The sequence below is a fragment of the Blastococcus sp. URHD0036 genome, assembly GCF_000701365.1.
Classification (GTDB): Bacteria; Actinomycetota; Actinomycetes; order Mycobacteriales; family Geodermatophilaceae; genus Trujillonella.
Genome location: NZ_KL370778.1, coordinates 263,561 through 321,231 on the forward strand (window position 1 = coordinate 263,561; position 57,671 = coordinate 321,231).

General features: G+C 73.8%; 49 protein-coding genes (1 of these 49 cut by a window edge). 14 read left to right on the top strand and 35 right to left on the bottom strand.

Translation table 11 applies throughout. The features are described from left to right. From N555_RS0125030 to N555_RS0125085, 12 genes are all read right to left on the bottom strand, one after another. Positions 1–989: HAMP domain-containing methyl-accepting chemotaxis protein (locus tag N555_RS0125030; protein WP_029434226.1), on the bottom strand; the 989-nt coding region annotated here is incomplete at its 3' end. A gap of 263 nt (positions 990–1,252) precedes the next feature. Then, entirely contained in the window at positions 1,253–2,890 is a 1,638-nt protein-coding gene (locus tag N555_RS0125035) for a methyl-accepting chemotaxis protein (RefSeq protein WP_029434227.1), read from the bottom strand. A 285-nt stretch (positions 2,891–3,175) separates the two neighbouring features. Next, the gene (locus tag N555_RS0125040) at positions 3,176–4,795 is read right to left on the bottom strand and encodes a methyl-accepting chemotaxis protein (protein WP_029434228.1); all 1,620 of its coding nucleotides are present in this window, start codon (positions 4,793–4,795) and stop codon (positions 3,176–3,178) included. A gap of 296 nt (positions 4,796–5,091) precedes the next feature. Next, a complete protein-coding gene (locus tag N555_RS0125045; RefSeq protein ID WP_051684448.1) occupies positions 5,092–6,660 on the bottom strand; it encodes a methyl-accepting chemotaxis protein in 1,569 nt (522 codons plus the stop codon). A 385-nt stretch (positions 6,661–7,045) separates the two neighbouring features. Continuing rightward, positions 7,046–8,653 carry a methyl-accepting chemotaxis protein gene (locus N555_RS0125050; protein ID WP_029434230.1) on the bottom strand — a complete coding sequence of 536 codons (1,608 nt, stop codon included), beginning with the start codon at positions 8,651–8,653 and terminating at the stop codon, positions 7,046–7,048. A gap of 231 nt (positions 8,654–8,884) precedes the next feature. Then, a complete protein-coding gene (gene otsB, locus N555_RS0125055) occupies positions 8,885–9,628 on the bottom strand; it encodes a trehalose-phosphatase (RefSeq protein ID WP_029434231.1) in 744 nt (247 codons plus the stop codon). A 60-nt stretch (positions 9,629–9,688) separates the two neighbouring features. Further along, positions 9,689–11,104, bottom strand: coding sequence for an alpha,alpha-trehalose-phosphate synthase (UDP-forming) (locus tag N555_RS0125060; RefSeq protein WP_029434232.1), 1,416 nt, complete (start codon positions 11,102–11,104; stop codon positions 9,689–9,691). Positions 11,105–11,135: 31 nt separating this feature from the next. Next, a complete protein-coding gene (locus N555_RS0125065; protein ID WP_029434233.1) occupies positions 11,136–11,495 on the bottom strand; it encodes a fluoride efflux transporter FluC in 360 nt (119 codons plus the stop codon). Continuing rightward, positions 11,492–11,902 (bottom strand): fluoride efflux transporter CrcB, encoded by a 411-nt coding sequence (gene crcB, locus N555_RS0125070; protein ID WP_051684449.1) that lies wholly within the window; start codon positions 11,900–11,902, stop codon positions 11,492–11,494. The genes N555_RS0125065 and crcB overlap by 4 nt, the downstream gene beginning before the upstream one ends. 100 nt (positions 11,903–12,002) lie before the next feature. Continuing rightward, entirely contained in the window at positions 12,003–13,757 is a 1,755-nt protein-coding gene (gene ngg / locus N555_RS0125075; protein ID WP_029434235.1) for an N-acetylglutaminylglutamine synthetase, read from the bottom strand. Positions 13,758–13,768: 11 nt separating this feature from the next. Further along, the gene (locus tag N555_RS0125080) at positions 13,769–15,550 is read right to left on the bottom strand and encodes an N-acetylglutaminylglutamine amidotransferase (protein WP_029434236.1); all 1,782 of its coding nucleotides are present in this window, start codon (positions 15,548–15,550) and stop codon (positions 13,769–13,771) included. A 129-nt stretch (positions 15,551–15,679) separates the two neighbouring features. Continuing rightward, complete coding sequence (locus N555_RS0125085) at positions 15,680–17,155, bottom strand: S8 family serine peptidase (RefSeq protein WP_029434237.1); 1,476 nt, start codon at positions 17,153–17,155, stop codon at positions 15,680–15,682. 221 nt (positions 17,156–17,376) lie between these two features. Between N555_RS0125085 and N555_RS0125090 the strand changes: the two genes are divergently transcribed. From N555_RS0125090 to N555_RS0125100, 3 genes are all read left to right on the top strand, one after another. Next, positions 17,377–18,369, top strand: coding sequence for an aldo/keto reductase (locus N555_RS0125090; protein ID WP_029434238.1), 993 nt, complete (start codon positions 17,377–17,379; stop codon positions 18,367–18,369). Between the two features lie 67 nt (positions 18,370–18,436). Continuing rightward, entirely contained in the window at positions 18,437–18,802 is a 366-nt protein-coding gene (locus N555_RS0125095) for a hypothetical protein (RefSeq protein ID WP_029434239.1), read from the top strand. Then, positions 18,795–19,295 (top strand): hypothetical protein, encoded by a 501-nt coding sequence (locus N555_RS0125100; RefSeq protein WP_231503164.1) that lies wholly within the window; start codon positions 18,795–18,797, stop codon positions 19,293–19,295. Before N555_RS0125095 ends, N555_RS0125100 begins: the two co-directional genes overlap by 8 nt. Here N555_RS0125100 and N555_RS0125105 read toward each other — a convergent pair. Further along, positions 19,229–20,008 (bottom strand): hypothetical protein, encoded by a 780-nt coding sequence (locus tag N555_RS0125105; protein WP_029434241.1) that lies wholly within the window; start codon positions 20,006–20,008, stop codon positions 19,229–19,231. The genes N555_RS0125100 and N555_RS0125105 overlap by 67 nt on opposite strands. Before the next feature lie 106 nt (positions 20,009–20,114). Between N555_RS0125105 and N555_RS26430 the strand changes: the two genes are divergently transcribed. Then, the gene (locus N555_RS26430) at positions 20,115–22,415 is read left to right on the top strand and encodes a SpoIIE family protein phosphatase (RefSeq protein WP_231503165.1); all 2,301 of its coding nucleotides are present in this window, start codon (positions 20,115–20,117) and stop codon (positions 22,413–22,415) included. Between the two features lie 5 nt (positions 22,416–22,420). Here N555_RS26430 and N555_RS0125115 read toward each other — a convergent pair whose 3' ends face one another. Together N555_RS0125115 and N555_RS0125120 are read right to left on the bottom strand one after the other, a co-directional pair. Continuing rightward, on the bottom strand, positions 22,421–22,951 hold the full coding sequence (locus N555_RS0125115) for a flavin reductase family protein (RefSeq protein ID WP_034512432.1): 531 nt from the start codon (positions 22,949–22,951) through the stop codon (positions 22,421–22,423). A gap of 13 nt (positions 22,952–22,964) precedes the next feature. Beyond that, positions 22,965–23,924: a hydroxymethylglutaryl-CoA lyase gene (locus tag N555_RS0125120; RefSeq protein WP_231503166.1), complete on the bottom strand. Its 960-nt coding sequence runs from the start codon at positions 23,922–23,924 to the stop codon at positions 22,965–22,967. A gap of 177 nt (positions 23,925–24,101) precedes the next feature. Here N555_RS0125120 and N555_RS0125125 point away from each other — a divergent pair, with 177 nt between their 5' ends. Continuing rightward, entirely contained in the window at positions 24,102–25,001 is a 900-nt protein-coding gene (locus N555_RS0125125) for a sensor domain-containing diguanylate cyclase (protein WP_231503167.1), read from the top strand. 10 nt (positions 25,002–25,011) lie between these two features. Here N555_RS0125125 and N555_RS0125130 read toward each other — a convergent pair whose 3' ends face one another. Beyond that, positions 25,012–25,650: a hypothetical protein gene (locus N555_RS0125130; protein WP_029434246.1), complete on the bottom strand. Its 639-nt coding sequence runs from the start codon at positions 25,648–25,650 to the stop codon at positions 25,012–25,014. A gap of 80 nt (positions 25,651–25,730) precedes the next feature. Continuing rightward, positions 25,731–27,365, bottom strand: coding sequence for a phosphoglucomutase (alpha-D-glucose-1,6-bisphosphate-dependent) (pgm, locus tag N555_RS0125135; protein WP_029434247.1), 1,635 nt, complete (start codon positions 27,363–27,365; stop codon positions 25,731–25,733). 132 nt (positions 27,366–27,497) lie between these two features. Between pgm and N555_RS0125140 the strand changes: the two genes are divergently transcribed. Continuing rightward, positions 27,498–29,132: a GGDEF domain-containing protein gene (locus tag N555_RS0125140; RefSeq protein WP_156036523.1), complete on the top strand. Its 1,635-nt coding sequence runs from the start codon at positions 27,498–27,500 to the stop codon at positions 29,130–29,132. 45 nt (positions 29,133–29,177) lie between these two features. Here the strand turns inward: N555_RS0125140 and N555_RS0125145 are convergent, their stop codons facing one another. Genes N555_RS0125145 through N555_RS0125155 form a run of 3 tightly spaced genes read right to left on the bottom strand, consistent with a single transcriptional unit; the run spans position 29,178 to position 30,762 of the window. Beyond that, entirely contained in the window at positions 29,178–29,516 is a 339-nt protein-coding gene (locus tag N555_RS0125145; protein ID WP_029434249.1) for an MmcQ/YjbR family DNA-binding protein, read from the bottom strand. Beyond that, complete coding sequence (locus tag N555_RS0125150; protein WP_029434250.1) at positions 29,513–29,911, bottom strand: VOC family protein; 399 nt, start codon at positions 29,909–29,911, stop codon at positions 29,513–29,515. The genes N555_RS0125145 and N555_RS0125150 overlap by 4 nt, the downstream gene beginning before the upstream one ends. Then, the gene (locus N555_RS0125155; protein ID WP_029434251.1) at positions 29,908–30,762 is read right to left on the bottom strand and encodes a helix-turn-helix transcriptional regulator; all 855 of its coding nucleotides are present in this window, start codon (positions 30,760–30,762) and stop codon (positions 29,908–29,910) included. Before N555_RS0125155 ends, N555_RS0125150 begins: the two co-directional genes overlap by 4 nt. Positions 30,763–30,876: 114 nt before the next feature. Here N555_RS0125155 and N555_RS27185 point away from each other — a divergent pair, with 114 nt between their 5' ends. After that, positions 30,877–32,907: a putative bifunctional diguanylate cyclase/phosphodiesterase gene (locus N555_RS27185; protein ID WP_197029153.1), complete on the top strand. Its 2,031-nt coding sequence runs from the start codon at positions 30,877–30,879 to the stop codon at positions 32,905–32,907. A gap of 10 nt (positions 32,908–32,917) precedes the next feature. Here N555_RS27185 and N555_RS0125165 read toward each other — a convergent pair whose 3' ends face one another. Then, positions 32,918–33,763 carry an alpha/beta fold hydrolase gene (locus N555_RS0125165; RefSeq protein ID WP_029434253.1) on the bottom strand — a complete coding sequence of 282 codons (846 nt, stop codon included), beginning with the start codon at positions 33,761–33,763 and terminating at the stop codon, positions 32,918–32,920. A gap of 109 nt (positions 33,764–33,872) precedes the next feature. Here N555_RS0125165 and N555_RS0125170 point away from each other — a divergent pair, with 109 nt between their 5' ends. Then, positions 33,873–35,615, top strand: a complete 1,743-nt coding sequence (locus N555_RS0125170; protein WP_029434254.1) for a DEAD/DEAH box helicase family protein — start codon at positions 33,873–33,875, stop codon at positions 35,613–35,615. Between the two features lie 87 nt (positions 35,616–35,702). Here the strand turns inward: N555_RS0125170 and N555_RS0125175 are convergent, their stop codons facing one another. Beyond that, positions 35,703–37,235, bottom strand: coding sequence for a flotillin family protein (locus N555_RS0125175; protein WP_029434255.1), 1,533 nt, complete (start codon positions 37,233–37,235; stop codon positions 35,703–35,705). Further along, a complete protein-coding gene (locus N555_RS0125180; protein WP_051684451.1) occupies positions 37,232–37,786 on the bottom strand; it encodes an NfeD family protein in 555 nt (184 codons plus the stop codon). The genes N555_RS0125175 and N555_RS0125180 overlap by 4 nt, the downstream gene beginning before the upstream one ends. Before the next feature lie 128 nt (positions 37,787–37,914). Between N555_RS0125180 and N555_RS0125185 the strand changes: the two genes are divergently transcribed. After that, on the top strand, positions 37,915–39,249 hold the full coding sequence (locus N555_RS0125185) for a DNA polymerase IV (RefSeq protein ID WP_029434257.1): 1,335 nt from the start codon (positions 37,915–37,917) through the stop codon (positions 39,247–39,249). 24 nt (positions 39,250–39,273) lie between these two features. Here N555_RS0125185 and N555_RS0125190 read toward each other — a convergent pair whose 3' ends face one another. Further along, the gene (locus N555_RS0125190) at positions 39,274–39,768 is read right to left on the bottom strand and encodes a hypothetical protein (protein WP_029434258.1); all 495 of its coding nucleotides are present in this window, start codon (positions 39,766–39,768) and stop codon (positions 39,274–39,276) included. Positions 39,769–39,872: 104 nt separating this feature from the next. Here N555_RS0125190 and N555_RS0125195 point away from each other — a divergent pair, with 104 nt between their 5' ends. Continuing rightward, entirely contained in the window at positions 39,873–40,460 is a 588-nt protein-coding gene (locus N555_RS0125195; protein WP_029434259.1) for a class I SAM-dependent methyltransferase, read from the top strand. A gap of 60 nt (positions 40,461–40,520) precedes the next feature. Here N555_RS0125195 and N555_RS0125200 read toward each other — a convergent pair whose 3' ends face one another. After that, positions 40,521–41,699, bottom strand: a complete 1,179-nt coding sequence (locus N555_RS0125200) for a PucR family transcriptional regulator (RefSeq protein ID WP_029434260.1) — start codon at positions 41,697–41,699, stop codon at positions 40,521–40,523. 104 nt (positions 41,700–41,803) lie between these two features. Here N555_RS0125200 and N555_RS0125205 point away from each other — a divergent pair, with 104 nt between their 5' ends. Both N555_RS0125205 and N555_RS0125210 read left to right on the top strand, forming a co-directional pair. Next, positions 41,804–42,913, top strand: a complete 1,110-nt coding sequence (locus N555_RS0125205; RefSeq protein ID WP_029434261.1) for a ferredoxin reductase — start codon at positions 41,804–41,806, stop codon at positions 42,911–42,913. Between the two features lie 33 nt (positions 42,914–42,946). Continuing rightward, entirely contained in the window at positions 42,947–44,143 is a 1,197-nt protein-coding gene (locus N555_RS0125210; RefSeq protein ID WP_029434262.1) for a fatty acid desaturase family protein, read from the top strand. 57 nt (positions 44,144–44,200) lie between these two features. On the opposite strand, the gene N555_RS0125215 is transcribed toward N555_RS0125210, so the two are convergent. After that, positions 44,201–45,079 carry an NAD(+)/NADH kinase gene (locus N555_RS0125215; RefSeq protein WP_029434263.1) on the bottom strand — a complete coding sequence of 293 codons (879 nt, stop codon included), beginning with the start codon at positions 45,077–45,079 and terminating at the stop codon, positions 44,201–44,203. Continuing rightward, positions 45,076–46,074 (bottom strand): SPFH domain-containing protein, encoded by a 999-nt coding sequence (locus N555_RS0125220; protein WP_029434264.1) that lies wholly within the window; start codon positions 46,072–46,074, stop codon positions 45,076–45,078. The genes N555_RS0125215 and N555_RS0125220 overlap by 4 nt, the downstream gene beginning before the upstream one ends. A 92-nt stretch (positions 46,075–46,166) precedes the next feature. Between N555_RS0125220 and N555_RS0125225 the strand changes: the two genes are divergently transcribed. Further along, positions 46,167–46,865, top strand: a complete 699-nt coding sequence (locus N555_RS0125225) for an NUDIX hydrolase (RefSeq protein ID WP_029434265.1) — start codon at positions 46,167–46,169, stop codon at positions 46,863–46,865. 58 nt (positions 46,866–46,923) lie between these two features. Here N555_RS0125225 and N555_RS28910 read toward each other — a convergent pair whose 3' ends face one another. The 7 genes from N555_RS28910 to N555_RS0125260 form a co-directional block, all read right to left on the bottom strand. Beyond that, on the bottom strand, positions 46,924–48,873 hold the full coding sequence (locus tag N555_RS28910) for a methyl-accepting chemotaxis protein (RefSeq protein WP_231503168.1): 1,950 nt from the start codon (positions 48,871–48,873) through the stop codon (positions 46,924–46,926). A gap of 220 nt (positions 48,874–49,093) precedes the next feature. Then, a complete protein-coding gene (locus N555_RS0125235; RefSeq protein WP_029434267.1) occupies positions 49,094–51,742 on the bottom strand; it encodes a replicative DNA helicase in 2,649 nt (882 codons plus the stop codon). 645 nt (positions 51,743–52,387) lie between these two features. Next, positions 52,388–52,843 (bottom strand): 50S ribosomal protein L9, encoded by a 456-nt coding sequence (gene rplI / locus N555_RS0125240; RefSeq protein ID WP_255347381.1) that lies wholly within the window; start codon positions 52,841–52,843, stop codon positions 52,388–52,390. Between the two features lie 2 nt (positions 52,844–52,845). Continuing rightward, positions 52,846–53,082 (bottom strand): 30S ribosomal protein S18, encoded by a 237-nt coding sequence (rpsR, locus tag N555_RS0125245; protein ID WP_014378671.1) that lies wholly within the window; start codon positions 53,080–53,082, stop codon positions 52,846–52,848. 33 nt (positions 53,083–53,115) lie between these two features. After that, on the bottom strand, positions 53,116–53,616 hold the full coding sequence (locus N555_RS0125250; RefSeq protein WP_029434269.1) for a single-stranded DNA-binding protein: 501 nt from the start codon (positions 53,614–53,616) through the stop codon (positions 53,116–53,118). Positions 53,617–53,618: 2 nt separating this feature from the next. Next, a complete protein-coding gene (gene rpsF, locus N555_RS0125255) occupies positions 53,619–53,909 on the bottom strand; it encodes a 30S ribosomal protein S6 (protein ID WP_029434270.1) in 291 nt (96 codons plus the stop codon). 217 nt (positions 53,910–54,126) lie between these two features. Beyond that, positions 54,127–55,191, bottom strand: coding sequence for a hypothetical protein (locus N555_RS0125260; RefSeq protein WP_156036525.1), 1,065 nt, complete (start codon positions 55,189–55,191; stop codon positions 54,127–54,129). Between the two features lie 108 nt (positions 55,192–55,299). On the opposite strand from N555_RS0125260, the gene N555_RS0125265 reads away from it, so the two are divergent. Beyond that, positions 55,300–56,115: a deoxyribonuclease IV gene (locus tag N555_RS0125265; protein ID WP_029434272.1), complete on the top strand. Its 816-nt coding sequence runs from the start codon at positions 55,300–55,302 to the stop codon at positions 56,113–56,115. A 43-nt stretch (positions 56,116–56,158) separates the two neighbouring features. Here the strand turns inward: N555_RS0125265 and N555_RS0125270 are convergent, their stop codons facing one another. Beyond that, positions 56,159–57,671, bottom strand: the 3' portion of a protein-coding gene (locus tag N555_RS0125270; RefSeq protein ID WP_051684452.1) for a glycosyltransferase family 87 protein. 14 nt of this gene lie beyond the right edge of the window; 1,513 of the gene's 1,527 nt are visible here — the last part of the coding sequence; its start codon lies beyond the right edge, outside the window — the gene reads right to left on this strand; the stop codon is at positions 56,159–56,161.

Below are 57,671 nucleotides of genomic sequence, written 5' to 3' on the forward strand. Positions count from 1 at the left end.
GCGCCCGCGGCGACGGTCTGCACGCTCCGGCTGACCTCCTCCGCTGCGCCGGCCACGACACCCGACTGCGCCGAGGTCTCGTTGGCCGAGGCCGAGATCTGCGCCGACGACGCCGACAGCTCCTCCGACGACGCCGCCACCGCGTCTGCAGCACCCACGACCGAGGACATCACGCTGCGCAGGTTCTGCTGGGCGGCGTCGAGCGCCGCGGCCATGCGGCCGACCTCGTCGTCCCCGTCGACGGAGGCCGACACGGTCAGGTCACCGGCCGCGAGGGCCTCGGCCGAGCGCTGCACGGTCTGCAGGTTCCGGACCATGCGACGGACGACGACGACGGTCAGGCCGACCGCGAGGACGACGGCGGTCAGGGACGTGACCAGCAGCAGGGTGACGGCGCTGTTCGCCTCGTCCTCGCTGGCGGTGTTGCGGGCGACGGCCTGGGCGGACTGGGCGAGGCCCTCCTCCTCCAGCCCGTCGGCGATGTCGGTCAGCAGCGGGCTGGAGACGTCCCGGTAGACCTGCGCGTACAGCGCCAGGTCACCCGTGTCAGCAGCCGGGAAGAGCTGGGTGGTGGTCGTGCTCAGGAACTGCTGCCGGGCGGTCTCGTACTTGTCGATGGCCGCCTGGTCGACGACGAAGGGCTCGTACTCCGCGAGGGCCGCGTCGACGTCGGCCTGCTTCTCGCCCATCTCGCCGAGCAGCTCGACCCGGCGCGCGGGGTCGGAGACCGCGTACTCCAGGACACGGGCACGGTGGGCTGCGGTGGCGCGCTGCACGGCCGACAGGGCGTTGAGCGGCTGCAGGTTCTCGCTGTAGATGCGCTCCTGCCCGTCGCGCATCTCACCGATGCGCGAGACCGCGAGGAGGTTCGTGGCGATGACGACGACGGCGAGCAGGCCGACGACCAGGCCGATCTTCATCCCGATGGGGCGGTCGGCGAACCAGCCACCCCGTCGGCGGGGGCCGGACGAGGTCAGACGGACGGACATGCTCACTCCTGTGCGCGCGAAGAAATGGCGGACTGCGGCCCGCATGTGGTGCGTTCCTGCCGGGTACGGGATGACCTTCCGACATTTCGGACGGCTCAGTACGGCAATGGCGGGCGTGTCGCCGACAAAGGTCGATGACCATTCCTGAGGTGTCGACATGACACCATTTCTGGAGCGGTGAGCAGCCCCGGGAACGGCGAGAGCGCGGAACCGGTGACCCGGTCCCGCGCTCTCTTCCCTCGCGCCCCCCGGCGCGTCCTGCGTCAGTAGCTGAAGCGGCTCACCGTCGTCCGCAGGTCGGCGGCCATGCGGGACAGCTCGTCGACCGCGGTGCGGGTCTGGGTCAGCGCCTGCGTGGTGGACTCGGCTGCGGTCGAGACCCCGGTGATGTTCTGCGCGATCTCCCCCGTGCCGCCGGCCGCCTCCTGCACCGAGCGGGCCATCTCGTTCGTCGTGGCGGTCTGCTCCTCCACAGCCGAGGCGATGGTCGTCTGCCGGTCGGCGATCTGGGCGACGATCGAGGAGATCTCCCCGATCGCGGCGACGGCAGCGGTGGTGTCGCCCTGGATGGCCTCCACGCGGCGCGCGATGTCCTCCGTGGCCTTGGCGGTCTCCTGCGCCAGCTCCTTGACCTCGTTGGCGACCACCGCGAAGCCCTTGCCGGCCTCGCCGGCGCGGGCGGCCTCGATCGTCGCGTTGAGCGCGAGCAGGTTGGTCTGCTCCGCGATGGAGGTGATGACCTTGACGACGTTGCCGATCTCGGCCGAGGACTCGCCCAGCTTCGCCACGGTGGCGGTGGTGGTCTCCGCCGCCGACACCGCACGCGACGCCACATCCGACGCCTCGGCCGCGTTCGACGCGATCTCCCGGATCGAGGCACCCATCTGCTCCGCACCCGCGGCCACGGTCTGCACGCTCCGGCTGACCTCCTCGGCCGCCGAGCTGACCACGCCGGACTGCGCGCTGGTCTCCTCCGCCGACGCGGAGATCTGCGCCGACGAGGCGCTCAGCTCCTCCGACGACGCCGCCACCGCGTCCGCGGCACCGACCACGGTCGCCATCACACCGCGCAGCTCCACCACCGCGGCGTCCAGCGCCTGGCCCATCTGGCCCAGCTCGTCCTTGCTGGCCAGGCCACTCGCGCCGGTCAGGTCACCCTGCGACAGCTGCGTCGCGAGCTCCTTGACCTGGCGGGCCGAGCGGGCGATCCCGCGCGCGACGGCCCAGCCGACCGCCAGCGCCACGGCGATGCCGCCGATCAGGAGCGCGAGCGCCGTCGTCCGCTGGGTCTCGTACTGGTCCTGCGCGTCGGCCGCCGCCTGCTCGGCCGCCGCGCGCTCACCGTCCCCCAGCTCACCCAGCGCGTCCTCGACCTGCTGGGCGAGGGGCGCGGACTGCGTGGTCATCGCCGTGTAGAAGCCCACCTGGTCGTTGGCGAGGCCGAGCGGTGCGACCTGCGTCTCCGCGACCTGGATGTACTGGTCGAAGGTGTCGCTGATCTGGGCGAGCGTCTCCTGCTGGGCGGCGGTCTGCCCGACGGCCAGGTAGGTGTCCAGCTGGTCGTGGAAGGTCACCGCCAGGTCGTCCATGCCGGCCAGCTGCTGCTGGGCCACGGCCGGGTCCGGCGTCACGAAGACGTCGCGCAGCTGCTTGCGGGTCTGCCCGATGGTGACCGCCATCGCGTCGAGCGCGGAGACGCCCTGCACGTTCTCGTCGTACATCTGCTGGGTCGCGTCGGCCGAGGACCCGAGGGCGAGGATGCCGGTCACGCCCACCGTGGTGGCGACGACGCCCGCGGCGCCCACGGCGGTGAGGATCTTCGTGCTGACGCCGCGGTCGGCCCACCACCTGGCGGAGGGCCGGCTCGCGCCGGACGCGGCGGGGGAGGTCGGGGTGCTCATGGTGCTGCTCCTGGAACTGGACGGGATCGAGGTGTCGGCGTCGCGTCGTCCCAGGGGTCCGGCGCGCGGCGTGAGGCGAAGATAGGGCCGAATCGGACGTTTACGGGCCGTTAACAGGGCGTGTCGGGAGCTCCCGGGAAATGACCCCGGTGACCGTTTTCCCGGTGTCGACATGACCATTTCTGTGCGACGGCGACTCGACAGCCGAATGGCACGGGAATGCAGCAGGGGCGCACGGCGGTCGCCGCGCGCCCCTGGTGCGGGACGGCCCCCTCAGGCCGGCACTCAGTAGCTGAAGCGGCCCACCGTCGTCCGCAGGTCCGCGGCCATGCGGGACAGCTCGTCCACCGCGGTGCGGGTCTGGGTCAGCGCCTGCGTGGTGGAGTCCGCCGCCGACGAGACGCCGGTGATGTTCTGCGCGATCTCCCCGGTGCCGCCGGCTGCTTCCTGCACCGACCGGGCCATCTCGCTGGTCGTGGCGGTCTGCTCCTCGACCGCGCTGGCGATCGTGGTCTGCCGGTCGGAGATCTGGGCGACGATCGAGCTGATCTCGCCGATCGCGGCCACGGCGGCGTCGGTGTCGCCCTGGATCGCGTGCACCCGACGCGCGATGTCCTCGGTCGCCTTGGCGGTCTCCTGCGCCAGCTCCTTCACCTCGTTGGCGACCACCGCGAAGCCCTTGCCCGCCTCACCGGCACGAGCCGCCTCGATGGTCGCGTTCAGCGCCAGCAGGTTCGTCTGCTCCGCGATGCTCGTGATCACCTTCACCACGTTGCCGATCTCCGCCGAGGACTCGCCCAGCTTCGCCACCGTCGCGGTCGTGGTCTCCGCCGCGGTCACCGCCCGCGAGGCGACCTCGCTGGCCTCGGCGGCATTCGACGCGATCTCCCGGATCGAGGCACCCATCTGCTCCGCACCCGCAGCCACGGTCTGCACGCTCCGGCTGACCTCCTCGGCCGCCGAGCTGACCACCCCGGACTGCGCCGAGGTCTCCTCCGCCGACGCGGAGATCTGCGCCGAGGACGCCGACAGCTCCTCCGACGACGCCGCCACCGCGTCCGCGGCACCGACCACGGTCGCCATCACGGTGCGCAGCTCCACCACCGCGGCATCGAGCGCCTGCCCCATCCGGCCGAGTTCGTCGCTCGTGTCCAGGCCGCTCCGGATGGTCAGGTCGCCCCGCGACAGCGCCGCCGTCACGTCGCCGACCCCCGCCGCCTGGCGCGCGATGCCCCGGGCGATCCAGAAGCCGAGGCCGCCGGCGAGGACGATGCCCACCGCCATCAGCACGAGGGCGAGAATGCGCTGCGACTCGTAGTCCGACCGGATGGAGGCGGCCGCCTGCTCGGCCTCCGCCGACTCGGCATCCCGCAGTTCCCGGATGCCCGCCTGGACGGCCTTGCCCAGCGACGAGCCCTGGTCCGCGTTCTGCGCCATCCAGTTCGTGAAGTCCTGCGCCTGGGCCAGCGGCACGAGCACGTCCTGCTGGAAGCTGACGTACGCGTCTGCGTCGGTGAGGATCTGGTCGAGCGCCGCGGCCTTGCCGGCGTCGCCCATCGTCGTGGCGCGGTAGGTCTCCGCGGAATCCTGGAAGTCCGTGGCCAGGGTGGCGACCGCGGCCATGTTCGCGGCCGGCTCGGCGCCCAGGATCGTGTCCCGGATGTTCACCCGCATGTCGGTGACCAGTGCGTACATGTCCCCGATGGCGGCGACGCCCCGGAGGTTGCTCTCGTACAGGTTCTCCGCGGCGTCGGCCGAGGCGCTCAGCGCCTGCAGGCCCATGAAGCCGACCGCGCCGGTGACGACGGCGGAGAGCCCGACCGTGGCGAGCACCTTCGTCTTGACGCTGCGGTCGCCCCACAGGCGGGTCGCCCGCGGCACGGGGGTCGTCGTCGGGTCGGTCATCGCGTTCTCCCGGAATCTCAGAAATGGGGAAGGAAGTCGCGCCGGAGGGCCGCGCTCTGTTCCCAGGATGACTGATCCGAAACATCTCTGGTCATATATCTGCAAGCGTGTCGGAATCGAATCGGATGAAACGGGTCGACCATTCTGATCGCCATGTCGACATGTGCGCAGAATGGACACGACGACCGATCACCGGAGAAAGCGAAGGAGCGCCCGGTCGGATGACCGGGCGCTCCTCCGTGCCCCTGCACGGTGCGATCAGTGGCCCCCTCGCGCGGGCCGGACGGGGTGGCGGGTCAGTAGCTGAACCGGCCCACGGCCGCGCGGAGGCCCGACGCCATCTGGGACAGCTCGTCGACCGCGGTGCGGGTCTGCGCGAGCGCCTGGGTGGTGGAGTCGGCCGCCGTCGAGACGCCGGTGATGTTGTCGGCGATCTGGCCCGAGCCCTGCGCGGCCTCCTGGACCGAGCGCGACATCTCGTTGGTGGTCGCGGTCTGCTCCTCCACCGCCGAGGCGATGGTGGTCTGCCGGTCGGAGATCTGGGCGACGATCTGCGAGATCTCGCCGATCGCGGCGACGGCAGCGGTGGTGTCGCCCTGGATGGCCTGCACCCGGCGGGCGATGTCCTCGGTCGCCTTGGCGGTCTCCTGCGCGAGCTCCTTGACCTCGTTGGCGACCACCGCGAAGCCCTTGCCGGCCTCGCCGGCGCGGGCGGCCTCGATGGTCGCGTTCAGCGCGAGCAGGTTGGTCTGCTCCGCGATCGAGGTGATGACCTTGACGACGTTGCCGATCTCGGCCGACGACTCGCCGAGCTTGGCGACCGTCGCGGTCGTGGTCTCGGCGGCGGTCACGGCGCGAGCGGCGACCTCGGAGGCCTCGGCGGCGTTGGTGGCGATCTCGCGGATGGAGGCACCCATCTGCTCGGCGCCCGCGGCGACGGTCTGCACGTTGCGGCTGACCTCCTCGGCGGCGCTGGCGACGACGCCGGACTGGGCCGAGGTCTCGTTGGCCGAGGCCGAGATCTGCGACGACGAGGCCGAGAGCTCCTCGGACGAGGCGGCCACGGCGTCGGCGGAGGCGACGACGGAGGCCATGACGGTGCGCAGCTCGACCTGGGCGGCGTCCAGCGCGGCGGCGGTGCGGCCGAGCTCGTCCTTCTGGACGATCCCGGTGCTGCGGGTCAGGTCACCGGCGGCGATGCCCTCGGCGACGTGCTGCACGGCCTGCAGGGTGCGGCGGATGCCGCGGGCGACCGTCCAGCCCAGGCCGAAGGCCAGGAGGGCGCCGACGACGACGACGGCGATGAGGGCGGTGCGTGCGGAGCTCGCGGTGTCGGCGACGGAGTCGGCGAGCGCGGCGGCCTCGGTGGTCTCCGACTTCAGGAGGGCGTCGATGCCCTCACCGATCTGGGGGAGCAGCTGCTGCGACTGGGCGTACAGGGCGCCGGCCGAGGCGGGGTCGACGGCGGCGGCCGCGGTCACCTGGGCGTTGAGGTCGGCCCACGCCGTGTAGGTCTCCTGCAGGCTGGCGGCGAGCTCGCGCTGCTCGGCGTTGGGAGCAGTGACGCCGTACCGCTCGGCGGCATCGGCGACGGCGACACCGGCGGCGGCGGAGGCCTCGGAGTACTTCGCGGCGTCGGCCGAGCCACTCGTCTGCTGGATGTAGGACATCGCCTGGTTCAGCTGGAGCTCGAGGAACTGGGCCCGCATCTCCTCGACCTCGAGGAGGCCGCGGGTGCTCTGCTCGTAGCTCTTCGCCGCGCTGTCCGCGGCGTCGTTCAGGGAGACGACGCCGACCGCACCGACGGTGACGCCGGTGAGGACGGCCACGGAGACCGACGCGAGGATCTTGCGCGAGACCGACATGTCCGCGAGGACACGTCGACCACCACCGTTCTTTGCCACGACAACACTTCCGATCGCACTGGGGGTGAGGGGCCGACCCGTTTCCTGCCCGGGCCGAGAAGTGCCGGAGGGAGCCGGCGACAGGTCAGAAGTTAGGGGCAGGACCGCCGTACCGAATGGCATTCGAGGCGTGTCGCAGCTTCCTGTTCACAACGGTTTCACAACGGAGTCGACACTTCTCGGAACCGTTTTTGATGACCATTCTCTGCGATGTCGACATGACGTCAGGGGAATGGCGGTGACTGTTTCGCGCCGGCCGGGGGAGTGCTCCAGACGACGGGAGCGCGGGACCGGTGTTCCCGGTCCCGCGCTCCGGCGGTGCTCGTCGTCAGGCGGTGCGCCTGCCTCAGTAGGTGAAGCGGTCCACCGTCCCTCGCAGGTCGACGGCCATCCGGGACAGCTCGTCCACGGCGACCCGCGTCTGGGACAGCGCCTGGGTGGTCGTCTCCGCGGCCGTGGACACGCTGCCGATGTTCTCGGCGATCTGCCCCGAGCCGCCGGCGGCCTCTGCCACGGAGCGCGACATCTCACTGGTCGTGGCGGTCTGCTCCTCGACTGCGCTGGCGATCGTGGTCTGCCGGTCGGAGATCTGGGCGACGATCGAGCTGATCTCCTCGATCGCGGCCACCGCCGCCGTCGTGTCGCCCTGGATCGCCTGCACCCGGCGCGCGATGTCCTCGGTCGCCTTCGCCGTCTCCTGCGCCAGCTCCTTCACCTCGTTCGCGACGACCGCGAAGCCCTTGCCCGCCTCACCGGCGCGAGCGGCCTCGATCGTGGCGTTCAGCGCCAGCAGGTTCGTCTGCTCCGCGATGCTCGTGATCACCTTCACCACGTTGCCGATCTCGATCGACGACTCGCCCAGCTTGTTCACCGTGGCCGTCGTCGTCTCGGCCGCACTGACGGCGCGCATCGCGACCTCGGAGGCCTCCGCGGCGTTCTGCGAGATCTCCCGGATCGAGGCACCCATCTGCTCGGCCCCCGCGGCCACCGTCGCGACGCTGCGCGACACCTCCTCGGCCGCCGTCGAGACCACGTTGGACTGCACCGAGGTCTCCTCGGCCGAGGCCGAGATCTGCGCCGAGGACGCCGACAGCTCCTCCGACGACGCGGCGACCGCGGTGGCCGAGGCCGCGACACCGGCCATCACCTCGCGCAGGTTGGCCTGGGCCACGTCGAGCGCGCCGGCCATCTGGCCGATCTCGTCCCGGGAGGTGACGCCGGCGGACACGGTCAGGTCACCGGTGGCCAGCGCGTCGAGGGCGGCCTTGACCCGCTGCACCGGGCGGGTGATCGACCGGATGATCAGCCAGCTGAGCGCGAGGACGACGACGACCGCGCCGAGGGCGACCGTGATGCTGAGGGTCTCCGCCCGTGCGATGGCGTCCGTCAAGGTCACCTCCGCGGCGCTGCGGGCGGCGGACAGCTCGTCCTTGGCGGCACCCACGGCACTGTCGGTGAGGTCGTTGGCCGTCTGGATGTCCTCCCACCGCACCCGGCTGCCGACCTGGTCGGCCACGGCGCCGTTCACGAACGCCTCGATGGCGGCGGTGTAGTCGCCGAAGCCGGCCTGCAGGGCGGCCACGGACTCGGCGGCCGAGCCCTCGAGCTCGATGGCGGCGAGCTCGGCGAGGATGCCCTCGGGGGTGGCGATGTCGTCGGCCAGCTCGGGCAGCTGCTCGGCGGGGACGTCGCGGACGAGCGCCTTGAAGCCGTCGACCTTGAGCTCGCTGGCCCGGGTGTCGAGCTGGAGGACGAGGGTCTCGGCGTCGGCGAGGTCCTGCAGCCGGGCGGTGGCGTCGCGGACGGTGCCGTTCCCGGCGATCACGACGGAGAGCAACCCGGCGAAGGCCAGGACGACGACCCCGACGAGCACGCCGAACTTCACCGCCAGGGGGCGGTCGGCGAACCAGCCGGCCGAGCGCGTGGCCGGCGGGGCGAGTGCGGTGGTGGTCACGGGAACTCCATGGAGACAGGGACGACGAGGTGTGCGGCGCCAGCGTGGGGTCGCTCCAGCAACCGCCGACGTTCCCGCGCCCGTCAGTGACGAAATCGTGGTGTTTACGCCGGGTCGCGGTTCCCGGCGGTGTCGACCTGTCGATCCGCCGGTCCGGGTCCCCGCACGCGGCCCGCGGGGCCAGCGCCACCATCGACGCAGGTCATCCCCCGGATCGCCCGGGCGGTCGACTCAGCCGGAGGCGGCGGCCAGTGCCTCGTCGAGCGCCACCAGGAGTGCGACCGTCTCGGCCGGGTCCGCGACCCGTGCCGTCGCCCGCGTCTCGCCGGGTCCCACCTTCACCCCGAGGTCGTCCGGGCCCAGGACACCGAAGGCGTCCTCGTCGGTCACGTCGTCCCCCAGGTAGACGACCGCCTCGGCGCCGAGCTCCCGGCGCAGCCGCTGGACGGCGCTGCCCTTGTCGGCGTCGGTGACGGCGACCTCGAGGACGTCCTTGCCCGGCTTCAGGGTGAGCGCCGGGTCCACCAGCTCGCGGGCGCGCTCCAGCAGCGCGGCGGCCGCGGCCCGGTCGGTCACCTGACGCACGTGCACCGCCACGCTGGCCGGCTTGACCTCCAGGCGGGCACCCGGCGTCCCCGCGACGACGGGTGCGAGCAGCTCGGCGAGGGTGTCGCGCCGGCCGGCCAGCTCACCGCTCAGCGGCCCGTCGAACTCGGCCCCGTGACTGCCGACGAACCGGTACGGGCCGCTCAGCCCGCTGGTCTGCTGCAGGTCGGCGACGCCGCGGCCGCTGACCAGCGCGACGGTGACGCCGTCTCGGGCGGCGAGCCGGGCGAGCACCTCGGCCGCGCCGGGCTGGGGGACGGCGGCGGAGGGGTCGTCGTGCAGAGGAGCCAGGACGCCGTCGTAGTCACTGGCGACGAGGAGCGGCCTGCGGGCGGCCAGCCGGGGGAGCGCGGCGCCGGGTTCCGTCACGCGTGCTCCTTGAGGGCGTCAGCGCGGCGCGCGCGCACGACGGTGGGCGAGGTCGGCATGTCAGGCGTGTTCCTTGAGGGCCTCGAAGAAGGATCCAGCCCAGTGCTCGAGGTCGTTCCGGAACAGGTAGCGGCGCATGGCGCGCATGCGCTTGGCGCCCTCCCCGGGCTCCACCCGCAGCGCCCGGACGATCTGGTTCTTGACGCCGGTGATGTCGTGCGGGTTGACCAGGAACGCCTGCTTGAGCTCCGCGGCGGCACCGGCGAACTCCGACAGCACCAGCGCCCCGCCCAGGTCCCCACGAGCGGCGACGTACTCCTTGGCCACGAGGTTCATGCCGTCGCGGTAGGGCGTCACGAGCATCACGTCGGCGGCGCGGTAGAGCGCCGCGAGCTCCTCGCGGGGCACCGACTGGTTGATGTAGTGCACCGCCGGCCCGCCGAGCGTGCCGAAGATGCCGTTGATGTGGCCGACCTGCTGCTCGATGGTCTCGCGCATGTGCACGTAGTGCTCGACCCGCTCGCGGCTGGGCGTGGCGACCTGCACGAAGACGGTCGACGGGGCCTCGACGACGCCGTCCTCCAGCAGCTCCTGGAAGGCGGCGAACCGGATGCCGATGCCCTTGGTGTAGTCGAGCCGGTCCACCCCGAGGATGATCTTGTCGGGGTCGCCGAGCTCCTTCCGGAGCTCCGTCGCCCGGCTGAGCACCTCGGGCGACCGGGCCAGCTCGTCGAACGACTCGACGTCGATCGAGATCGGGAAGGCCCGCGCCGCGACGGTCCGCCCGTCGTACTCGATCTCCCCGCGTCTGGTGGGCAGGTCGTGCAGGCGACGGGCGAGCTGGACGAAGTTGCTGGCCGCGCTGGGCAGCTGGAAGCCGACGAGGTCGGCGCCGAGCAGCCCCTCCACGATCGCCGAGCGCCACGGGAGCTGGGTGAAGAGCTCGTAGGGCGGGAACGGGATGTGCAGGAAGAACCCGATGGTGAGGTCCGGCCGGCGCTGGCGGAGCATCGCCGGCACCAGTTGCAGCTGGTAGTCGTGCACCCAGACGATCGCGCCCTCGCCGGCCACCTCGGCCGCCCGGTCGGCGAACCGCTTGTTGACCTGCACGTAGGAGTCCCACCAGGTCCGGTGGTACTCGGGCTTCTCGACCACGTCGTGGTACAGCGGCCACAGCGAGGCGTTCGACATGCCCTCGTAGTAGCGGTCGATCTCGTCTTCGCTGAGCTCCACCGGGATCAGCGACATGCCGCCGGACTCGAACGGCTCCGGGGCCGGCCCCGCCGAGCCGGACCAGCCCACCCACGCGCCGCCGCGGCCGGCCACGAAGGGCTCGAGGGCGGTCACGAGACCCCCGGGGCTGCGCTGCCAGCGGGTGCTGCCGTCGGGGTCGGTCACCTGGTCCACCGGGAGCCGGTTGGCCACGACGACCACCGGGCTCTCCGCCCGCGTCTGGTTCTCCGGGTTGTCGGCCATACCGCCCGCGACCCTACCGACCCGGGCCCGGTCAGAAATCGGCGGCCAGCACGTAGCCGGCCGCGGCCGCCCCCAGTCCGAGCACCAGCGTGGCGGCCAGGTAGGCCAGGGCCCGCCCCACGGCGCGCGCCTCGACCAGCCGGACGACGTCGGCGCCGAAGGCCGAGAACGTCGTCAGGGTGCCGCAGAACCCGGTGCCCACGAGCGCGACCAGCCACCCGGGCGCGGAGTTCGCGCCGAGCAGAAGGCCGAGGACCAGGGCGCCGGCCACGTTGACCACGAGGGTGCCGAGCACGCTGCCCCGACCCCGCCGGCGCGTGGCGACGCGTTCGGCGACCAGCCGCAGCGGGGCGCCGGCCGCCGCACCGAGCACGATCAGCAGCGCGGTCACGCGACCTCCTCCTCGACGGAGACGATGGCCTCGGTGGTCGTGCTGCCCCGCCCCAGCGACACGCCGGCGGCCGCGGCGAGGATCCCCCCGGCCACGGAGGCGACCGCGTATCCCACGGCCAGGCCCGCCGCTCCGTCGTCCACCAGCCGTACGACGTCCACGGCGAAGGTGGAGTAGGTCGTGTATCCGCCGAGCACCCCGGTGCCCAGAAGCGGCCGCAGCCACGGATGCGCGGGGAACCGGGCGAAGACGGCACCGAGGAGCACACCGAGCAGCAGGCAGCCGGTGAGGTTGACCAGCAGCGTCGCCGTCGGCCAGCTCCCGGGGGAGGTGGGCAGGGCGGCGGCGACCCCCCACCGGGCGAGCGCGCCGAGCGCCCCGCCCACGGCGGCCAGCAGGTATGGCACGCGCCCTCCCAGGCATAGGAAGCAACACCCACGTCCCGGCCGTGAGGACGTGGGGAGAGCTTCCTATGCCTGGCCGGTGCCGGGCGTCAGGCGGGTGGCCTCAGCGGCGGCGGGTCTCGGGGAAGAGCAGGTCGACGAAGCGCTCGGCGGTGGGCTGGGGCTCGTGGTTGGCCAGTCCGGGGCGCTCGTTGGCCTCGATGAACACGTACTCGGGGCCGTCGACGGCGGGCACGAGGAAGTCGATGCCGGTGACCGGGATGCCCAGGGCGTCGGCGGCGCGCACCGCGGCCTCGGCGATCGTCGGGTGCAGCCGGTCGGTGACGTCCTCGATGGTGCCGCCGGTGTGCAGGTTCGCCGTGCGCCGGACCTGCACCCGCTCACCGTGCGGCGGGACGTCGTCCATGGCGTAGCCGGCCTCGGCGACGACCTCGGCCGTGGTGTCGTCCAGCGGGATGCTGGACTCGCCGCCGGTCGCCCGCTCGCGCCGCCGGCTGGTGCTGCGCACGAGGTCGGCCACCGGGTGCCGGCCGTCGCCGATGACCTCGGCGGGACGCCGGACGGCGGCCGCGACGACCGTCCCGTCGATGACGACGACGCGCAGGTCCTCGCCGGAGACCAGCTCCTCGACCAGCACGTCCGGGCAGAACTGCAGCGCCAGCCGCACGGCCCGGGTCAGCTGCTCCTCGTCGGCGACCCCGACGGTGATGCCGCGGCCCTGCTCGCCCCGCGCCGGCTTCACCACGACCGCACCGACGTCGGTCATCAGGGCACGCGCCTCGGCCAGGTCGTCCTCCCGGGCCAGCGCGCCCTGGGCGACCCGGACGCCGGCCCGCCGCATGATCCGGCGGGTGACCCGCTTGTCGTCGCACCGGCTCATGGCCACGGCGCTGGTGAACTCCGACAGCGACTCGCGGGTGAGCACCGTCCGGCCGCCGAGGGTCAGCCGCATCTCGCCCCACTCGGCGTCGGTGACCTCGACGCGGATGCCGCGGCGCAGCGCCTCCTCGGCGATGATCGTCGCGTAGGGGTTGAGGTTCTCCAGGCCCGGCGGGCGGGAGGCGAACAGTGGGGTGTTGATCGGGTTCTTCCGCTTGACGCAGACCGCCGGGACCCGGGTGAAGCCGAGCTTCCGGTAGAGCGTGATCGCGGGTGTGTTGTCGTGCATCACCGACAGGTCCAGGTAGGCCCGGCCGCGGCCCACGTACCGCTCGGCCAGCACCCGCACCAGAGCCTCGCCGGTCCCGGGCGGGGCGTCCTGCTTGTCGGCGACCAGGCACCACAGGCTGGTGCCGCCCTCCGGGTCGCCGAAGGCGAGCGCGTGGTCGACGCCGGTGACGGTGCCGACGATCCGGCGGGTGCGGGTGTCCTCGGCGACGAGGTAGCTGAAGGTCCGGGTGCGGTGGTTGGCCCACATGACCGCCGGGTCGGCGCCCACCATGCCGTTGCGGGCGTAGAGGTCGTTGATGACCGCCATCTCGGCCTCGGAGGTCACCGTCCGGACGAACACCCCGCGGATGACGTCGGGCCGCGACCGGTAGCGGTGCAGGTCCAGCCGGTAGGTCAGGGACGGGTCGATGAACAGCTCGTCGGGCGCCATGCCGACGAGCACCTGCGGGTCACGCGGATACACGCAGATGTCCCGGCGCCCGGTGATCTCGTCACGCAGGGCGTGCACGACCCCGTCGAGCTCGCGGAACGTCTGGCCGAAGACCAGCCGGCCCCAGCCCAGGTCGAGGACGACGTCATGCGCCATGCCCTCGAGCTCGTGCGCCGACGGCTCGTGCCAGGAGCGGCTGGTCAGGGCAGGGGTGGACGGGACGGTACGACGCCGCGATCCGGCGACCCGGGCGGACACGGCGGCCCGCCTCAGACCCCGTGGTCCTGCAGCCACAGCTCCAGCAGCCCCAGCTGCCAGAGCTTGTTGCCGCGCAACGGCGTGAGCTCGCCGTTCGGGTCGGCCAGCAGGCCGGAGACGTACTCGGGGCGGAACAGCGCGCGCTCACGGGCGGCGTCGCTGGAGAGCGCGTCGCGGACCAGGTCGAGCACCTTGCCCTCGAGGTGGGTGATCGCCGGTACCGGGAAGTAGCCCTTCGGCCGGTCGATGACCTCCGCCGGGATGATCCGCCGGCCGATGGCCTTGAGCACACCCTTGCCGCCGTCGGCCAGCTTCAGCTCCGGCGGGCAGGCCGCCGCCAGCTCGACGAGGTCGTGGTCGAGGAACGGGACGCGGGCCTCCAGGCCCCACGCCATGCTCATGTTGTCCACCCGCTTGACCGGGTCGTCGACGAGCATCACCTCGCTGTCCAGGCGCAGCGCGGCGTCGACCGCCGTCTCGGCGCCCGGCGCCTCCATGTGCGCGGCGACGAACGCCCGGCTGACGTCCTCGTCGAGCCCGTAGCGGTCGGAGACGACCCGGAGCAGGTCGGCGTGCGTGCGGTCGAAGAAGGCAGTGGCGTAGCGGTCCACCGCCTCGCCGCGGGGGACGCCGGCCAGCGGCGGGTACCAGTGGTAGCCGGCGAACACCTCGTCGGCGCCCTGGCCGGACTGCACGACGCGGATGGACTCGCTGACCCGCTCCGACAGCAGGTCGAAGGCGACGACGTCGTGGCTGACCATCGGCTCGGCCATGGCGCCGATCGCGTGGCCGAGGGCGCCGGCGAGCTCGTCGGAGCCGACCCGGATGCGGTGGTGGTTCGTCGAGAAGCGCTCGGCGATGACGTCGGAGTAGGCGAACTCGTCGCCCTCCCGGCCGCCGACCGACTCGAACCCGATGCTGTACGTCGCGAGGTCCTGCTGACCCTCCTGGGCGAGCAGGCCCACGATCAGGCTGGAGTCCAGGCCGCCGGAGAGCAGCACGCCGACCGGGATGTCGGCGACGAGCCGGCGGCGGACGGCGACCCGCAGCGCCTCCTCGATCGCGTCCTCCCAGTCGCGGGGCGACCAGTTCGCGTGCTCGGCGCGCCGCTCGTAGACCGGCTGCCAGTAGCGGTGCTCCCGGCTGGTCCCGTCGGCATCGATGACGCGCACGGTCGCCGGGGGGAGCTTGCGGACGCCGTTGAGCAGGGTCCGCGGCGCCGGGACGACGGCGTGCCACGTCAGGTAGTGGTGGAGGGCCACCGGGTCGATGGAGGTGTCGACGTCGCCCGCCTCCAGCAGCGCGGGGAGCGTCGAGGCGAAGCGCAGCCGGCCCGGCGTCTCGGCCAGGTACAGCGGCTTGATGCCCAGCCGGTCGCGGGCGAGCACCACCCGGCCGGTGTCCCGCTCGTGGATCGCGAACACGAACATGCCGTGCAGGTGGTCGACGACGTCGGCGCCCCAGTGGTGGTAGCCCTTGAGGATCACCTCGGTGTCGGAGGTGGAGAAGAAGCGGTAGCCGTGGCCCTCGAGCTCGGCGCGCAGCTGCTGGTAGTCGTAGATGCAGCCGTTGAATACCGCGGTCAGGCCGAGCTCGTTGTCGACCATCGGCTGGCCGCCGGCCGCCGACAGGTCGATGACCGACAGCCGGCGGTGCCCGAAGGCCACCCGGCCGGCGCTCCACATGCCCTGGCCGTCGGGACCGCGGGGCACCAGCTGGTCCACCATCCGGCCGACCGCGGTGGTGTCGGCGAGGGTGCCGTCGAATCTGATCTCGCCGGAGAGCCCGCACATGGCAGTCGATTCAACCCGCGGGGGAGAGGTCCCGCGACGCGAGCCCAGCGCGTCGTGAGCGGCGTCACGGGTTCCACGTGGAACGACCCGGACCCACCGGAACGGCTCCCTCGGTGGGTCCGGGTCGGCTCAGCGGAGGGCGGCCACCGCGGCCACGACGTCGACCAGGCCGGCCCCCTTGTCGTAGGACGTCGTCCGCCCGCCCACGGTCGTGTACGCCGCGCCGTCGGCGAACCGGTGCGCCGTGCCGGTCAGCGCCGCCTCGATCTCGGCCGGGGTCGCGGTCGGATCGGCCTGGAAGAGCTGGGCGACGATGCCGGCGACGTGCGGTGCGGCCATCGACGTCCCGCTGATGGTGTTGAAGGTGCCGACGTCCAGCAGCCCGGGGCCGTTGCGCGGGTCGAGCCCGGTGGCGCAGATCGGCAGGTACAGCCGGCAGGACGACGTGATCGTGTCGCCGGGCGCGGAGAGGTCGGGCCAGGTCGAGGGGTCGGCCGCCGCGCCGCGCGAGGAGAACTCGCTGACCACGCCGTCCCGGGTTCCGGTCTCCTGGTCCGAGTACGAGGCCACCGAGATGATCCCGCCGGTCGGGTCCTGGCCGGGCGGGTTGGTGAGCGAAGCCGAGCCGTCGCCGCCGTCGTTGCCCGCCGCCCACACGGTGACCACGCCGTCGGCGGCCAGCGCCCGCTGCAGCTTGACCGTCGCCGAGTCCGGGTCGAACGCGCCGCCGCCGGTCGGGCCGTAGGAGTTGTTGGTGACCCGGATCGGCGGGCAGACATCGGCGGGGACGCCGGCACCGCACGGGTGCTCGTGGTTCTCCAGCACCCAGTTGAGCGCGGAGTCCGCACCGACGATGAGCAGGGCCGCGCCGGTGGAGATGGACACGAGGCCGGCCCCCGGGGCGGCGCCCTGCAGCCGGGTGCCGTCCGACAGGGTCGTCGGCCGGCCGGCCACGATCCCGTTGACGTGCGTGCCGTGCCCGCCCAGCGACAGCGTGTCGGTGTCGACCACGGTCGGCACCGGGACGACGCAGTCGGGGCTCGTCGACGTCTCGAGCAGGCAGACGCTCTTCAGGCTCGCCACCACGGCGCTGCCGCCGTCGGCGTCACGGAGGAAAGGGTGGGTCGGGTCGACACCGGAGTCGATGACGGCCACGGAGACGCCCCGGCCGTCCAGCGGCTGCCCGTCGGCGCCGGTGAGGGTCGCGGCCGCCTCGGCGCCGCGGGTGGCGGTGTTCGAGGTCTCGTCGAGGAAGGCTACGGGGGCGTTGCCCTCGAGGTAGGTGATGCCGGGCTCGGCGCGGGCGGCCTCGACCTGCGCGGCGGTACCGCGGGCGACCACGACGCCGATCCGCTCGAACTCGGTGACCGGCCGCATGCCGGTCCCGGCGACGGCCGCCCGGGCGGCCGCGGCGTCGGTGCCGTGGACCAGGACCGTGGCCGGCGCCGCGGTGGCCAGGCCCTCGAGCTGGTCGGCCAGGAACTCCTGGACGGGCGCGAGTGCGCCGGCGGGCGCGGCCTGGGCGGGGGAGGCGGTGACGAGGACGCCGGCGACCAGCGCGGCCAGGCTCCCCACCCCTCCGAGACGGCGGGCGGACCGGGTCATGGGCTCTCCTCGACGGTGGGGCGAGCGGAACGGGTGCGCCCTGTCCGAACGAGCGGGCGTGCCGGGGGTCACGCCCGGCGTCCGCCCCGCCGTCCTCCCTCACCGCAGCGCGTCCTCCCTCACGGCCGACCGCGGGGAGGACGCGCCACGATCAGGTCACCTGATCCCGGACCACCGTCCGGACCGGGTTGCGCTGCGGTGCCCGGGGGCAGGATCGGGGCATGCAGAAGCGCGAACTGGGAGCCCTCCGTGTGCCGGCCATGGGGCTGGGCTGCATGGGGATGAGCGAGTTCTACGGGACGGCGGACCAAGCGGAGGCCGAGCGGACCATCACCCGCGCCCTCGACCTGGGCGTGACGTTCCTCGACACCGCCGACATGTACGGGCCCTTCACCAACGAGCGGCTGGTCGGGCGGGCGATCGCCGGCCGCCGCGACGAGGTCGTGCTGGCCACGAAGTTCGGCAACGAGCGCGGGGAGGACGGCTCGCGGATCGGCATCAACGGCCGGCCGGAGTACGTACACCGGGCCTGCGACGCCTCGCTGCAGCGGCTGGGCGTCGACGTCATCGACCTCTACTACCAGCACCGGGTCGACACCACGGTCCCCGTCGAGGAGACCTGGGGCGCCCTGCGCGAGCTCGTGGACGCCGGGAAGGTGCGGTTCACCGGGATCTCGGAGGCCGCCCCGGAGACCATCCGGCGCGCGCACGCGGTGCAGCCGGTCACGGCGGTGCAGACCGAGTACTCGCTGTGGACCCGCGACCCGGAGGAGGACGGCGTGCTGTCGACCTGCGCCGAGCTGGGCATCGGGTTCGTGGCCTACTCGCCGATCGGCCGGGGCTTCCTCTCCGGCCAGATCCGTAGCGTCGACGACCTGGCGCCGGACGACTTCCGCCGGCACAACCCGCGCTTCCAGGGGGAGAACTTCGCCCGCAACCTCGAGCTGGTCGACCGGGTGCGGGAGATCGCCGAGGAGAAGGGCGTCACCGCCTCCCAGCTGGCTCTGGCCTGGGTGATCGGGCAGAGCGGCCGGGACGGGAACCCGACGGTCGTGCCCATCCCCGGCACGAAGCGGGTCTCCTACCTGGAGGAGAACGCAGCGGCGGCCGACGTCGAGCTGACCGACGACGACCTGCGCCGGCTGGACGAGGCCGCGCCGCGCGGGGCGACCATGGGGGACCGCTACCCGGACATGTCCAGCATCCACCGCTGAGGAGCCCCTGCGGCGGGGCCGTTCCCGGTGAGCGGGAGGATGGCGCCGTGTGCAGGGAGGCGGGCCGGTGACGACCGCGCTGGTCGTCGCCGTCACCGTCGTCGCCGCGGCGCTGGCGCTGGCCGGCATCGCCTCGACCGTGGCACGCCGCCGGATCGGCCTGCTGCACCTGGTGCTCGCCGGCCTCCTGGAGGCGCTGCTCCTCGTGCAGGCGGTCCTCGCAGCGGTGCGGCTGGCCGGGGGGTGGGAACTGCCGGAGACGGCGACCTTCCTCGGCTACCTGGCCGGCGCGCTGCTGCTCCCGGTCGCCGGGGTCCTCTTCTCGCGCACGGAGACCACCCGCTGGGCGGGCACCGTGCTCGCCGTCCCCGCCGCCACGGTCTCGGTCATGATCTGGCGGCTGCTGCAGCTCTGGGAGGCCGGGAGTGGCTGAGCCGACGGAGGTCCCCGCCGCCGACGCCCCGCGCCCGGCCGAGGGTCTCGGGCGGGTGCTCGTCGCCGTGTACGCGGTCTTCGCGCTGGCCGCCGGGGCCCGCGCCGCGGTGCAGCTGGCCACCCGCTTCTCCGAGGCACCGATGGCCTACCTGCTCTCGGCCCTCGCGGCGGTCGTCTACGTGCTCGCCACCATCGGCCTGGCCCGCGGCGGGCGGAGCGGACGGCGGACGGCGTTCGTCGCCTGCACGGTCGAGCTGACCGGCGTGCTCGTGGTCGGGGTGCTCTCGCTGGCCGACCCGGACGCCTTCCCCGACGAGACGGTGTGGTCGGGCTTCGGGCAGGGCTACGGCTACGTGCCGCTGGTGCTGCCCGTGCTCGGCCTGCTGTACCTGCGCGCCCAGGGGCGGGCCGGACGGGCGGAGGGTCAGAAGTCCCCGCCGCCGAAGTCCCCGCCGAAGTCGCCTCCCCCGAAGTCCCCGCCGCCGTCGTAGCCGCCACCGAAGTCGCCGCCGCCCCCGTAGTCCCCGCCGTCGGCCGCGTAGTCGCCCCCGTCGCTGCCGGCGCCGTCCTGGTAGCCCTCGGCGTAGGCCTCCTCGTCCCCACCGCCGAACAGGCCGCCGTCCCCGAGGCCGGTGTCGAACAGGGCGTCGGCGACCGCGCTGCCGACCACGAGACCGCCGATGGTCCCGAGCATGCTGGCGCCGAAGCCCCCCATGCCGAACCCGCCGCCGCCGAAGCCACCGCCGTAGCCGCCGCCGTAGCCCTGGCCCCCGTATCCCTGGCCGCCGTAGCCCGGCCCGTAGCCGCCGCCGTACCCGCCGGGTCCCGGACCGAAGACCCGTTCCAGGGTGCCCGGCTGGCGCACCTCGGCCCGCGTGGCCGCCCGCGCGAGGGACCGCGCGTCGTCCGACCGGGGCCGCTCCCCCTTGGGCACCGCCGCCGCCAGCTGGACCAGCACCTGCTGGCGCTGCTCTGCGGTGAGCTGGGCGAAGGCCTCGGCGTGCGCCTCCTCGATCTGGTCCGGCGGCGCCGTGCGGAGCAGGTATCGATACCGCTCGAGCGCCTGCTGGTCGCTCAGCCGGCCGCCCGCCGCCGGGCCGCCCCCGCCGTACCCGCTGTCGTAGCCGCGGTCGTAGCGGTCCGTGTAGCGGTCGTCGTACCGCTGACGCCGTCCCCGTCCGAAGAGCCGGTCGAGAAGTCCCATGCCCCGTTCGTTCCCGCTACCGGGCCGCCCACACGTCGTCCCCCGAACGTGCTGCTCAACCCGGGCGTGATGGAGAGCCGCCCGCTCCCCCTCGTAGACTCGACCGGTGCCGCGCGCCGACGACGACCTCGCCATGTCGCGGGTCGTGGCCCAGTCAGGCGCCGGGTCGCAGGCCGGTCTGGTGGCCAGCGCCAGCGCGGTGATGTCCGGCCGGGGGGGCGGGGGGCGCCCCACCGCGTCCCTGCCGGGGGTCCTGGCCGAGGCCCCGGTGGCGGTCCTCCTCATCGACCGTTCGGCGGGCGAGGTGACGTTCGCCAACACGGCCGCCGTGGAGCTGGCCGGCAACGTCCACCTCCCGGTGCCGGTCGACGCCTGGGGCGCCGCGGCCGGCCTGACCGACCTGGGCGGGGCCCCGCTGGCCTCCACCACCGGTCCGCTGTCCCTCGTCGCCCAGGGGCAGCCGGTGACCGGGGAGGCGGTGCGGCTGGCGCCCGGTCGCAGCACCGAGGCGGAGCGGGCGCGGGCCGACGACGGCAGCCAGGACCGGCTGCTCTGGGTGACCGGCTTCCCGCTGTCGCACGGGGACGACGAGGGCGCGCCGCTGTCGCTCGTGGTCTTCCTCGACGTCGCCACCCCGACCGAGGCCGACGACCCGGAGACCGCGCTGCAGTCCCTCCGCGACCGCGCGGTGATCGCCACCGACATCACCTTCACGATCAGCGACCCGCGCCGGCCCGACGACCCGCTGATCTGGGTCAACCCGTCGTTCACCCGGATCACCGGCTACTCCTACGACGAGGCCGTGGGGCGCAACTGCCGCTTCCTCCAGGGACCGGCCACCGACCCCGCCGCCGTCGACGAGATCCGCGCGGCGCTGGCCGAGCGGCGCACCCTCACCACGACCCTGCTCAACTACCGCAAGGACGGCACGGCCTTCTGGAACCAGCTGTCGATCAGCCCCGTGTTCGACGGGGAGGGCGAGCTGGTGAGCTTCGTCGGGGTGCAGACCGACGTGACCGAGCGGGTGCGGGTCGAGCACGAGCGCGAGCGCGCCTTCGCCGCCGAGCAGACGGCCCGGCACGAGGCCGAGCTGGCCCGGGCCACCGCGGAACAGGCCCGGTCCGACGCGGAGGGCGCGCGGCTCCAGGTCGAGCAGGCCACCGAGCGGCTGGCGCTGATGGCCGAGGCGACCAGCACGCTGATCGCCACGCTGGACATGTCCGACCTGCTCGACCGGCTGGCCGGCCTCTGCGTCCCGCTGCTGGCCGACTGGGTGTTCCTGACCCTGGTCGACGAGCACGGCGAGGTGGTCGAGACCGCGTACCGGCACCGCGACGGCCGCGAGGAACAGCTGCGCTCCTTCAGCACCGTTCACGCCCTGCACCTGCCGCCGGGGTCGCCGAGCCTGCAGAGCATGCGCAGCAGCCGGCCCACCCTCATCGACCGCGACCGCGACCGGATCGAGGCCGCCTTCGCCGTCGACGCGGCACGGGAGGCGTTCGACTCGCTCGGCGGGCACTCCGTCCTGACCGTGCCGATGGTCGCCCGCCGCCGGACCCGCGGCGCGATGGCGCTGGTGCTGTCGTCGCAGGAGCGCACCTTCACGCAGAAGGACGTCGACCTGGCCGAGGACCTCTCCCGCCGGGCCGCCCTCGCCATGGACAACGTGCGGCTCTACCAGCAGGAGCACGCCGTGGCCGACACCCTCCAGCGGTCGCTGCTCCCCGAGCTGCCGGAGATCCCCGGCACCACCGCGGCGGCGCACTACGTCAGCGCCTCGACCGCGGCCGACGTCGGCGGGGACTTCTACGACCTGCTGCAGCTGCCCGACGGCTCGGTCGGCCTGGTCATCGGGGACGTGGTCGGCCACGACATCGCCGCCGCGGCGGCCATGGGCCACCTGCGCGGGCTCATCCGCGCCTGCGTCTGGGACGCGCCCGACCCCGACCCGGGTGTCGTGCTCGGCCGGGTCGACCGGCTGGTGCAGGGGCTGCGGATCGCCTCGATGGCGACGATGGCCTACGCCCGCGCGACGCCGCCCACGGAGCCGGGGGAGCCCTGGCGGGTGCACCTGGCCGACGCCGGGCACCCGCCGCTGCTGCTCCGCGAGCCCGGCGGAGCGGTGCGGGTGCTGGACCAGGTCAGCGGCCTGCTGGTCGGCGTCGACGCGGGTGCCCAACGGCCCGCCGTCGTCCTCGACGTCCCGGCGGGGTCGACGCTCCTGGCCTACACCGACGGCCTGATCGAGCGGCCCGGCCTGGACCTCGACCTGGGGATCGCCGAGCTGGTGGAGCGGATCGCCGCCACGCCCGCCGACGCGTCCCCGCGGGCGCTGTGCGACGCCGCGGTCGCCGGGACCCTCGACGGCCGCGACGACGTCGCCGTCATCGCCGTCCGGCTGGGCTGACCCGCTCAGTCCGCCGGGCGCGGACCGCCGTCGAGCAGGCCGTACCCGCCGCGGTGGTAGAGCAGGGGACGCCGTCCCGGATCCGCGCCGAGGTCGAGCACCCGGCCGGCCACCAGCGTGTGGTCGCCGCCGTCGTACTCGGCCCACAGCGCGCAGTCGATCCACGCCACGACGCCGTCGAGCACCGGCTGTCCCTGCCGGCTGAGGTGCCACTGCACCCCTGCGAACCGGTCCGCCGCGGGGCCGGCGAAGGCCGCGGAGATCCCGTCCTGGTCCTCGGCCAGCACGTTCACGCAGAACCGGCCCAGGTCGCGCAGCCGCGGCCAGGTCCGGGAGCTCCGGGCGGGGGCGAGCACCACCAGCGGCGGGTCCAGCGACAGCGAGCTGAAGGACTGGCAGGTGAAGCCGAGCGGCCCGTCGGCGGTCGCCGCGGTGACCACCGTGACGCCGGAGGCGAAGGTGCCCATCACCTCGCGCATCACGCGGGGGTCGACGACCTCGACCGGTCCGTCGGGGGAGGGCGGGGCGGAACTCACGCCTCCGAGTCCATCACGCCCCGGCCGGGGTCTGCTCCGTGAGCCTGGGCACGGACCGCCCGCCGGCCCGGTACAGCGAGCTCGGCAGCTCGTGCCCGACGGCGCGCTCGGTCACCCGCGCGGCGGCGAGGACGGCGTCCAGGTCGATGCCGGTGTGCACCCCGGACTCCTCCAGCATGTAGACGAGTTCCTCGGTGGCGATGTTGCCGCTCGCGCCGGGAGCGAAGGGGCAGCCGCCCAGCCCGCCCACCGACGAGTCCAGCTGTGTCACCCCCGCCTGGATCGCGGCCAGCGCGTTCGCCTGCCCGGTGCCGCGGGTGTCGTGGAAGTGGACGCCGACCGGGGTCCCCGGACAGACCCGGCGGACGGCGTCGAGCACGCGGACCACCCGCATCGGCGTGGTGGTCCCGATGGTGTCGCCGAGGACGATCCGGTCGGCGCCGGCGGTCACCGAGGCCCGGGCGACGTCGACCGTCCGGACGATCGGGGTGCGGCCGTCGAAGGGGCAGTCCCAGGCCGTGGCGATGACGACCTCGAGGGTGCCGCCGGCCCGGTGCGCCAGGCCGGCGATCTCGCCGACGGCGCCGACCGCCTCGGCGGTGGTCCGCCCCGCGTTTGCCCGGCTGTGCCCGTCCGTGGCGGACACGACGTACTCCAGGTCGGGGACGCCGGCGTCGACCGCCCGCACCGCCCCGCGGGCGTTCGCCACCAGCGCGGAGAAGGCGACCCCGGTCCAGCGCCCGAGCTCGGCGGCCACCTGGTCGGCGTCGGCCAGCGCGGGCACCGCACGGGGCGAGACGAAGGAGGTGGCCTCGATCCGCCGTACGCCGGTGCCGACCAGCGCCTCGAGCATCGCGAGCTTGTCGGCGAGGGGGAGGGGGGCCTCCAGCTGCAGCCCGTCCCGCATCCCCACCTCGCGGATGTCGACCGCCGGGGGGAGCACCAGGTCGAAGGGGTCCCGGTCGGGGTGCACGTGCCGCTCCTCTGCTCGCCGTCCGCGACGCCGTCCGGCGCCCGTCCTGCCGGACCCATCCTCGCGCAGCCAAGTGCGAGATCACGTTCCACGTGGAACTGGTCCGGGCACTACCGGGGGTGCGATACGACTTGGACTGTCACGGGGGGCGTCCAGGATGACCCCCGGAGGTGGGACGTGGGCGAGCGGAACGGCACCGCGGCCATGACCGAGGAACGTGCGCCGGTCGGCCATGACGCGTTCCTCCACGCACCCGTGGGCATGGCGATCAGCCGCGTCGACGGCGTGCTGATCGAGGTCAACCCGGCGCTGGAGCGGCTGCTCGGCCGGCCGGCCCGGGAGCTCTCGGGGTCCTCCCTGTACGAGCTGACCGACGCCGACGAGCTGCCCGGGATCCGCGACGCGTGCACCGCCGTGCACGCCGTCCCGGGCCGGGTGTCCCGCGTGGAGGGCCATCTGCTGCACGGCGACGGGACCCGGGTCCCCGTGCAGGTGACCGTCACCCGGGTGCCCGAGCAGCCGGGTCTGCCCACGCACCTGGTCCTCGTGATCGAGGACATCACCGACCGGAAGGCCCTCGAGGCCCAGCTCGTCCACCGCTCGCTGCACGACGCGCTCACGGGGCTGCCGAACCGGACCCTCTTCGCCGACCGGCTGCGCCACGCGCTGGAGCGCGGGCACCGGGAGGGGACGCCCACCTGCGTGCTCGTGGTCGACCTCGACGGCTTCAAGGGCATCAACGACCGCTACGGCCACCCGATGGGCGACGCCGTGCTGGTCACCTTCGCCGAGCGGCTGACGTCGGTGCTGCGGGCCAGCGACACCGCCGCCCGGCTCGGTGGCGACGAGTTCAGCATCGTCTGCGAGAACACCGAGCCGGCCGACGCCGAGGTGCTCGCCGGCCGGCTGCGCACGGTGGTGCTGGAGCCGCTGGACATCGACGGGACCCCGATCGCCCTCGGCATGAGCGTCGGCATCGGCACGGCCGAACCCGGTGCCGATCCCGACACCGCGTGCGAGGCGGTCGTGCGCGCGGCCGACGACGCGATGTACGCCGACAAGAAGCGGGCGCGCTGAGCGGTCCGGCTCAGGCCGGCGGGCCGCTCCGGGTCCAGCCCAGCGTCGCGGGCAGCCGCGCGAACACAGCCGTGATCACCGGGAGAACCCCGGCGAACAGGGCGACGACGGCGACGCCCACGATGTCGTCGTCGTCGTCATAGGTGGCCGCACCCACGACGGCGGCGAGCAGCAGGACCCCGACCGCGGCCAGGGACGAGGCGAACAGCGGCGTCGGTGACCGGCGGGCCATCACCTGCGCCGCGCCGTAGATCATCCCGGCGGCGCACGGCAGGCCGAGCGCGAGCACCCAGGTCGCGGCGTCGCCGCCGGTGGAGAGCGAGCCGACGAGGAACAGCAGCGACCCGGCGACCGTCAGCCCGCCGGTGACGTAGCCCAGCACCCCGGCGGCGGTCGTGACGCCGGGCCGGCCGGGGCCCTGCGGCCACGGCGCCGGCGCGCCCCACGGCGTGGTGCCCCAGCCGGGGACCTGCCCGTACCCGGACACCTGCCCGTTCGCCGGGGGCTGGCCGTAGCCCGGCGACTGTGGGTACCCCGGCTGCGCGCCGTACCCGTACGGCTGGCCGGAGCCCGGCTGCGCGCCGTAGCCGGGCTGCTGCCCGTACTGCTGGCCGGGGCCGGGCTGGTGGGGGACGCCGTGCTCGCTCATGGGGACAGCGTCTCAGCCGCAGAGCCGCCGGACGCCGCACCCGCGGCCGCGACTCACCACGACGGAGGACCCTGGAGGGCTCAACCGCCGAGGGCGGCGGTGACGACCTCCCGGGCCTCCTGCTGCACCTGCGCCAGGTGGTCGGGGCCGCGGAAGGACTCCGCGTAGACCTTGTAGACGTCCTCGGTGCCCGACGGCCGCGCGGCGAACCAGGCGTTCTCCGTGGTCACCTTGAGCCCGCCGATCGGGGCGTCGTTGCCGGGCGCGCGGGTCAGCTTGGCGGTGATCGGCTCGCCGGCCAGCTCGGTCGCGGTGACGGCCTCGGGCGACAACCTGCCCAGCGCCGCCTTCTGCTCGCGGCTCGCCGGGGCGTCCACCCGGGCGTACGCCGACTCGCCGTACCGGGCGGTGAGCTCGCCGTGCAGCTGCGAGGGGGACCGACCCGTCACGGCCTGGATCTCACTGGCCAGCAGCGCGAGCAGGATGCCGTCCTTGTCCGTCGTCCACACCCCGCCGTCCCGGCGCAGGAACGACGCACCCGCCGACTCCTCGCCGCCGAACCCGACCGAGCCGTCGAGCAGCCCGGGCACGAACCACTTGAAGCCGACCGGGACCTCGACCAGCCGGCGACCGAGGCCGGCGACCACGCGGTCGATCAGCGACGACGACACCAGCGTCTTGCCGACGGCGACGTCGGCACCCCAACCCTCGCCGTGGGCGAAGAGGTAGGAGATCGCCACGGCGAGGAAGTGGTTGGGGTTCATCAACCCGCCGTCGGGGGTGACGATGCCGTGCCGGTCGGCGTCGGCGTCGTTGCCCGTGGCGATCGCGAAGTCGGCGCGCTTGCCGATGAGCGAGGCCATGGCCGAGGGCGACGAGCAGTCCATCCGGATCTTGCCGTCCCAGTCCAGCGTCATGAACCGCCACGTGGGGTCGACCAGCGGGTTCACCACCGTGAGGTCGAGCCGGTGCCGCTCGGCGATCGCCCCCCAGTAGTCGACGCTGGCGCCACCCAGCGGGTCCGCGCCGATCCGGACCCCGGCGTCGCGGACGGCGTCCAGGTCCACCACCGACGGCAGGTCGTCGACGTAGTCGCCGAGGAAGTCGTGCGGCCGGGCGGCGGCCCGGGCGCGGGAGAACGGGATCCGCCGGACGCCGTCCAGACCGGCGCGCAGCAGCGCGTTGGCCCGGTCGGCGATGGCCTTCGTGGCATCGGTGTCGGCCGGGCCGCCGTGCGGGGGGTTGTACTTGAACCCGCCGTCGCGGGGCGGGTTGTGCGAGGGCGTGACGACGATGCCGTCGGCGAGCCCGCTGGTCCGGCCCCGGTTGGCGCGCAGGATCGCGTGGCTGACCGCCGGCGTCGGCGTGTACCGGTCGGCGGCGTCCACGAGCACGGTCACGTCGTTGGCGGCGAGCACCTCCAGCGCGCTGGCCCACGCCGGCTCGGACAGGGCGTGGGTGTCCCGGCCGAGGAACAGCGGCCCGTCGATCCCCTGGCCCGCGCGGTACTCGCAGATGGCCTGGGTGGTGGCGAGGATGTGCGCCTCGTTGAAGGCGACGTCGAACGCCGAGCCGCGGTGGCCCGACGTCCCGAATGCCACCTGCTGCGCCGGCTCGGCGGGGTCCGGCACGAGGGTGTAGTAGGCGGTGACCAGCGCCGCGACGTCGACCAGGTCGCTGGGCTGGGCGGGCTGACCGGCACGGACGTCGCTCATGGGCCGATCCTCGCCTCTCGCCGGGTCCCGCGGCGACCCGGCCGCGATGCCGGTACTCGCGTCGTCACCCGGGAGGGGGAGTTCCGAGGCTCCGCAGTTCAGTGGCACCGCTCTCCGCGCCGTAGAGACGGTGTGACCACCCATGGGGCTCCCGCCAGGCACGACGACGTCCTGGACAGCTTGCTGCGGCTCCCGCACGCGGCCTTCGCCGCGCTGGCCTCCGACGGCGTCCTCGTGCCGATGCCCGACTCCGTCGGGGTGTCCGCCGAGCGGGTGCTGTCCGTGCCCCGCGACCGGTCGACCGCCATCGACGTCGTCGTCCCGGCCGATGCGATGGCCGTGGTCGACGCCTGGGAGCGGGCCCTGGCCACCGGGCTGTCCTTCACGAACGTGCACACCCGCCTGGCTCCCGAGCAGCCGGTGATGCTGACCTTCCTCGACGCCCGCCCCGCGCACGGCGTCCTGCTGGCCACCTTCGAGGTCGTCGGCGCGGACCCCGACGAGGCGACCGCCGCCGCTGCGCAGGGCGAGTGGGTGGCGGTGTCCCGGACGCCGCGGACCGCCGTCGTCCGCAAGAACGCCTTCGCCGTCGTCACCGACATCGACGAGCGCACCACCCGCATGCTCGGGTGGGGCCCCGAGCAGATGGTCGGCCGGCGGTCGTCGGAGTTCATCCACCCCGACGACCAGGAGCGGGCCGTCGCGAACTGGCTCGAGCTCCTCTCCACGCAGGAGTCCCAGCGGGTGCGGCTGCGTCACCGGCGGGCCGACGGCAGCTGGGCGTGGCTGGAGCTGGAGAACCAGTACCAGGCGGCCGACGACCCGGCCGACGCCGTCGTCGTCACGGCCATGAACGACATCTCCGACGAGATGGCGGCGCACGAGGCACTGCGGCAGCAGGAACGGCTGCTCCGGCGGGTGGCCGAGTCCCTGCCGCTGGGCATCGTGCAGCTGGCCGCCGACCGCTCCGTCGTGTTCGCCAACCCGCGCTTCGACGCCCTGGTCGGCGGTCCGGACGTCGACCGGCTGGCCGGGCTGGACGCGGCGCTGGACCCCGGCGACCGCCCGGCGGTCGCCGCCGCGCTCACCGCCGCCCTGGACGAGGGCCGCGACGGCGAGCTCGAGGTGACCGTGCGCCTGCGCGGCGGCGAGACGCGGACCTGCGCGATCGGCGTCATCTCCCTCGGGGAGAGCGAGGGCGCCCCGGGCGCGCTGCTGTCGGTGTCGGACGTCTCGGCCCACGCCCGGCTGCGCGAGGAGCTCACGGTCCGTGCGACCACCGACCCGCTGACCGGGGTGGCCAACCGCGAGGCGGTGTCGAGCGCCCTCGACGAGGCACTGCGCCACACCGGCGACGCCCTCACCGCGGTGGTGTTCGTCGACCTGGACGGGTTCAAGCCCATCAACGACACCTACGGCCACGACGTCGGCGACGAGCTGCTGCGGCTCACCGCCACCCGGCTGTGCGCGGCGGTCCGGCCGGACGACGTGGTCGGCCGGATCGGTGGCGACGAGTTCCTGGTCGTGAGCCGCGGCCACACCGAGCCCGGGACGGCGCTGGCCCTCGGCCGGCGGATCCAGGCCGCGCTCGGCGAGCCGGCGGTGCTGGCCTCCGGCCCGGTGGCCCTGCAGGCGAGCCTCGGCGTGGCCTGCGGCGGCGCGGGGACCCAGCCCATCTCCCTCATGCGGGAGGCCGACCAGGCCATGTACCGCTCCAAGCAGGAGGGCGCGGGCGCGCCCGTCCTCGCCGGGACCCCCCGGGCATAGGAGGCATTCCGCACGTCCCACGCCCGCGGACGTGCGTATCGCTTCCTATGCCTCGGTCGTCGGCGGCGTTCCGCGCTCGCGGACCAGGCGGGCGGGCGCACACCGTGACCACGCGTCCTCGAGCAGCTCGGTCACCAGCCCGGGTGTCGCCGCGGCCAGGTCGACCCGCACGCCGGACAGCCGCTTCCCCCACCAGAGGAGGGCGCACGGACCGCCCTCCGCGGCGCGCGCCTCCGACTCATCGAGCATCACGTTGAGCTGGGCGTCGGTCCACTGCGTGGCCAGGATGCGGGTGCCCAGCCGGAAGGCCCGCTTGCCGTGGTGGTCCCCCTCGGTGACCTCGGGCAGGGCGAGCGCGACCGCGCGCACGTCGTCCGGGGTCACGAGGGCGCCGCGCCGGGGTAGCTGCCGACGCTCCAGCTGTTGCCCTCCGGGTCGCGCACGGAGAACTCCTGCCCGCCGTACTCGGGGGAGGCCAGCGGGCGCAGCACGTCCGCGCCGGCGGCCTGGACGCGCGCCCAGACGGCCTCGACGTCGTCGGTGACGAGGTAGGCGCCGCTGGCACCGGGCTGCACGTCCCACCCGCCGTCGTCCCGGGCGGAGCCGAGCATCACGCCGCCGCCGGGCGGCCAGGCGAGCTCGGCGTGGACGACGAGGCCGTCGTCCCCGGGGACGACGAGGGTCTCGGTGAAACCGAGGACGTCGACCAGCCAGCGGATCAGGGCGGGGGCGTCGGCGGCGCGGAAGGCGGGCCAGACGGTGGGCGGGGGAGTCGTCATGCCACCGATCCTGCGGGGTCGGCGCGCCAGCGGTCTTGGACGAATCCGAACTCCGCCTCCAGCCAGCGCAGCGGTGCGAGGCCGGCGAAGGCCCGCCAGTCGCGGGTCAGGTGCGACTGGTCGGCGAAGCCCGCCGCCGCGGCGAGGCCGGCAAGGTCCGGCGCGGCACCGCTGGCGACCCGCTGCGACAGCGCCCGGCGGGCCCGGTCGAAACGGACGACGCGCGCGGCCTCCTTGGGGCCCAGGCCCGTCTCCGCGCGGAAGCGGGCGGTGAGGTGCCGCTCGGACCAGCCGAGCCCGCGCGCCAGCTCGGCCACCCGCAACCGCCCGCCCGAGGCCAGGGTGAGCCGCCAGGCCTCGGCGACCTCGGCGGCCGGCGCAGGTCCGGGGCGCGCGGCCCGGGTCAGCACGTCCTCGAGCGCCGCGAAGCGGTCCGGCCAGGTGGCCGCGGCGCGCACCCGGTCGACGAGCTCCCGCGCGACCGGGCCGAGGACGTCGTCCAGCGGGCAGTCCAGCGACGCCAGCTCGCCGGCGGGGACGCCGAGCAGCCGGCGGGCGCCCAGCGGGGTGAGGCCGAGCTGGAGGCCGGCCTGCCGGCCCGGGTGGGCGATCAACGCGGGGGAGGTGTGCAGGCCGCCGACCATCGCCTCGTAGCGGCCGGGCAGCTGCGCCGGATCGGCGTGCGCGGCGATCTCCAGCGGGTCGTCCAGGGTGACGATGAAGGTCAGGGTGGGGGAGGGCAGCCCACGGTGGACGCCGGGCTCCAGGCCGCTCTGGCGGTATCCGACGGCGTCGGCGACCAGCCCGCGCAGCGGCCCCGTCGGCCGGTGCACGACGAACTCGCTGGTCACCGGCTCAGGATGGCACCGGCGGCCGGGACCGTCGACCGGCTCGATCCCCCCACGGGGGCGGGTGGGGGCCGAGCGCCCCTCAAGGACGGCGACGGTGGATCCGATCTCTCCGGCATGGCCCTCCTCCGCCGGCTCGCGCCCGGCTCGCTGCTGACACGGTTCGCCGTCATCAGCGCCGTGCTGACGGTCGGGCTCGGTCTGGTGCTCTTCCACGTGCACAGCGACGCGATCGCCGAGCGGGCCCGGCAGCAGGCCGAGCGGGCCGTCGTGGTGACGGTGCGCCTGGGCCTGCAGCCGCAGATCACCGCGGACGACCTGGAGAACGGGCTGGACCCCGAGCGGCTGGCGCACGTCACGGCCGCGGTGCGGACCTCCGCCGGCGACACCGTCCGCGACGAGCTCACCGCCCTCGACCCGGTCGAGATCAAGATCTACAACCGCGAGGGCGTGATCGTCTACGCCGACGAGACCGAGCTGATCGGCCGCCGGTCGACCTCCGACGACCTGGCCGAGGCCCTCGCCGGCGAGGTGGAGTCGGAGTTCACCTCGGACACCGCGGACGCCACCGGCAGCGGGGGCGGCGACCGGCGGATGCTCGAGGTCTACGTGCCCGTGCAGTTCGACGGCTCGCCGACCCCGGACGGCGTCATGGAGGTCTACCTCCCCTACGCGCCGGTCGCGACCGCGATCAGCGAGGACCTGCGCACGCTGAGCGTCACGCTGGCGATCAGCCTCGCCGTCTTCTACGCCGCCCTCTTCCGCCTGGTCGCCGGCGCCAGCAAGCGGCTGCGCCGGCAGACCGCGGCCCTGCACGCCTCGGCCGAGCGGGACCGGCACCAGGCCACGCACGACGCACTCACCGGACTGCCCAACCGCGTGCTGCTGCGCGACCGGCTGGACCAGGCCCTGGCCGCCGCCGGGCGCTCGCGGTCCGAGGTCGCCGTCCTGCTGGTCGACCTGGACCGCTTCAAGGAGGTCAACGACACCCTCGGGCACTCGTGGGGCGACCGGCTCCTGCTGGAGATCGGTCCCCGGGTGCAGTCGGTGCTGCGCGCCGGCGACACCGTCGCCCGCCTGGGCGGCGACGAGTTCGCCGTCCTGCTGCCCGTCGTCGACGGGATCGCCGAGGCCGAGGCGGTCGCCGGCCGCATCCGGGACGCGCTGCACCGGCGGTTCGACGTCGACGGCGTCGGCCTGGACATCGAGGCCAGCATCGGGATCGCGGTGTCGCCGGAGCACGGGACGACCAGCGAGGACCTCCAGCGCAACGCCGACATCGCCATGCACGTGGCCAAGGAGTTCAAGGCCGGGGCGGTCGTGTTCCAGCCCGCCGAGCACGTCGTCCCCTCGTCGCAGCTGACGGTGCTGGGCGACCTGCGCCGGGCGCTCGGCCGGGACGACGAGCTGGCCGTGCACTACCAGCCCCTGGTCTCCCTGACCGACGGGTGCCTGGTGGGCGCCGAGGCGCTGGTCCGCTGGCAGCACCCGGAGCGCGGGATGGTCCCGCCGGCCGACTTCATCCCGGTCGCCGAGGGCACCGGCCTGATCCTCGCGCTCACCGAGCGCGTCCTCGACATCTCCCTGGCGCAGGTCGCCCGCTGGGCCGGCTCCGGGCACCGGCTGCCCGTGGCGGTCAACCTCTCCACCCGGTGCCTGCTCGACGCCTCCCTGCCCGACCTCGTGGCGCGACTGCTCGCCGAGCACGGGGTGCCTGCCGCCCTGCTGCGCCTGGAGGTCACCGAGAGCGCGGTCATGGCCGACGCCGAGCGCTGCCTCGCCGTCCTGCAGCGGCTGCGCGGCCTGGGCGTGCACCTGTCCATCGACGACTTCGGCACCGGCTACAGCTCGATGGCGCAGCTGCGCCGGCTGCCGGTCGACGAGCTGAAGATCGACCAGTCCTTCGTGCTCGGCATGACCGTCAGCGAGCAGGACGCCGTCCTGGTCCGGACGGCGGTCGACCTCGCGCACAACCTCGGTCTCACCGTCGTGGCCGAGGGAGTGGAGCGGGAGGAGCACGTCACCGCGCTGCGCGAGCTGGGCTGCGACGTCGCCCAGGGGTACTTCTTCGCCCGACCCATGCCGGCCGGTGACCTCACCGCGCTCCTCGCCGCCCGGCACCTGACCGGTGACCGCCTGTACGCCTGACCGTCGCCGGTCAGCCCTCCACGGACTCCAGGAACCGGCGCAGCGTCTCCAGGAACACCTCGGGCTGCTCGGAGTGCACCCAGTGCCCGGCGCCCTTGATCTTCACCAGCCGGGTGTGCGGGAAGAGCTCGTCCATCCGCGCCCGGTCCTGCGGGAGCACGTAGTGGCTGTTCGCGCCGGCCACCCAGAGCACCGGCCCGTCGAACGTCGCGCCCGGCGGCGGGTCGGGGAACCCGCGCAGCGCCTCGAGGTCGCGGCCGAGCAGCTCGAGGTTGAGCCGCCAGCGCCAGCCGCCGTCCGCGCCGACGCCGTCGCGGACCAGCGACTGCAGCAGGAACGAGCGCACCATCCGGCTGGGCACGGCCTCGCGCAGCGCCGCGTCGGCGTCGTCGCGCGTCTTCAGCTCGTCGAGGTCGACCGCCTGCATCGCGGCGATGAACGCGGCGAACGGCGAGGCCTCCTCGTCGGGGTCGTCGGTGCGCCCCCCGGACACCGGGTACTCGACCGGGGCCATGTCGACGACGACGAGCGCGCGCAGCAGCTCCGGCCGGCGCAGCGCCAGCTGCATGCCCACCTTGCCGCCCATGGAGTGCCCGACCAGCGTCGCCGGCTCGCCGAACGACTCCAGCTCCGCGGCCACGAGCCCGGCCATGTCGAGGTAGTCGACCCGCTCGGTCCACGGCGAGTGCCCGTGGTTGGGCAGGTCCAGCAGCGTGACCCGGTGCCGGCCGGACAGCCCCTTGGCGATCGTCGTCCAGTTCTTCCCCTGACCGAACAGGCCGTGCACGAACACCACCCGCGGACCGGCCTCGCCCACCGTGCGGGCGTGCAGCCGTTCCTCGGGGTCCGTGGTCACCCGGCGATTCCACCAGAGTCGCCGCGCGCGGCGGGACGCGGCGCGGTTCCCCGGGACCGTCGGTGCCGCCGCCTACCGTCGTCGGCCGGACCACAGGGGGAGCAGCACCATGCCCGGACGGCGCCGCCGGACCAGCACCACCCGCGCGAGCGGGACGACGACCCGCACCGCCACCACGCGGCGCGCGCCCGCCCGCCGGGCCGCGAAGCCCGCTCCGGACCTGCCCACCGCGGGCCCCGGCGAGCGGATCTGGGTGCTCGCCGTCCCCTTCCGCGCCCCCGCTCCCGGCGCGAGCTGGCACGCGGGCCTGCAGGCGACCGTGTACGTGGGCCGGTCGCTCCCGCCGGAGCTCGCCCCCTACGACCCGGGGCCGTACACGCTGGAGCGCTTCCTCGAGGACGAGCTCAACGACGAGCCCCGGCCGCTGCCGCCTGCGAAGTCGCTCGAGCCGCGCGAGGAGCAGTGCACCGGCGCCGACGCCGTCATCGCGTCGGCCGCCGCCGGGCACCGGGTGTTCCTGCTCGGCGACGACCCCGGCGTCGGCAAGACCGGGACGGCGATCATGGCCGCCCGCGAGGTGTGCGAGATGCGCGGCGGCGACCGGGTGCTCGTCGTCGCCGACCGGCCCGCCGCGATCACGATCCCGCACTGGACCCGGTCGATCGCCGGCTTCGGCGACGGCGGCCTGCGCTGGTGCGTCACGACGTGGGACCGGCTGGCCAAGGTGGCGGCGCTGCTGAAGACCGCGCCGCAGTTCGACGTCGTCATCGGCGACGAGGCGCACATGGTCCGGCACACCACCACGCAGCGCTGGAAGCACTGGAAGTCGGTGTCCGGCGCGGCCCGGGTCAAGGACGCGCCCTTCGTCATCGCGGCCACCGCCACCCCGGCGCACTCCCCGCTGGAGCTGCCCTACCTCGCGCCGCAGTTCGCCGCCCGGGCCGGGGAGCCGCTGCGGTCCTGGGCCGACCTCCCGGCGAAGCTGACCGAGCACGGGTTCCACGTGGAACGCGGCCGCTACGGCTGGGCATGGACCGAGGACGCCGGCGAGCGCCGCGCCGACCTCGCGCGGCTGCAGGATTGGCTGACCGGCGGGGAGCCTCCGGCGGCGCTGCACCGGTCGGCGCCGTGGGGGCCGGTCTCGGTGAGCGGCACCGCCGTGGCGCTGAGCCCCGCCGAGCGGGCGAGCTACGAGGCGGAGTGGGGGGAGTTCCGCGCCGAGATGCAGCTGGCCCGCAAGGGGCGACAGACCGCCCGCGGCCGGGCCGCCCTGCTGCGGTTCCGGCAGAAGGCCGGGCTGATCCGCGTCCCGGCGACCGTCGACTGGGTGAAGGCGCAGGTCGAGGCGGAGCGGCAGGTGGCGGTGTCGGTGGAGTTCGTCGAGACCGCGGCCGACCCGATCCGCGAGGCGCTGCTGGACGCCGGGATCGCCGTCGCCGGCATCTACGGCCGTGACCGGTTCGACCCCGAGGCGGAGCGGCTGCGGTTCCAGACCGGCGCGGCGCCGGTCTGCGTCTTCACCGTGACGGCGTCGATCAGCCTGCACGCCGGCGAGCTGCTGCCCGGGGGCGCGACGGCGAGCGACCTGCCGCGGGTGGGCCTGTTCCACCAGCCGCGCTTCTCCGGCATCCAGGCCCGCCAGGTCACCGGCCGCACCCACCGCGACGGGCAGACCTCGCCGTGGCGGGTGGCGTTCGCCGAGGACACCGTGGAGGAGCAGGTGGCCCGCGTGATGGTGGAGCGGCTGGCGGTCAGCGGCTCCACCGCCGGCGCCGACACCGCGTCGCTGCAGGAGATCGCGGAGCTGCTCGACGCCGACTGGCTGCCCGGCACGGCCCTCACCGAGGCCTGAGCGCCGTCCCGCCGCGGCAGTGCCGCGCCGTCGTCGCCGGTGCCGCCCCACAGCGCGGCACCGGCGACCACAGGCCGGCAGTGGGCGTCAGTGCGGGGCGGCGCCGTTCCCGTCGGCCGGAGAGCCGTCGACGGGGATGTGGGTGACACCGTCCGCGATGTCCTGCTTGGTGAAGCGGCGCAGCAGCGCGCCGACGTCCAGGCCGGTGAGGTCACCGGACAGCTGCAGCCCCTGGGCGACGTTGCTCGCCACCGACCGGCCCAGCGACCCCGCGCCGTCGGTGGAGATGACCGTCATCTTGTCCACGCTCGACAGCGGCGCCGCCGCGGCGGCGACCACCTCGGGCAGCACCTTGACCAGCATCTCCAGGATCGCGGCCTCGCCGTACTTGGCGAACGCGTCCGAGCGCGCGTCCAGTGCCTCGGCCTCGGCCTGACCGCGGGCCAGGATCGCCGCGGCCTCCGCCGCGCCCTCCCGCTCCACGGCGTCGGCGATCGCCTGACGGCGCAGCTTCTCGGCCTCACCGCGCTTGGCGCCCTCGACCGCCTCGGCCTCGGCCAGCGCGGAGCGGCGGGCCCGCTCGCCCTCACCGGAGAGCTTCGCCTGCTCGGCGGCCGCCTGGGCGGCGGCGATGGTGGCCTGCCGCTGCGCCTCCGCGGTGAGGATCGCGGAGTTCTTGCGGCCCTCGGCCTCCTGCTCCACGCGGTACCGCTCGGCGTCGGCGGGCCGGCGGACCTTGGTGTCCAGCTGCCGCTCGGTCAGCGACGCCGTCCGGACGGCGACCTTCTCCTGCTCGGCGAGGATCGCCTGGTCCTGCGCGGCCTGGGCCAGCGGTCCGGCGGCTGCGGCCCGGGCCTTGGCGGCGTCGGTCTCGGCGGCGATCTCGGCCTGCTTGAGCGCCAGCTGGCGCTGGGAGATCGCGATCGCCTCGTCGGCCAGCAGCTGCTCCTGCTGCGCGGCCTGGCGGGCCCGCGCCTCGGCGATGCTGGCCTCCTTGAGCACCCGCGCGGCCTCGGGACGACCCAGGTCGGCGAGGTAGGTGCCCTCCGCCTGGATGTCCTGCAACTGGAAGGTGTCGAGCACCAGGCCCTGGCCGGTCAGGGAGGACTCCGCCTCCTCGGCGACGGCGGAGGCGAACGCCGCCCGGTCGCGGATGATCTCCTCGATCGTCAGCCGGCCCACGATCGAGCGCAGCGCACCGGCCAGCACCTCCGAGGTGAAGGTGTCGATGCCCTGCTGCTGGTTGAGGAAGCGCTGCGCGGCCGCGCGGATCGAGTGCTCGGTGCCGCCGACCTTGACGATGGCCACACCCTCCAGGTCGCACTTGACGCCCTGCTTGGACACCGCCCCGCGGATGCCCACCGGGATGCGCCGGCTGGAGAGGTCCATCGTGTGCAGCTTCTGGACGACGGGGAGCACGAACACGCTCGCGCCCATGACCACCTTCTGGCCGGAGCTGTCCCGCGACACCCCGCCCTCCGCGTCGGTGACCTGCCGGCCCTGACGGCCGGTGACCAGGAACGCCTGGTTCGGCCCGGCGACCTTGATCCGGCTGAGCACGAACAGCACGAGCAGGACCGCGAGGACGACGATGCCGCCGACGGCGATGAGCAGGGTCACGGGAGCTCTCCGACTTCTGGGAGGGGGTCTGGGGCGGTCGACACGACGTGGACGGCGGTCTCGCTGAGCGCCTCGACCACGTAGACGGGGGTGCCGGCCGGCAGCGGGACGTCGCTGCGGGCCGCGTACTTCAGGCGCTGGCCGGCCAGGCTCAGCCGCACCTCGCCGTAGCCGGTCGCGGGCACCGCGGAGACGACGACGCCCTGCGTGCCGGCCAGGTGGTGGCGGGTCAGCGTCTCGGTCGTCGGCATGTCGCGCAGCGCGCGGGAGAGCCGGACCGCGCCCCAGGCCAGGGGGACGGCGAGCGCCAGCCCGACCAGGAGCGCGATGAGCACGGTCGCCGTCCCGCCGAGGGACTCCGGCAGCAGAGCGGTCGCCGCGGCACCGCCGAAGCCGACGCCGCCGAGCAGCGCGGCCACCGCCTCGAGCGAGAACGGGCCGCCGTCGGCGTCGAAGGCCAGGTGGCCGATCTCGCCGACCAGCAGGGAGACCAGCAGCAGGACCACGCCGATGGTGCCGACGACGAGGAAGGCGGTCGCTGCGGCGTCCACGGTCCCCCTCGCTGCTGGTGGTCTCCCGTCCGCAGACTCCCAGCCCGGCAGGCGGCGATCAACCGGTTCTGGGACGCATCCGTGCCGGTTCACCCAGGCGTGTCGGCAGAGCGCGGGAGAATGGCCGGGTGCGACGAGAGGCCAGCGTGCTCCACCTGGACCTCGACGCCTTCTTCGCCGCCGTCGAGCAGCGGGACAAGCCCTCGCTGCGCGGCCGCCCCGTCGTCGTCGGCGGGGTGGGCGGCCGCGGCGTCGTCGCGACCGCCTCCTACGAGGCGCGGGCGTTCGGCGCCCGGTCGGCGATGTCCACCGCGGAGGCCCGGCGCCGCTGCCCCGCGGGGACGGCGTTCCTGGGCGGCCGGTTCGCGGCCTACCGGGCCACGTCGGAGGTCGTGATGGGGCTGCTGCGCGAGCTGTCCCCGCTGGTGGAGCCGGTGTCGATCGACGAGGCGTACGTGGACCTCGCGGCCGGCCCGGCCGCCGACCTGTCGGTCGAGGGTGTGACGGAACTGGCCCGGGACCTCAAGGAGCGGATCGCGGCGGCGACCGGCGGGGTGACCGGGTCGGTGGGCATCGGCAGCTCGAAGCTGATGGCCAAGCTCGGGTCGGAGATGGACAAGCCCGACGGCCTGGTCGTCGTGCCGCCGGGCACGGAACTCGAGCTGCTCCACCCGCTGCCCGTGACGTCCCTCGGCGGGGTCGGGCCGGCGACCGCCGAGCGGCTGCACGCGGTCGGGATCCGGACCGTCGGCGATCTCGCCGCCCGCTCACTGCCCGACCTCGTCGCGCTGGCCGGCCGGGCGCACGGCACGGGGCTCTACCAGCTGGCCCGCGCCGAGGACGACCGCGCCGTCGTCGCCGACCGGGAGACCAAGTCGGTCTCGGCCGAGGAGACCTTCGAGCGGGACCTGACCGACCGGACCCTGCTGGGCCGCGAGATCGACGCGATGGCCGCCCGCGTCGGGGGGCGGCTGCGGGCGGCCGCCTACTCCGGTCGCACGGTGACCCTCAAGCTCCGCCGCTACGACTTCACGACGCTGACCCGCTCGCAGACGCTGCCGCAGCCCACCGACGACTCCCGGCTGATCGCCGGCATCGCGCAGCGGCTGCTCGACGAGGCAGGCACCGCCGGTGGCCTGCGGCTGCTCGGCGTCGGCGTCTCCGGGCTCTCCCTCTACGCGCAGGGCGACCTGTTCGCCGAGGAGCCCACCGACGCGGCTCCTCCGGCGGAGGGTGCCGCGCCGGCCGTCGCCGAGCCCGAGCCGGAGCTGCCCGCGGAGCGCCGGTGGTGGCCGGGGCAGGACGTGCGGCACGACGAGCTCGGTCCGGGCTGGGTGTGGGGTCGCGGCATCGGGCGGGTCACCGTGCGGTTCGAGGGGCCCCTGACCCCGCCCGGGCCGGTGCGCACCTTCCCCGCCGACGACCCTGAGCTGCACCCCGCCGACCCGCCGGACTGGCGGTGACCCGCACCGACCCGGTGAGGGGGCTCAGCGGTTGTCGCGGGCGGCCTGGCGGCGCGACCCCTGGGCCCGGCTGGAGGCGTCCCGTTTCACCCCGCCCGTCGTCTTCTCGTGGGCCGGCACCCTCGACTGCCCGCCCGGGAGGGCGGCCTCACGGCCGTCGGCGCCCGGGCCGGCGGGGGTCGCGCGGGCGGCGGCCAGCCGCTCCTCCCTGAGCTCCGCGGCCGCGCGACGGGCCAAGACGTCGACCCGTGTGCTCACCCGGGCCAGGGCGTCCTCGAAGACCTCGGCCTTGTCGGCGTTGCGCCGGTTCTTCGGACGCGCGAAGCCCCGGCCGCCGAGGTCCTCCACCCGGGCGCTGGCCTGGCGCCGGTAGAGCTTCACGTACTTGGTCCGGGCCCGCCGGATCCGCGTGTGCAGCTCGAGCGTCTCGTCCTCGTCCAGCTCGGCCATGCGCTCAGGCTCGGTCTCGCGGAGCAGGTCCAGCTCGTCGTCGCGCAGCGTGCTCAGTACAGCGGTCATCCCGGCCTCCGGACGAGGGGTTCCGATCGGGCGACGCTAGCCCCGAGGGCGTCCGCGGGGACTCGCCTGATGAGGGTGAGCGGCGTCCGGGAGACGATGGGGGTGTGACGGAGCCGAGCGCCTGGGTGCGCATCACCGAGGACGACCCCGGCCACTCGGCCCGGTACGTGCAGCGCTTCCGCACGCTCGCCGAGCAGGGCAACGACATCGTCGGCGAGGCGCGGCTGGTCGACGCGATGCTGCCGCGCGGCTCCCGCGTGCTCGACGCCGGCTGCGGGCCCGGCCGGATCGGCGGCCACCTGGCCCGCGCCGGTCACCACGTCGTCGGGGTGGACGTCGACCCGGTGCTGATCGCCGCCGCCGAGGAGGACCACCCCGGTCCGCGCTGGCTGGTGGGCGACCTCGCCGAGCTGGACCTCCCCGACCGGTTCGACGCGATCGTCTGCGCCGGCAACGTCGTCACGTTCCTGGCCCCGAGCACCCGCGGGGAGGTGCTGCGCCGGTTCCGTGCCCACCTCGCGCCCGGCGGCCGGGCCGTCGTCGGCTTCGGTGCCGGCCGCGAGTACGCCTTCGACGACTTCCTGGCCGACGCCGCCGCGGCCGGTCTGACGCCGTCACTGCTGCTCTCCACCTGGCACCTGCACCCGTTCACCACGGAGTCGGACTTCCTGGTCGCCGTCCTCACCGCCTGACCTTCCCCTCCCAGGCAGAATGGCGGTTCTGCACCGCGCGGAATGGCGGTTCTGCACGGTTCAGGCCGGGAGCGCCAGGGCCAGGGTCAGCTCCAGCACGGTGCGCGGGTCCTCGAGCCGGGTCCCGAACAGGTCCCGGAGCTGTCCCATCCGGTAGCGCACGGTCTGCGGGTGCACGAAGAGCTCGGCGGCCACCTGGTCGCGCCGGCCCTGGTGCAGCAGCCACGAGCGCAGCGTCTCGGTGAGCTTCTCCCGCGCCGTGTCCCCGACCCCGTCCAGCGGCGCCAGGACACGCCTCCGGAGGTCGGCCAGCGCGGTGGAGTCCGCGCGCAGCACCAGCTCGGCCAGCCGCTCCTCGGTGTCCAGCGGTGCGCTGCCCTCGGCGCGCAGGCCGAGCAGGACGGCCCGCTGGACGCGCGCGTGGGAGGTCTGCACCTCCGCCCACGGCCGCGGCGGGCCGACCACCGCCTCCCGTCCCTCCAGCGCCGTCAGCAGCGCGGCGCGTGCGCGGCCCTCGGCATCGGGGACGAGCAGCACCACCCGCTCCGGTCCGGTGGCGCCCTCGGCCGGGTCCTCGGAGCTGACGAGGGTCCGCACGTCGAGCGCCGAGAGCGCGGCCCGGGTGTGCGCCTCCGGCAGCAGCACGGCGGTCAGGGTGCGCGGCGGCAGCCACTCCGCCTGCTCGGCTGCTGCGGTCAGGTCGCGCAGCGGACGGCCGGCGAGGAGCACGGCCCCGAGGCGTTCCAGGTTCCGGCGGCGGGCGCGACCGGTGGAGGCGAGCTCGTCGGCGTGGCCGGCGACGCTGGAGGCCGACAGCTGGTCGATGTAGGCGAACACGAGCTCGGCGAAGCGGGCCAGGCCCGCCGGGGACATCCCGGCGGCCACGGCGGCTCCGCTCATCTGCCGCCAGGAGACCCGGGCCCCGACCCGGTAGGCGGCCAGCAGCGCATCCATCGACCGGCCGCTGCGGGCCTCGCCGCGGCCCAGCGCGTAGGCGCCGTCCAGAGCAGGCCCCACCGGCCGGCTGGGGTCGGCACCACCGGTGGCCAGGCTGAGGAACCCGCCCAGGGCCAGCTGGACGGCCCGGTCGATGGTGCGGCCCATGTCGCCGCTGAAGGCGTCGGCGTAGCTGGGGACCTCCACGACGATGGTGCGGATCGTCGACTCGGCGACGGCCGGCAGCTGTTCGGTGAGCGCCGCCACGACGTCGGGCGGGAACGGGTACTCGTCCTCGGGCACGCAACCCCCTGCTCGGCGTCGGTTGTCTCCTGCGAACAAAGGATGCCAGCCGATTCACGTCGAGGGCACAGGTAGTTGTGCCGCAAACGGGGAAACCTCGAGACATGACCGTTACGCAGCCGAGTCCTTCCTCGACCCGGCCCCGACTGGCGGGGCTGCGCGACCGCGTCTTCCGGCTCGCCGAGCTGGCGACCACCCCGCTCCTGCCGTCGGACTACCTCGACCTGGTCGACCCGCTGCGCTCCGGCGCGGCGCTGCGCGGCCGCATCGAGGCGGTCCACCGGGAGACCCGCGACGCCGCGACCGTCGTGATCCGGCCGGGCCGCGACTGGCGCCCGCACGTCCCCGGCCAGTACGTCCGCATCGGCATCGACGTCGACGGCGTCCGCCAGTGGCGCGCCTACTCGATCACCTCGGTGCTCGGCCGGGCCGACGGCTGCTTCACCGTCACGGTGAAGGCCATCCCGGACGGGAAGGTCAGCAACCACCTGGTGCACCGCACCGAGCCGGGCACGATCGTCCAGCTCGACCAGGCCACCGGCGAGTTCGTGCTGCCGCAGCAGACGCCCGACAAGGCGCTGTTCGTCACCGCGGGCTCCGGCATCACGCCCGTGATGGGGATCCTGCGCAACCTGGCCGACGACGTGGCGACCGACGTCGTCCTGATCCACTCCGCGCCCACCGCGGACGACGTCATCTTCGGCGCCGAGCTGCGCGAGCTGGCCGCCGCCGGGCGCATCCGGCTCGTCGAGCAGCACACCGACACCGACGGGATGCTCGACGCGGCCTCCATCGCCGCTCTGGTCCCCGACCTGGCCGAGCGCTCCACGTGGGCCTGCGGGCCGCTGCCGATGCTCGAGGCGCTGGAGCAGTACTGGGACGACGCCGGCGTGGCCGACCAGCTGTACACCGAGCGTTTCCGCCCGGCGATCGTGGCCGGCGACGGCGAGGGCGGCACCGTCACCTTCACCGCCACCGGGACGACGCTCGAGGCCGACGGCTCCACGCCGATCCTCGACGCCGCCGAGGACGCCGGCGTCCTGATGCCGAGCGGCTGCCGGATGGGCATCTGCTTCGGCTGCGTCCTGCCGCTGCGCGAGGGCGCCGTGCGCGACCTGCGCACCGGCGAGGTCACCACCGCCGCGCCCGGTGACGGCGTCCTCGTCCAGACCTGCGTCAGCGCCGCTGCCGGCGCCTGCGCCATCGACCACTGATCGCACCCCGACCCTGAGCTGAGGAGCGACCCCATGACCGTCATCCAGAAGAAGTCCGACAACCCGATCGCGCACCTCACCGCCGAGGACATCGAGCTGCTGGGCAAGCAGCTCGACGCCATCCGGCAGAGCGTTCTCGACACCCGCGGCGCGGACGACGCCCGCTACATCCGCACCGTCATCGACGTGCACCGCAAGCTGGAGCTGGGCAGCCGCGCCGTCCTGCTGGCCTCGGGTTTCCCGCCGGCCTGGATCCTCGGCACGATCGGCCTCTCGGTGGCCAAGATCCTCGAGAACATGGAGATCGGGCACAACATCCTGCACGGCCAGTGGGACTGGATGCGGGACCCGAAGATCCACTCCACGACGTGGGAGTGGGACATGGCCAGCCCCGCCGAGCAGTGGAAGCACTCGCACAACCAGCTCCACCACACGTACACGAACGTGATCGGCAAGGACAACGACCTCGGCTACGGGATCATGCGCGTCGACGAGGACCAGAAGTGGGTGCCGGCCTACCTGGCCCAGCCGCTGTGGAGCTTCATCAACGCCTGCTTCTTCGAGTACGGCATCGCGGCCTACGACCTGGAGCTCGGCAAGGTCATCGCCAAGGGCGAGACCAAGGACCCGGAGTTCCGTCGCCGCGCCAAGGCGGTGCTGGGCAAGATCGGCCGCCAGGTGCGCAAGGACTACGTGATCCACCCGCTGCTGTCCGGCCCGAACTTCGTGCCCACCCTCGCGGCGAACTTCGTCGCCAACGTCGTCCGCAACCTGTGGTCGAACTCGGTCATCCTGTGCGGGCACTTCCCCGAGGGCGTCGAGACGTTCGAGAAGCGCTCGATCGACGGCGAGACCAAGGGCGAGTGGTACGTGCGGCAGATGCTCGGCTCCGCGAACATCTCCGGCTCCAAGGCCATGCACCTCATGACCGGGAACCTGTCGCACCAGATCGAGCACCACCTGTTCCCGGACCTGCCGAGCAACCGGTACGCCGAGATCGCGCCGCAGGTGAAGGCGCTGTTCGACGAGTACGGCCTGAACTACCACGCGGCGCCGCTGCCGAAGCAGGTCTACTCGGCCTGGCACAAGATCTTCCGGCTCTCGCTGCCCAACGGCTGGCTGGACAACACGACGCCGAAGAACCTGCCGTCGCAGCTGGGAAAGCTGTGGAGGATGTCGACCGGCCCCAAGGCGCGCCGCCGCCTGCTGCTGCAGGCCGAGGCCGCGTAGGCCCGCACCGTCGTACGCCCGTGGCCCGGAACGCTCGTCGTTCCGGGCCACGGGCGTTCAGATGAGCTGGAGCTGCCGCGCGGACCGGCGGACGGTGACCCGCTGACCCCAGGAGAGGGTCAGCCGGTCGGCCTCGAGCCCGTCGCCGAAGACCACCAGGCCGTCGGACTCCACCGACAGCTCCAGAGCCCCCTCAGCGGCGAGCAGACCCTCGGTGCACGTCGTCCCCGTGGCCGGTGACGGCCAGGCCTCCCGCACGAACCAGGCCAGTGCCGGGTCGGTCGGCGCCGGCAGCGGCAGCGCGCTGTGCCGCTCCAGCCAGGCCGACCGGCACCAGCCCGTCGCACCGGTGCCGGTGGAGACCAGCACGCCGGACGACGCCTGGCGCTCCGGCTCCCCGCCCGGTGCCGTCAGGCGGTAGCGGGCCGTCTGGTGGCTCGGCGAGCCGAGGTACACCTCGTTGAGCGCCCGCAGCACCTGCCCGTCGTCGCTGACCGCCTCCACCATCGTCAGCGGCGTCGGCCGCGGCCGACGCCGCAGCAGGGCCGCGACGTCGTCGGGCCGGTGCCGGACCAGGACGCCCGGGTTGCGGCCGGGCTCGGGATCGACCCCGATCACCGGCTGACCGTCCAGGTACTTGGCGACGTTGGCGACCAGTCCGTCCTGCCCCACGACCAGGACGACGTCGTCCGGGGCGAACAGGAAGCGGGACAGGTCGGCCCGCTCCACGCTGCCCCTCCGCCAGTCCACCGGGATGGCCGCGGTGGCCGTGGCCAGTGCCCGGGCCTGGACGGCGTCGCGTTCGGTGACCTCGGCGATGTCGCGGCCCCGCGTGTGCAGGAAGAACGCCGCCTGGGCCGCCGTGCCGTGCCGGGCGACGAGCTCCCGCAGCTCGGTGCTGCGGGAGACCACCACCACCCGGGGCGCCAGGCTCACCGGGCACCGCCGAGCTTGGCCAGTACCGGGGCCAGCAGGTCGGGGGTGAGCACGAGGCTCTCGATCTGCGGCAGGTTCTTCGCCAGGTCGGCTGCGGCCAGGGCGAGGAGCACGTCCGGGGCCACATCGGCGTGCGCGGCCAGGTAGGCCGCCGTGGCGTCGGCACGCGCGGCGCCGGCCAGCCGCTCGGCGTCCGCCCGGACCTGGGCCTCCCGCTGTTCCCGGTGGGCCCGGGCCTCGCTGGCCACCTCCGCGGCGGCCGCCGCCTGCTCGGCCTCCCGGCGGGCGTTGACGCCTCGTTGCCCGACCAGCTCCTCCTCGCGGCGGGCCAGCTCGATCTGGTTCGCCAGTTCGTTCTCGCTGATCGCCCGCTCGCGCTCCACGGCCAGGGCACGGCGCTCGTAGGTGGCCCGGTCGGCCTCCTGCTGGACCCGCTCGCGGGTGGGGGTCTGCAGCGCCCGCTCGACGTCGGCCTCGGGCCGGACGGCGACCACGCGCACCCCGATGACCGCGATGCCGGTCTCCGCCAGCCGGACGTCAGCGACCAGCCCCCGCTCCACGGCCTGCCGGACGGGAGCCACCCCGCCGGTGAGCGCGGTGGCGAGGTCCACGGTGGTCAGCAGGTCGAGCGCGTGCTGCTGGGCCGACTCGGTGAGCAGGCCGGCGACCTGCTCCAGGGGGGTGCCCCGCCAGCGGCCGGTGCCCGGGTCGATCGAGAAGTCCACCCGGGCGGCGGCGAGGCCGGGGTCGACGACGCGGAAGGTCAGCGTCATCTGCACGGTGGCGTCCTGGAAGTCCGCCGTCCGGGCGTGGAACAGCAGCGGCAGTTCGCGGTCGTCGACCGGGATCTCCGAGAGGACCGCCGAGAGGGGCCGGAACCAGAAGCTCGCTCCGGTCGCCGCCTGCACGACGCGGCCGTTGCGGACGCTGAGCACGTGCGCCGTCGCGCTGCTGCGCAGGTGGCGGACGAAGGGGTAGCGGGTGATGTCGGCCATCGGGGCCTCCCTCGGAGTTGTTGTCGTCGGACTGACGATAAGCGGCTGCCACGCTTGTCGTCAAGCTGACGATTTCTCGATAGGCTCGTGTCGTGGCTGTCTACGACCCCGGCGCCTTCCCCCCGGTGGCGGTGACGGTGGACCTCGTCGTCCTCACCGTCCGGGAGGGCCGGCTGTGCGTGCTCGTCGTCCGCCGGGGCGAGGAGCCGTTCGCCGGGCAGGAGGCACTCCCCGGGGGGTTCGTGCACCCGGACGAGGACCTGCTGGCCGCTGCCCAGCGCGAGCTGGCCGAGGAGACCGGGCTGACGCCGGGGGCCGCGCACCTGGAGCAGCTGGCCTCGTACGGAGCGCCGAACCGCGATCCGCGGATGCGGGTGATCACGGTCGCCCACCTGGCGCTGGTCGCGGACCTGCCCGAGCCGCGGGCCGGCAGCGACGCGACCGCGGCGCGGTGGGCGCCCGTGGACGAGGTGTCGCCCGGCCTCGCGTTCGACCACGACCGGGTGCTCGCCGACGGGGTGATCCGGGCGCGGGCGAAGCTCGAGTACACCGCGCTGGCGTCGTCGTTCTGCGGGCCGGCGTTCACGGTCGCCGAGCTGCGAAGGGTCTACGAGGCGGTGTGGGGCCGGCCGCTGGACCCGCGGAACTTCCACCGGAAGGTCACCGGTGCCGCCGGCTTCCTGGAGCCGACGGGGGAGCTGACGACCCGGGACGGCGGCCGGCCGGCCCAGCTCTACCGCCAGGGCACCGCCGCGGCCCTGTACCCGCCGCTGCTGCGCTCCGAGAACTGACCACCGGCCCGGCCAGCGACTCCCCCGTGCTCCACGTGGAACGTCCCCCGGAGCGGCCTCACCAGGTGAAGCGACCCACGGTGGTGCGCAGGTCCGCCGCCATCCGGGACAGCTCGTCGACCGCGGTGCGCGTCTGGGTCAGCGCCTGCGTGGTCGACTCCGCGGCCGTGGAGACGCCCGTGATGGTGTCCGCGATCTGACCCGACCCGTGCGCGGCCTCGGCGACCGAGCGGGCCATCTCGTTGGTCGTGGCGGTCTGCTCCTCCACCGCGCTGGCGATGGTGGTCTGGCGGTCGGAGATCTGGGCCACGATCTGCGAGATCTCGCCGATCGCGGCGACGGCGGCGTCGGTGTCGCCCTGGATGGCCTCCACGCGCCGCGCGATGTCCTCGGTCGCCCTGGCGGTCTCCTGCGCCAGCTCCTTGACCTCGTTGGCCACGACGGCGAAGCCCTTGCCCGCCTCACCGGCCCGGGCGGCCTCGATCGTCGCGTTCAGCGCCAGCAGGTTCGTCTGCTCGGCGATGCTCGTGATCACCTTCACCACGTTGCCGATCTCGGTCGAGGACTCGCCCAGCTTCGCCACCGTCGCGGTGGTGGTCTCCGCGGCGGTCACGGCGCGCATCGCGACCTCGGAGGCCTCCGCCGCGTTCGACGCGATCTCCCGGATCGACGCACCCATCTGCTCGGCACCGGCAGCCACGGTCTGCACGCTCCGCGAGACCTCCTCCGCAGCGCCGGCCACGACACCGGACTGGGCCGAGGTCTCCTCCGACGAGGCCGAGATCTGCGCCGACGAGGCGCTCAGCTCCTCCGACGACGCCGCCACGGCACCGGCCGAGGCGACGACCGAGCCGATGACCGTCTGCAGGCCGGCCAGCGCCTCGTCGAGGGACGCCGCCGCCTGCCCGATCTCGTCCCGCTGGGCGATGCCCGTGCGGGTGGTGAGGTCGCCGTCGGTCAGCGCACGGATGGTGTCCCGCATCCGGCGGATGGGCGACACGGTGGCGGCGAGGAAGCCGGCGATCAGGTACGCGGCGACGAGCACCCCGGCCCCCGCCACCACGAGCGCCTGCACCTCGTCCGACCGGAGGCCGTCGATGCGGGTGTCGAGCAGCGCGTCGAGGTCGGGGAGCAGGTCGTTCCACAGCGCACCCACGGAGGCCGTCGCGGCGACGGCGCCGTCGGCCGCTCCGCCGTCCAGGCTGATCGCGCCACCGGTCAAGGCGGTGGTGAGGGTCTGGACGACGGTCGCCACCTCGCCGAGCGTCTGCTCGACGTCCGCCTGCCGGCCCAGCAACTCGGCGTCGGCGGTCACGCCGAAGGACTTGGCCAGCCCGTCGCGGATCGCGGTCAGCCCGGTGTCCACGGACCCGAGGTCCCGGGCCGCCTGCAGGCGCGCGGCCTCGATCCGCACCGGGTCACCGCTCGCGGCCGCGAGCAGCAGCCCGTCGAGCGCCGAGGTCAGGTCCGCGATGAGCTGCGGCAGCCGCACCGTGACGGAGTCCATCACGTAGTAGGAGTCCAGGTCGGGGTCGAGGGTCAGGTTCGAGCCGTCGGCTGCCGCGCTGATGAGCGCCCGCACGGACACCCCGGCCGTCGCCCACGCGAGCTCGACGTCCCGGACCGGCCCGGTCGCCGTCTGGGCGGCGGCGATGTCCTGCTGGGCCGCGTCCCACGCCTCCGCGGTGCCGAGTTCGGCGCCGAACTCCTCCTGGGCAGCGGCGACGTCGGCCAGGGCGGAGCTGAGGTCGCCGGAGGCCGGGTCGCCGGTGACCGCGGCGACGCGTGCCGCGACGACGTCCTGGAGCAGCACGGCCATGGGCTCCACCACCGCGACGCCGTGGCGCTCCAGGTCGCTGAAGGCGATCTGCTTCTCCTGGCCCTGCACGTACAGGGCCATCGCCCAGGTCAGGGGGAGGCCCATCGCGAGGACCAGGGCCGTGATCTTCCACGGGTACGCCAGGCGGCTCATGGCCGCCCGGGACGGGTGGAGAAGGACATCGAGCATGGCCGGGCTCCTCGCGGACGGGCCGACGGCGAAGCCTGCCGGCGCCGCGCAGCATGCCGCCCGGGACGGGGCCCCGGCGCGCAGGCGGCGCCGTTCTCCGCGAGACCGTGACGCGACCGGCGGGTCGCCGTTCCGAAGGAGCGGACATGTCGACGCCACATCCCGCCGAGCTGACGGCCGCGTTGTCCTGCCCGGCCCGGCCGTCAGTGGGTCGGACCGGTCAGTTGGCCATGTCCACGAAGCGGCTGTAGTGGCCCTGGAAGGCGACCGTGACGTTGGCGGTGGGGCCGTTGCGGTGCTTCACCAGCATGATGTCGGCCTCTCCAGCGCGGGGAGATTCCTTCTCGTACATGTCCTCGCGGTGGATCATCATCACCATGTCGGCGTCCTGCTCGATCGAATTATGAAGAGCAAAACCATTGGCGACGAAGTTGTGGCCGCCCAGCACCGTCGCGTCGTAGACCTCTTCTACGCCATCCCATTCGATGCCGACGATGCGATCCCATTCCAGGTCATTAACAGCTTGGATCTCGAGGTCGGCGTCGTCGAGGACCGCAGCCACCCGGCCCAGGCGTTCGCGGCTGGGGGCGTGCTTCCACAGCTTGCTCTCGCGGAACGTCACGCCCATTGCCGCGGCAAACGCTCGGTGACTCATCCCGCGCTCCTCCAAGACGTCCCGGACCCGGTCCCAGACCTGCACGGGAATGGTGTCGCCCTTCGGATGCGCAGTGATCTCGCGGACAATCGCCAGCAGACGCTCGGCCGACTCGCCCCGGGCTCCGTGCACGCCGATCTCGCCGAGAAAACGCCGCTGGTCGTCACAGCCGCCGATGTCCAGCGTCCAGCCGTCCCGATAGCCGGCCTTCGTCGTCCGCCGGACCCGGCAGGAGATGCCGAAGCGCAGCAGCAGGCGAGCTACGTCGTCGATCAACTGCCGGCTCGTGGAGGCGTAGTACACGCGCCCGCCGCGACCGTTCTTGTTCACCGTGACGGAACCATCGGTCGCCCACAGGTGCCTGAGGAACATCGCGATCTGCTTCTTGGGCAGCGAGAACACCGGCTGCGGCACGAACTTCTCGTGGCTGCGGAGCCCGAAGAGCCCGAGCTCGTCGAGCCAGGCGGCGATGGGGTTCCGCTTACCGCGGGCCAGCCGGAACGGCGCCGGCAGTCGCAGTGTGGTGCACCGAGCTGCCGCGTACTCGTCGCGGATCGCGGTGACGCCGAAGTGGAGCGCCGCCGTGGTGACCGCGCGCAGGTTCGCCTCGTCGATGGAGGCGTACCGCAGCGGCTGCCGCTTGACGAAGCTGCCGTCGCCGATGAGGTGCGCCAGCATGACGACCTTCTCGTCCTCCCAGACCGTCATGCGGTCGGGCGCGGGAACGTGCCGCGGAACGGCGATGCGCTCCCCAGGTGCCAGTTCGCCGATGGGCCGGAACCCCTCGTAGGTGAGGAACGGGTGGTTGGCGGTGGCCCGCACCGTCTTGCCCGAGGCCGTCCGCACCTGCAGCACCGGCTTCTGCCCCGTGGAGAAGACGTGCGTCAGGTGCCGCCGGACGTACCGGAGGTTGTCGTCCAGCGACCAGACCGGGACGTCACGCGCACCGGACGCGAACAGCTCGCCCATCGTGGTCTCGGCGCCGGTGTCGGCACGCAGGATCCGCGTCTCCGCCGGTAGACACCCGGACTCGCGGAGGTCCGAGAGCATCGGCTTCTTGTCCTGACGCTGCTCGGATCCACGGTTCAGCTGCGACATCGCGATGACCGGACACTCGATCTCCTTGGCCAGGAGCTTCAGCGCACGGGAGAACTCCGAGACCTCCTGCTGGCGGCTCTCGACGCGCTTTCCCGACGTCATGAGCTGCAGGTAGTCGATGACCACGAGCTTGAGGTCGTTCCGCTGCTTGAGCCGCCGGGCCTTCGCCCGGATCTCCATCATGGTCATGTTCGGCGAGTCGTCGATGTAGAGCGGCGCGTCGGCCACCTCGCCCATCCGGCGGGCCAGCTTCGACCAGTCCTCGTCGGACAGCGTGCCGGCACGCATGTGGTGCAGCGGCACCTTCGCCTCGGCCGACAGCAGACGCATGGTGATCTCGTGCTTGCTCATTTCCAAAGAGAAAATGACCGTTGCCTGATGATTCTTAATTGCGGCCGATCGCGCAATGTCTAGACCCAGCGTCGATTTCCCAACTCCAGGACGGGCCGCAATGACGATCATCTGTCCGGATTGCAATCCATTGGTCAGTTCATCGAGATCGCGGATTCCGGTCGGGACGCCGCGGCTGACCCCGCCGCGGCTGGCGATGGCGTCGAGCTCGTCCATCGTCGGCTGGAGGATGTCCTCGAGGCGCGAGTAGTCCTCGCTCATCCGCTTCTCGGTGACGTCGTAGATCTCCTGCTGCGCGCGGTCGACGATGTCGTCGACGTCGCCCTTGCCACCGGCCGCGCCGTAGCCGAGCTGGACCACGCGGGTGCCGGCCTCGACCAGCCGCCGCAGCACCGCCTGCTCGGCCACGATCGCGGCGTAGTAGCCGGCGTTGGCGGCCGTGGGCGTCGAGGCGATCAGCGTGTGCAGGTAGACCGCGCCGCCCATCTTCGACAGCTGGTCGGTGCGGTTGAGCTCCGCGGCGACGGTGATCGCGTCGGCCGGCTCACCACGGCCGTAGAGGTCGAGGATGCAGTCGAAGACGATCTGGTGCGCCGGCCGGTAGAAGTCGTTGCCGTGCAACTGCTCGACGACGTCGGCGATCGCGTCCTTGCTCAGCAGCATCCCGCCGAGCACCGACTGCTCCGCCTGGACGTCCTGCGGCGGCTGCCGGTCGTACTCCGGCGCCGTCGGCTGCGGCCGGCTGAAGTCGTCGGCCAACGCCACGTCGGTCCTCCATCCACTCTCCGGCGCACCCGTCGCAGGCCCTGGCCAGGAGCCAGGGCCCGGTGGGGGAGCACCAGGACGTCGTCCACCTGATCTCGAACGTGCGTTCGAGGGATTCCTACCGCGGGGCACCGACAGTTCGGGCTCGGCGGACAGGCGGGGACGACGTTAGGAACGGCGGACCGGTCCGTCCAACACCGATGGGGACCTCGCTCTGCACAACTTGTGGACAAGTCGGTGGACACAGGCGTGGTGACATGTGGAGACACCGGGGGACGGCGCGACAGCTGTCCCGCTGCCGAGCACCTGACCTGCACCGGAGCAATCGGACGGGTGTGGACCGAAGAATTCCTGGAGAAGTCGACGTGTCGTCTCCCGGCGTGTCGCCCGTCCGCCGCACGTGTCCCACCGGTCCCAGCGCCCGTCGTCGTCCACAGGAACCGGCTGGGACCGCCACCGTTCGGGACCACGAGCGCTGTGCGCCCAGAACCCGCCCGGACCCGCGAACGGGCCGTCAGCGCACGGTGCCCGGGCCCGGCCACCCGGGAGGGCCCAGCCGGCCCCCGACGGCGGCAGCGGGCCCCTGAGACGCCGCGAGGGGCGCCGGACCGGAGTCCGACGCCCCTCGTGGGCAGTGCAGGTGTGTCAGGAGGCGACGACGTCGATCGTCACCTGGCTGGCGACCTCGGGGTGGATCCGCACCGTGACCTGGTGCTGACCGGTCGTCTTGATGCTGCTGGGCAGCTCGATCCGGCGGCGGTCCAGCTCGGGACCACCGGCGGCGGTCACGGCAGCAGCCACGTCGGCGGTGGTGACCCGGCCGAACAGGCGGCCACCGTCACCGGCGCGGGCCGGCACGCGGATGGTCAGCCCGGTGAGGCGACCGGCCACGGCCTGCGCCTCCTCGAGGCTGCGCACGTCGCGGGTGGCACGGGCCCGGCGGAGGGACTCCACCTGCTTCTCGGCACCGCGCGTGGCCACGATGGCCAGCCCGCGGGGCAGGAGGTAGTTGCGGCCGTAGCCGCCCTTGACCTCGACGGTGTCGCCGGAGGACCCGAGACCGGAGACCTCCTGCGTCAGGATCAGCTTCAGGGTGCTCATGGTCAGCGCGCCGTGGAGGTGTAGGGCAGCAGCGCCATCTCACGGCTGTTCTTCACGGCCGTGGCGACGTCACGCTGGTGCTGGCTGCAGTTGCCGCTGACGCGGCGGGCACGGATCTTGCCGCGGTCGGAGATGAACTTCCGCAGCAGGGTCGTGTCCTTGTAGTCGACGTAGGTCGCCTTGTCCTTGCAGAACTGGCAGACCTTCTTCTTGGGCTTGCGCACAGGGGGCTTGGGCACTGGGGTTCTCCAGGTACGTCAGGAAAGAGGGGATCAGAAGGGGGGCTCGTCCGAGGGGCCGGCCGGCGTCGACCACGGGTCGCTGGACCCGCCGCCACCGCCACCGGAACCGCCGCCACCGAAGCCGCCACCGCCGCCGCCACCACCGAAGCCGCCGCCACCCTCACCGCGGGAGGCCTTGGTGACCTTCGCGGTGGCGTAGCGCAGCGAGGGGCCGATCTCGTCGACCTCCATCTCGATGACGGTGCGCTTCTCGCCCTCCTTGGTGTCGAACGAGCGCTGCTTGAGCCGCCCGCTGACGATGACCCGCGAACCGCGGGTGAGGGACTCGGCGACGTTCTCGGCCACCTGACGCCACACGTTGCACCGGAGGAACAGCGCCTCGCCGTCCTTCCACTCCTGCGACTGACGGTCGAAGGTGCGGGGGGTCGAGGCCACGGTGAAGTTGGCGACCGCGGCACCGGACGGCGTGAACCGCAGCTCCGGGTCCGACGTCAGGTTGCCGATGACGGTGATGACGGTCTCGCCGGCCATGGTCAGTGGACCTCGGGCCGCATCAGCTTGGTGCGCAGGACCGACTCGTTGAGGTTCAGCTGGCGGTCCAGCTCCGCGACGGCGGCCGGCTCGGCGTTGATGTCGATGACGGCGTAGATGCCCTCGAGCTGCTTCTTGATCTCGTAGGCCAGGCGACGCCGGCCCCAGATGTCGACCTTGCCGACCGTGCCACCGGACTTGGTGACGACGGTCAGGAACCGGTCGAGGGAGGGCGCGATCGTGCGCTCCTCGAGCTCGGGGTCGAGGATGACCATCAGTTCGTAATTGCGCATGGAGTAACCCCACCTCCTCTGGTCTCGGCGGCTGCAGTGGATCTGCAGCAGGAGGGTCGTACATGCGTTGCGCGCCCCGACCTCCGCACAGCGGCGGCGGGAACGCGCTCCCACAGGCTACCAGCGCGCGCGGGGTGCTCCGCCCCGTCGTCCACAGCCCCGACGCGCGACGGCCGCCGGCCCCCGGGAGGGACGGCGGCCGTCGACGGCGGAGCGGTCAGCGCGAGTGGCGCCCGCCGGTCCGGCCGGCCGTGCGCGTGCGGACCAGCGCCGCGGTTGACGCCGCGAGCGCGACGACCGCGAGCAGTGCCACGACGGGCAGCCGGTCGGCCTGCCCCGGCTGGTCGGTGGTGGCGCTCTCCTCGTCCAGGGCCGGGGCGTCGAGGCCCGAGAGCTGACCGAACACCGGCACCGTCGCGCCGGAGTAGCCGCCGCTGCCCGAGCCGTCCGCCGGGGCGCTCCCGGCGGCTAGGGCGGAACCGCCGGAGGGCGACGTGAAGCGCGCCAGGTCCAGCGGAGCCGACCCCGCGGGGGACATGTCCGCGGCGCCCAGCCCGGTGTCGTAGGCGTAGGGCAGCCCGTCCACGCCGGACGGCGCCGGCGGCGCCGGCACCGGCGCCGGGGCGGGCGCGACCGGGGGCTGGCTCTGCGGGAGCTCCGGCAGGACGGCGCCGGGCAGGAGCGTGGGCACGTCGACCACCGGGATCCGGGGCAGGTTGATCGACGGCAGGTTCGGCAGCGGGATGAGCGTGTTCACGATGAACGGCGTCGGGACGCCGATCGCCACCGTGGTCTGCGCGCCGTTGTAGGTGACCACCTGGTTCTGCGGCAGCTGCGCGAGCGCCCGGCTGGTGACCGTGTTCAGCACCGATCCGACGATCGACCCGTCGGGCACGCTCACGCGGTAGGTGTAGGTGATCCAGCAGGGCCCGATGCACGGGTCCGGGAAGCGCTCCTCCCAGGCCTGGCCGCGCTGCAGCGGGTGGTCGCCGGTGGGCAGCCGCAGGGTCACGTCGGTGTGCACGGTGACCGTGACCAGCGTCGGCAGCAGCCCGCCGCCGCCGACCTGGAGGGTCTTGTCCTCGATGAGGTTGGTGAAGCGGACGGTGTCGCCCGGGTCGATGCTCACCAGCGGAGGCGTCAGGTCGCGGATGTCCACCGGGACGGTCTCGGCGGCGGTCGCGCTCGGCGCCGCCAGCACGGCACCGAGGACCGCCAGCCACAGCAGGAGTGCACCGGCGACACCCCGCCGGGCGCTGCGTCGGATCCGTCCGCTCGCCATGTCCACCTCTCGTCGCTACCGGCGGGTAACCGCCGTCACGCTGCAGAACGATGATGTGTGTCCGCGGTTACGGACAAACCTGTCGGCGGGCCGAACTACTGTCCGGTCGTGGCTGCTCACCCGATCGGCGTACACGTCGGCCCCGGACTGACCGAGGACAACGAGCTGCTGGACGGCGGCCCGCTGGTCCGCGCCGCGGAGATGGACGCCGACGGCGTGCAGGTCTTCCTCGGCGATCCGCAGGGCTGGAAGGCACCGAAGCCGCGACCGGATGCCGACGCCCTGCGCGCGGGCGACGTGACCGTCGTCGTCCACGCGCCCTACGTGCTCAACGTGGCCACGACGAACAACCGGATCCGCATCCCCAGCCGCAAGCTGCTCGGCCAGCACGCCCAGGCCGCGGCAGCTGTCGGTGCGGTGGGCCTCGTGGTCCACGGTGGCCACGTCCTGGCCGCGGACGACCCGGCGGCCGGCGTGGACAACTGGCGCAAGACCTTCGCGCGGCAGGCCGAGGCCGGCGGGTTCCCCGTGCCGCTGTTGGTCGAGAACACCGCCGGCGGCGGCAACGCCATGGCCCGTGACCTCGACGCCCTCGCCCGGCTGTGGGAGGCCGTCGGCGAGTTCGGCGCGGGCTTCGTCCTCGACACCTGCCACGCCTGGGCGGCCGGCTGGGACCTGGCGACGGCGGTCGACGACGTCCGCGCCATCACCGGCCGCATCGACCTCGTGCACCTGAACAACAGCCGCGACCCGGCCGGTTCCAGCCGCGACCGGCACGCCCCCCTGGTGGGCGGCGAGATCCCGACCGAGCTGCTGCTCGACGTCGCCCGGGCCGCGGACGCCCCGATCGTCCTGGAGACCCCCGGCGACGCCGCCGCCCACGCCCAGGAGATCGCCCTCCTCAGGTCGGCGACGTCGGGCTGACGAGTGGGCCCCGGAGGGGTCCGCGAGGAGGGCCGGGTGGGGCTCAGCGGCCGTCGGGTACGGCACGGGGCCGCGCTGCGGCCCGGTAGGGCCGCGACGTGGAGAGCGTGAGGACGTCGGGGGCGTGGTCGAGGACGCCGCCCGCCGGGTCGTCGATGCCGGGCCAGCTGGTGCGGACGACGTCGGAGTCCGGCCGCCAGACCTCATGCACCACCAGGGCGACCAGCACGAGCACCGCCGCGTCGCGGCCGAGGACGGCGAGCCAGAACCACTCCTCGTCGATGCCGCGGTTGTCGGTGCCGAGATACCAGAGCATGGTGCCCACCCACACCAGCGCCTCGCTGGCCTGCCAGAGCAGCAGCGACCGCCACCGGGGGCGGGCGAGCACGGCCAGCGGGAGCAGCCACAGCGAGAACTGCGGGCTCCAGACCTTGTTGACGATCAGGAAGCCGGCGAGCAGCAGGAAGGCGACCTGCGCCACCCGCGGTCGTACGGGCGCCGCCAGCGTCAGCCAGGCGACGCCCAGGCCGTAGAGGAGCAGCACCGCGGCGATGACGGCGTTGAGCACCGAGGGGGTCTGCCCCTCCGCCAGCGGGCCGTCGAAGGCCCGGCCGTCGGTGAGCGTGAGGACCAGGTTCCACAGCGTCTCGGGGTTGGCCGGCCGGCTCCGGCTGAACGTGAAGAACGTCGCCCAGTCGTCGAACGCGAGCACCGCGATCGGCAGGTTCACCACGAGCCACGCGACCACGGCCGCTGCCGCCGTCCGCGCCCAGACCCGCCAGAGGCCGGCGCGCAGGCACAGCAGGAGCAGCGCCCCCAGCACGAGCAGCGGGTAGAACTTCGCGGCCACGGCCAGTCCGAGCAGCACTCCGGCCAGCACCGGCCGCTGCCGCGCCCACGCCCACATGCCCAGGCCGGTGAACGCGACCGCGAGCAGGTCCCAGTTGGTGAAGGCGTGCACCAGCAGCAGCGGCGACAGCGCGAACAGCGCCGTGTCCCAGGGCCGCCGGCCGGACAGGGCCAGCACCGTGCGCGTCGCGACCAGGGCGAGCAGCGCCAGCAGGAGACAGGTGACGACGTAGTAGACCTGCACCTCCGGCACGGTGGGCAGCAGGCCCGACGGCCCGGAGATGCCGCTGTAGGCGCGGGCGAGGGCGGCGGCCAGGGCCATGAACCCACCGGTCAGCACCGGGTACTCGACGGCGGAGTCCAGGTAGGGGACGGCGCCCTCGTCGAGCCGGTGCACGCCGAACAGCGGGATCGCGTCGTTGTAGCAGAAGTGCGTGTACTGGACGTGCCCGCTCCAGTCCCCGGACGAGCAGGGGACCTGCTTCACCCAGGCCACGGCGAGCACCACCGACGTGAAGAAGAGGCAGACCCGCAGCGGGGTCCAGAACACCGCCCGGCCGGTGACCGCGTGCCGGCCCCACGGCCCTCCGACGGCCTCGCTGGCCTGGCGGACCACCGGGTCGGTCCACGTCGGCACCACGCGGTCGGGCTCCCCGAACGGCACGGACCCCCCGGCAGCGGAGCTGTCCGAGGGGTCCGTGGTGTGC

Coding starts and splice junctions, on each gene's coding strand:
- N555_RS28910 (WP_231503168.1), bottom strand. CDS start 48,873: ATGCTCGATGTCCTTCTCCACCCGTCCCGGGCGGCCATGAGCCGCCTG.
- N555_RS0125170 (WP_029434254.1), top strand. CDS start 33,873: ATGCCCGGACGGCGCCGCCGGACCAGCACCACCCGCGCGAGCGGGACG.
- N555_RS0125080 (WP_029434236.1), bottom strand. CDS start 15,550: ATGTGCGGGCTCTCCGGCGAGATCAGATTCGACGGCACCCTCGCCGAC.
- N555_RS0125250 (WP_029434269.1), bottom strand. CDS start 53,616: ATGGCCGGCGAGACCGTCATCACCGTCATCGGCAACCTGACGTCGGAC.
- N555_RS0125035 (WP_029434227.1), bottom strand. CDS start 2,890: ATGAGCACCCCGACCTCCCCCGCCGCGTCCGGCGCGAGCCGGCCCTCC.
- rpsF (WP_029434270.1), bottom strand. CDS start 53,909: ATGCGCAATTACGAACTGATGGTCATCCTCGACCCCGAGCTCGAGGAG.
- N555_RS0125205 (WP_029434261.1), top strand. CDS start 41,804: ATGACCGTTACGCAGCCGAGTCCTTCCTCGACCCGGCCCCGACTGGCG.
- N555_RS0125105 (WP_029434241.1), bottom strand. CDS start 20,008: ATGGGACTTCTCGACCGGCTCTTCGGACGGGGACGGCGTCAGCGGTAC.
- N555_RS0125060 (WP_029434232.1), bottom strand. CDS start 11,104: ATGGCCGACAACCCGGAGAACCAGACGCGGGCGGAGAGCCCGGTGGTC.
- pgm (WP_029434247.1), bottom strand. CDS start 27,365: ATGAGCGACGTCCGTGCCGGTCAGCCCGCCCAGCCCAGCGACCTGGTC.
- N555_RS0125150 (WP_029434250.1), bottom strand. CDS start 29,911: ATGACGACTCCCCCGCCCACCGTCTGGCCCGCCTTCCGCGCCGCCGAC.
- N555_RS0125040 (WP_029434228.1), bottom strand. CDS start 4,795: ATGACCGACCCGACGACGACCCCCGTGCCGCGGGCGACCCGCCTGTGG.
- N555_RS0125210 (WP_029434262.1), top strand. CDS start 42,947: ATGACCGTCATCCAGAAGAAGTCCGACAACCCGATCGCGCACCTCACC.
- N555_RS0125220 (WP_029434264.1), bottom strand. CDS start 46,074: ATGGCCGACATCACCCGCTACCCCTTCGTCCGCCACCTGCGCAGCAGC.
- N555_RS0125130 (WP_029434246.1), bottom strand. CDS start 25,650: ATGAGCGAGCACGGCGTCCCCCACCAGCCCGGCCCCGGCCAGCAGTAC.
- N555_RS0125190 (WP_029434258.1), bottom strand. CDS start 39,768: ATGACCGCTGTACTGAGCACGCTGCGCGACGACGAGCTGGACCTGCTC.
- N555_RS0125260 (WP_156036525.1), bottom strand. CDS start 55,191: ATGGCGAGCGGACGGATCCGACGCAGCGCCCGGCGGGGTGTCGCCGGT.
- N555_RS0125045 (WP_051684448.1), bottom strand. CDS start 6,660: ATGTCGGTCTCGCGCAAGATCCTCGCGTCGGTCTCCGTGGCCGTCCTC.
- N555_RS0125085 (WP_029434237.1), bottom strand. CDS start 17,155: ATGACCCGGTCCGCCCGCCGTCTCGGAGGGGTGGGGAGCCTGGCCGCG.
- N555_RS27185 (WP_197029153.1), top strand. CDS start 30,877: ATGGCCCTCCTCCGCCGGCTCGCGCCCGGCTCGCTGCTGACACGGTTC.
- N555_RS0125090 (WP_029434238.1), top strand. CDS start 17,377: ATGCAGAAGCGCGAACTGGGAGCCCTCCGTGTGCCGGCCATGGGGCTG.
- rplI (WP_255347381.1), bottom strand. CDS start 52,843: ATGAGCACCCTGAAGCTGATCCTGACGCAGGAGGTCTCCGGTCTCGGG.